Source organism: Nocardia sp. Tas62D01, assembly GCF_055232035.1.
The window spans coordinates 5939397-5997067 of record NZ_JBUYUZ010000001.1 but is presented as its reverse complement, the minus strand read 5'-3'; the positions used below and the strand labels follow the sequence as shown (position 1 = coordinate 5997067).

Here is a 57671-nt window from a genome sequence, read left to right as displayed (position 1 = left end):
GCTATGTCAGCAACACCTGACAGGCCGTTGCGCCGTCGTGGCGACGGCACAACAGTTGCCGTCACACCGACTCGGGTACACGCAGATGCGCGAGCGCCAATTCGAACTCACAGCCGTCGATCACATCGGCACCGGATCGACGGCTGGCGTCGGCCCGCAGCGAGGCAGCCTGGTCACGGTTGCGAATCATCGACTCGGCGCCGTCGTACGTGACACAAGAGACGGCGCGCCCGGACGCCCTGTTGATCACGAGGCTCGCACTGCAGAACCCCTCGAGCGTCTGCATTTCCAACAGGAACTGGGACCTGTAGGCCTCGACGGCCGCGTCGAGCCGTTCCGGGGCGGTCTTGACCCAGACAGCGCGGACACAGGCACCCTGCCGCGAACGGTGATCGCGATGCAGGACAGCGATCTCCCATTCCTCGACCTGGGCGCCGCCGCCGAACATCTCTGCGACGCGATCGCGAATCGGGCGAACCCGGTCCGCGCTATCGCGCATCGCCTCCTCCGATTCCCACGCGCTCGTGGCGATGCACCGGCCGGACTTCCGATCGACCAGCAAAGACAGCCCGACACAGCCCGAGATGTCGGCCAACGCCGGCATCACGTCGTCGCGCACATGCGCAATCCCGGCATCAATAGCGGAGAGTCGCGCCTGAATTGTGGTGGAGCGTGCATACACGACCCCACCCCCTCTCTGCTCGGAGGCAGCGCCCCGGTGGCGCCACCGGTGCCATTCACACTGCTCCTCCGCAGACAGCCAGGCAATAGCAGGTGCCTGGCGCACTCGGTTCGGCACTCGTTCCCTCGGCCACGCCGCAGATCCGTCGATCGCCGCACGGAAGCTCTGAGACGCCGCCTTGTGTTCGCCGAGCACTGCTTGGATCATGCCGGTCAGTTTCGCGCCGCGTCTCGAGCGGGACGTGATGCGAGCTCTTGGTGGTGATCCCTACGACCACGACAGCGATGTATACCGGTCCGCTGGTGTCTCCCGGTATCTATGACGGGCTGGTCCGTACGGGGCTCGGGATCGCGGTCCGACATCCGGTGGGGTTGGATGCGCCGTTTCTTTCAGTGATCCGACGCGCGGCTAATACCGGCGTTTCGCTGGCGGAGCATCTGCGGATGAAGGCGTCGGCAATGATCGCCCGCGGTGCCGAGCGCGACGCACCGAAACTCGCCGACTGGGATACCTATCGGTCAAAGGTCCTCGACAGCGATCTGCGGGAGATCGCGCACGCCGTCGCGGATGTCCTCATCAGCAACTGAATGCGGCAGTGATCGACCGCTCTTTCGGATCCGGTTGTGCGTGAACAGATTTGGCCGATATCCGACAACGTGAGGTACTCGACACGTTTGGATGACACACCGCTATCCGTCATGGATTTTGCGGTGATCGGGATGGCGCCCCCTGTCCGGTCACGGCTCGGTAGCGTGGCCGAGCATGGAACGCCTGGTGATCAGTTTATCGCGCGGTGAGACCAGTTCGGAGTGGGCGATCTTGTGTATTGCTCCCACGCAGTCGCTGACGTGCCCAAGGAATCTGGCCGATCTAGTCTTGCTGCTATGTCTACGCCAGACAAGCCGACCGTGTCGCTCACCGTCGAGGGCGCAGACGGCGAACGAGAGACCGTCGAACTGCCCGGTCCAGGGGGAAACTGACCTGGGGATTTGTGAGAGCGGATGACGGGATTCGAACCCGCGACCCTCACCTTGGCAAGGTGATGCGCTACCACTGCGCTACATCCGCATTCGCGTCCCGAGAGCTTCGTTCTTGCCATCGTGGCGCGAGAAAGAACAATAGCCGACACCTTGTGTATACGAGAAATCGCGAGAGTCCCCGCAGCGCGCCATACCTGCGGGGAGCTCTCAACTCACACAGTCGCTTGCAACGCCTCGTGATTGCGCCGCAGGCCAAGCCCCGCCGCGATCAGGCAAGCCAGCGCGACCACGCCGACGAACCAGGGGAACACCGTGCTCAGGCCCCAGGTGGTGGCGGCCCAACCGGCCAGGATGGTGGGCAGCGCCATCGCGGAGTAGGCGAGCAGGTAGTACGCCGACATCGTCTCACCCCGCTTGTGGTGCGGCACAACCTCGGACAGATGCCGCAGCGATCCGCCGAATCCGAGACCGAAGGTGGCGCCGAGCAGCACACCGGCACCGAGAACCACGACCCAATTGTGGGTGCCGAGGGCGGGCACGGTAAGCAGCAGCGCGATCGCCATGCCGGTGTCGCCGATGATCGCCGCACGTCGGGCGGGCACTCCGGTGGCGAACAGTTGCGCGGTGGCGCCGGACAACGCGGTGGAGGCGACGACCGCGCCGCCGAACACCAGGTTGTGGATGCCGGTCTTCTGCGCGGCCAGCGACGGGTACAGCGACAGCAGTACGCCGAGCACCGACCAGGCCGCCATCACGCCGATCGCCGAGAACCAGAAGTCGGCGCGGATCTCCTGCGGGACAGCCGGTTTGGCGATCCGGATCCGACCGGCGACCCGGGTGGCATGCGGCTCGTTCAGCGCAAGCACGCCGACACCGATGATCAAGCAGATCACGGTGATCACGACGTAAGGCGTGCGCAGCGGATTCGGCGCGTACTGTGCCAGCAGCGCGGAGCCCAGAATCGCCACGGCCATACCGACATTGAACGCGACACCAGTGAGTTGCCCGGACCGCGCGCCGCGGGTCGGCCGCATATCCAGCAGGGCCGCGGCGCCCGCCACGACCGTCGAACCGACCGCGATGCCGTGCAGGGCGCGAGCCAGCAGCAGCATCGGCACCGAATCGGCCAGCATGAACACCACCAGCCCGACGATCATCGTGACAAAGGCGCCGAGTAGCACCGGTTTACGCCCGACCACATCGGAGATCCGGCCGGAGACCAGTACCGCACCGAGGGCGGCGACCGCGTACACGGCGAAAACAATGGTCGTGGTGAGTGGCGAGAGATGCCACTGCTTCTCATAGATGCCATAGAGCGGCGCAGGCACACCGGAAACTCCGAGCGCCACACCGCTGGCAGCCAGCACCAGCGCGTAGGCCCATCGCTGCGAGGTTTGTTCGTCGGCGGCCACCATTGTCGCTGCCATCGCAGCTCCCATCAGGTAGGTTTGATAATCATCGAACTTGCCTAGCCTACATTCGGTATGATGAACGTCAAACCCCGGAGTGAGGTAGATCATGACCGAAGCTAAGGAGCTGGCCTCGGGGACCGCAGCACCGCCGGTAGCGCCGCTACCCGCGGTGCTAGGCGCCCTACAGGACCCGGTGCGACTCGAGATGGTGCGCCGCCTGAGCAACGCAGGCGACGCCGTGCGCTGCGGCGCGCTCTACGAGGTAATCAACAAGTCCACCGCCACGCACCACTTCAAGATTCTGCGCGAAGCGGGCGTCATCGAGCGACTGATTATCGACGGCCAAACCTGTCAGCGCCTGCGCACCGAGGATCTGGACGACGCACTGCCGGGACTGCTGCCCGCCATTGTCGACGCGGCCAACCAGGCCCGCCAGGACTGACGGCGCCGGGCTGGCGGCGGCGATCAGCCCACCTAACCGCCGCTCTTCTCGGGCGGCACCGCACCGGTTGGCGGCACTACCTGCCGCTATGTCAGCTATCGACCAATCGGCGCACGGCGGCAGGCAATTCGCGGGTGCGCCGGTACGGCCCGGCAACGGACGAGCCGAACGGCCGAGCCAGGAGCGTAGCTGCGATTGCCGACACCTCCTGGGTGGTCACCGCATCAATGCGCGTCAACGTTTCCGAAACACTCCGGTGGTTACCGTAACTGAGTTCGCTGCGACCGATCCGGTTCATTCGGGACGCGGAATCCTCCAGGCCCAGTACCAATCCGCCACGCAACGAACCCTTGGCCCGCGCGCATTCGGCGTCGGTGATCCCGTCTGCGGCCACCTCTTCCAGCACACCCCGCGCCAGCGACGCGACCTTGCCGAGGTTTTCCGGCTGGCAGCCGATGTACACCGAGAACGCCCCGGTATCCGCGAAGGTGTCCACGCTGGAGTACACCGAATACGCCAGGCCGCGTTCCTCCCGAATCCGTTGGAACAGCCGGGAACTCAGCCCACCGCCAATAACGGTATTGAGCACCGACAATGGCCAGCGCCGCTCCCCCTCGTGCCTGCCGAAGGCGCGCACACCGAACACCAGGTGGGCTTGTTCGCTGTCGCGGTAGCTCCGCTGCAGTTCCGGAGCGCTCTGCGTTCGGAACCGACCCTCGCGCCGAGGCGCGGGCTCTGCAGTCGAATCGAGCCGATCCGAGAACGCGCGATGCACCAGTTCGACGGTGTGCTCGTGCTCCACATTGCCCGCCACCGCGACGACCATCCGGTCCGGCCGGTAGCGCCGCAGATGGAAGCCCCGCAACTGGGCCGCCCGCATCGCCTCGATGGACTCGATGGAGCCGATCACTGGACGACCGATCGGATGATCGCCGAACAGCGCGCTGAGGAACCCGTCGGCGACCAGATCTTCCGGATCGTCGTCGCGCATGGCGATTTCCTCGAGCACCACCTGCCGTTCCACGTCCACATCGGATGCCCGGCACAGGCCGTTGAGCACCACGTCGGAGACCATGTCGACCGCCAGCGGCAGGTCTTCGTCGATCACGTGCGCGTAGTAGCAGGTCTGCTCCTTCGCGGTGAACGCGTTGAGTTCCCCGCCGACCGCGTCCATCGCCTGGGCGATGTCCAGCGCCGACCGCGTCGGAGTCGCCTTGAACAGCAGGTGTTCCAGGAAGTGCGCGGCGCCGGCGACGGTGGGTCCCTCGTCGCGTGAACCAACCCCGACCCACACCCCGATCGACGCTGATCGCACGCCGGGCACGTGCTCGGTGACCACGCGCAGTCCGCCGGGTAGGACGGTGCGCCGCACCCCGGTATCGACCATTCGCGCTTCGTCCATCCGGAGTTCTAGTAACGAACCCCCCTGCTCACCGAGGAGCAGAGGGGTTGTCCTTTTCTTCTGCGTCACAGAGACAAGTACTACTCGGTCCCCGCCGCGTCCGCATCAACGGTCTCGGCGGCAGCAGGCTCGTCGGCGTTCTCGTCGACCGGCACCAGCGAGATCTTGCCGCGGTTGTCGATATCGGCGATCTCCACGCGCAGCTTGTCGCCGACGTTCACCACGTCTTCGACCTTGGCGACGCGCTTGCCGTTGCCCAGCTTGGAGATATGGACCAGGCCGTCGCGGCCCGGCAGCAGCGAGACGAACGCGCCGAAGGCAGTGGTCTTGACGACCGTGCCGAGGAAGCGCTCGCCGACCTTCGGCAGCTGCGGGTTCGCGATGGCGTTGATATGGTCGATCGCCGCCTGCGCCGCAGGGCCGTTGGTCGCACCGACGTAGACGGTGCCGTCATCTTCGATCGAGATGTTGGCGCCGGTCTCCTCGGTGATCTGATTGATCACCTTGCCCTTCGGGCCGATGACCTCACCGATCTTGTCGACCGGGATCTTGATCGCGGTGACGCGCGGCGCGTACTGGCTCATCTCGTCCGGGCTGGTGATGGCCTCGGCCATCACGTCCAGGATGGTGTTGCGTGCGTCGTGCGCCTGGCTCAGCGCACCGGCGAGCACCTGCGAGGGAATGCCGTCGAGCTTGGTGTCCAGCTGCAGCGCGGTAACGAAGTCACGGGTACCCGCGACCTTGAAGTCCATGTCGCCGAAGGCATCCTCGGCGCCGAGGATGTCGGTCAGCGCGACGTAGCGGACCTCGTCCTCACCCTTGTCGTTCTTGATGGTGTCCGACACCAGGCCCATGGCGATACCCGCGACCGGCGCCTTCAGCGGCACACCGGCGTTGAGCAGCGCCAGGGTCGAGGCGCAGACCGAGCCCATCGAGGTGGAACCGTTGGAGGACAACGCCTCCGACACCTGACGGATGGCGTACGGGAACTCTTCCTGGCTCGGCAGCACCGGCATCAGGGCCCGCTCGGCGAGCGCACCGTGGCCAATCTCGCGGCGCTTCGGCGAACCGACGCGACCGGTCTCACCGGTGGAGAACGGCGGGAAGTTGTAGTGGTGCATGTAGCGCTTGCTGGTCTCCGGGCCGAGCGAGTCGACCTGCTGCGCCATCTTCACCATGTCGAGGGTGGTGATACCGAGGATCTGGGTCTCGCCACGCTCGAACAGCGCTGAACCGTGTGCACGTGGCACCACGGCGACCTCGGCGGACAGCGCGCGGATGTCGGCAAGACCGCGACCGTCGATGCGGAAGCCGTCAGACAGAATGCGCTGGCGCACCAGCTTCTTGGTGACCGAGCGGAACGCCGCGCCCAGCTCCTTCTCGCGACCGACGAAGTCGTCGGCGAGACGGGAAAGCACCTCGACCTTGATCTCGTCGATCTTCTCTTCGCGCTGCTGCTTGTCGGCGATCGACAGCGCCTCGCCCAGCTCACGCTTGGTGGTGCCCTCGACGGCCTCGTAGACATCGGCCTCGTACGGCGGAAACAGCGGGAACTCGCCGGTCGGCTTGGACGCCAGCGACGCCAGGTCCTGCTGCGCCTTGCACAGGCGGGCGATGAACGGCTTGGCGGCCTCCAGGCCCTCGGCGACTACGGCCTCGGTCGGCGCCTGCGCGCCACCCTCGACCAGCGCGATGACCTTGTTGGTGGCCTCGGCCTCGACCATCATGATCGCGACATCGCCGGACTCGACCACGCGGCCCGCGACGACCATGTCGAACACGGCGCCCTCGAGCTGCTCGACGGTCGGGAACGCGACCCACTGGCCCTCGATCAGCGCGACGCGCACGCCGCCGACCGGACCGGAGAACGGCAGGCCCGCGATCTGGGTGGACGCCGAAGCGGCGTTGATGGCCACCACGTCGTAGAGATCATTGGGATCCAGGCTCATCACGGTGACGACCACCTGGATCTCGTTGCGCAGACCGTCGACGAACGAAGGGCGCAGCGGCCGGTCGATCAGGCGGCAGGTCAGGATCGCGTCGGTGGACGGGCGGCCCTCGCGGCGGAAGAACGAACCCGGGATGCGACCGGCGGCGTACATCCGCTCCTCGACGTCGACCGTCAGCGGGAAGAAGTCGAAGTGATCCTTGGGGTGCTTGCCCGCGGTGGTGGCCGACAGCAGCATGGTCTCGTCGTCCAGGTAGGCAACGACCGAACCGGCGGCCTGACGGGCCAGACGGCCGGTTTCGAAGCGGACGGTGCGGGTGCCGTAGCTGCCGTTGTCGATCAGCGCGACGGACTCGAACACACCGGGTTCGACCTCTACGGCCGAGGACGTACGTTCAGTTGTTTCGGTCATTTTCTTCTCTCAACCTCTCGTCTTCGCCGAGTCGAGCGCCATCGGGCGCGACTCGACTGTCGTCAGCCGTACCGGATACGGGCGCGCAGCAACCATGCTGGCTGCAACGCGCACACCCGGCCAGATCCCCTTGGACTCGGCGACGCGGAGGCGGTCATCGATCGAAGCCCGCCGGCGGAGTCTCACCTGCCGGGAGGCCACTACCGAAGACCGACGCCACGCGGGCGGGTGCATACGGCTGTGCAATGTTGTCATGCACCGGGGTAGTCCACCCCACATACACAAATAGCCAACGGGGAGATTGTATGCCTCCCCGTTGGCTGGGGCGCCGACAGCCTCGTGTAAGGAGCGTGTCAGGCACATTCCGCTCGTAGCTCGACCACCACGGAGCGAGTCTTACGAGCGACGTTCGCGGTCGGCTCGCGTCCGAGTGGCCGAAACGCATGCGACGCAGTCGCGATTCTCGGCAGCTCGGACGCGAGCCTTCGAGGCCGCGAACCCCCGCAGCGCCGCAGGCGCTGCAAATAAAACACCGTCAGCGGCGCAGGCCGAGACGCTCGATCAGCGAACGGTAACGCTGGATGTCGTTGGCCGCCAGGTACTTCGACAGGCGACGACGTCGACCGATCAGGGCCAGCAGGCCGTGCCGGGTGTGGTGATCGTGCTTGTGCACCTTCAGGTGCTCGGTGAGGTCGGAGATCCGCTTGGACAGCAACGCGATCTGGGCCTCCGGCGAACCGGTGTCCTTCTCGTGCAGGCCGTATTCCTTGAGGATTGCCGACTTCTGCTCGGTGGTCAGCGCCATGGGGCATCCACTCCTATTTTCAGTGCCGCGCTCGGAGACTCCGGTTGCCCGGGTCGGGTGCCACCGCGGACCGCAGCAAACCCGAGGATTCACCCTACCGGACGGCCTCCGGCAAGACCGAATCGCGGTCGCTTCCGGCTCAGGCGTCGGGTGATGTCGACGGCTCGGCAGCTGCGAGCACCTTGCGGGTGTTCTCTACATCGTGGCCCATCGCCTCGAGCAAACCGTCTATCGAATCGAACTTGCGCATGCCGCGCAGGTGCTCGACGAAATCGACGGCAACGTGCTGGCCGTAGAGGTCGGCCTCGCCGTCGAGCACGTATGCCTCGACAGTGCGGGCGCGCCCGGAGAAGGTGGGGTTGGTGCCGACCGAGATCGCGGCCATCGCGCGATCGCCCGGCGTCACGGTGCCGATGGTCGGGCCGGGCCCGAGCACGGTGAACCAGCCCGCGTACACCCCGTCGGCGGGGATGGCCGCGTGCATTGGCGGCGCGACGTTCGCGGTGGGGAATCCGAGTTGTCTGCCGCGCCCGTCGCCGTGCACCACCACACCCTCGACGCGGTGCGGGCGACCGAGTGCCTCGGCGGCAGCCACCATATCGCCCGCGTCGACGCAGGCCCGGATGTAGGTAGAGGAGAACGTGACCGCGTGCTCGCCGATCAGCTTCACACCGTCGACCTCGAAGCCGAAGCGCTCACCCAGCTCGTGCATAGTCTCGACGGTGCCCGCCGCCTTCTTGCCGAAGGTGAAGTTGTCGCCAACCACCACCTCGACCACATGCAGCCGCTCGACCAGCAGATCGTGCACATACCGGGCGGGCGTCAGCTTCATAAAATCCTGGGTGAACGGCATCACGCAGAACACGTCGACCCCGAGTTCCTCGGCCAACTCCGCGCGCCGGGTCAGCGTGGTCAGCTGCGCCGGGTGCGAGCCGGGACGCACGACCTCCATCGGATGCGGGTCGAAGGTCATCAGCACCGCCGGAACACCGCGCGCGGCAGCGGACTTCACGGCCTTGCTGATCAGCTGCGCATGGCCGCGATGCACGCCGTCGAACACGCCGATCGTGAGCACGCACCGCCCCCAGTCCGCGGGGACCTCGTCGAGACTTCGCCATCTCTGCACAGTGCGCAGCCTACGCAAATGAGGTAGCGAACAGTATTCGGGCGTGCTGATGTCACACAACGCTTCCGGTGTCGTATACGGATGATGAATCCCGTGTTCACCGACAAGACCGCGGCGACACTTACCTATCTCCGGCTGACCGCGCTGGGCCTTCCTGCGGCGCCTGCTCCATAGTCCTCGAACAACCTTCCGTGAAAGCCGTTCGGGCTGCCGTCGGATCAGACGACAACTACCCGATTAGGGGATCACGTCGCGGCGGTAGGCCGCCTGCGCGACTGTCCGCCATCCCGCTGTCGTGCGGATACCTGCTCTCAATATTGCGATCTACCTGCACTGACCTATCCCGTTCCTGCATTGACCAGCAACGGCGGCGATGGCATGCTTCCTGAGGAGATCCAGTTCATCCATTTTGAATCCAATTTTCTGGATCACCTGACGAGTCGACTGCAGAACCCCGGGACCAGGCGCTGCAGCTCGTTCTGGACAGCACGTAGCAGACGCGGACCAGGCCAGGCAAACGCCGACCGCCATCCGGCATTGCGCACTGACCCGTAACGGCCCGGCTGAGCGGCTCAAGTCCAGGCGGCGAAGTCGCTCTTGCGAATGAGACAGTGCACGCCCTTGACGTCGTCCACTACCTGGGACACCACGAAGTCGCCGGCCGCGCTGAGGTAGGCGTACCCCACGTCCGTCGGCACCTGGTAGACCTCCTCCAGTATCCGCAGTGCCTCGCGGACGGCCTCGCGGAACGCCTCGTTGAGGTCGCGGTGCAGCCCAGCCGCCAGCCAATGCAGCGGGGTCTCGCCCACCAGACGATCCAGCCGTCCGAGCAGCTCGCGGCTCTGCGCGGCCGGCAACACCGTGACCCGCAGCGTCGCGCGCAACGGCGCCTCCAAGGCGGTGAGCGCGACCTCGCCGTGCCCCTGGGCGTAGTGCGGGTCACCCGCGAACAGGCCGGCGCCCTCGACCTGCACCGGCAGGTACAGCGCGGTGCCGCTGACCAGGTCCTTGATGTCGATGTTCCCGCCGAACGGCCCCGGCGGCACCGAGTTCAGCGGGGTGTCGCCGGCCGGGGTCACGCCGATAAGGCCGAGGAACGGCGCGAGCGGAAACCGGATGGCGCGCCCACCGCCGGCCATCAGACTGCCGGTGAAGTCGTCGGACACCGGGCAGAAGAGCGACACCGTGCCCGATTTCTCGGGATCGCCTGGACTGGGAACGAAGTCCGGGTGCGGTAGCGGCGGCAACTCGCCCGGCAGCGCCCCATATCCGTGCCGGTTCGAGATGATGCCGTACGGCGCCCGGGGAACGAGCTCCAGGAATTCGACCTTGACCACGTCACCCGGGTGGGCGCCGGTGACGCCGATGGGGCCGGTCACGACGTGCGGGCCGGCCACGTTCGGGTCCCGGGACGGGTGCCCGGCGGCGATATCCGCGGCATCCCGCAGGATATCCGCGGGAGCGACGCCGAACTTGCCGAAGAACGCCTTGGGATCCCGGCCGTGATCTTCAACGATGCCTTCGTGTGACACGGTGTCGATCGTGATCGTCTCGCCGGAGCGCATCTCGACGGCCGGCATGGCGCCTTCCGCGGGAAGCCATCCCCAGGACACCGAGTCCAGCGTCGACGGCAGGTAGTGGTCGCCGGGAATGGGGCCTTCGTGCGGCTGAAGCAATGGCAGACTCATTGGTTACTGTCCTTCCGGGATTCCGGCGATGAGGTCGATTTCCACGTCCGCGCCGACGGCCAGACCGGAGACGCCCACACACGTCCGGCTCGGCAGTGGGCCACGGAACCAGGTGCGGTAGGCCGTGTTGAAAACATCGAAGTCGTCGAACGAGGTGAGGTAAACCCGCACCATCAGCACGTCGTCGAGGGTGAGCCCGAATTGGGCGAGGACCGCTTCCAGGTTGCGGCGCACCTGCTCGGCTTGCGCGACCACGTCACCCGGCACCAGCTCGCCGCTGGCCGGGTCCGTCGGCATCTGACCGGTGACGAACACCAGGGAGCCGAACTTCGTCGCATGCGCGAACGGGCCGACCTGGGGTGGCACGCCTTCGTTGGGAGTAAAGGAGAACGTCTCCTTGATCGCGGTCATACGCCGACCTCCGTCGCTCTGTCAGCACCCATCACCCGCAGGAAGCGGGCCGTCGCCGGGTGCTTGGGGCGGGTGAGTACCTCGTCGGCCGGCCCTTCCTCGGTCACCGAGCCTCCACTCAGGAAAACCACGCGGTCCCACTGCTGGCAGGCGGGCGAAGCCGCGGCGGCCGGGGCGGCGCTGGTGGTCGGGCTGCTGCCGCAGCCCGCTGCGAGCATGAGCGCCGCAACGGATGCGAGGGCGGGGACAATTTTACGCAAGGCGGTATTCCTCTCGGGGACAAACAGAAGTCAGCCGCGGTGAACGCGACCGGAAAAGGGCTATAGGGGAAAGTTTTCGTTGGTCAGCTCGGCGACTTCCCGAAGATGCCGGAGCATGGCCGTGCCTGCGGCGTCTTTGTCCCGTTCGGCGACGGCGTCGAGAATCGCGCGATGTCCTCGATAGGAAACCTCGCGCGCGTGTTTTGTCGCGTGGGAGAAGACGCGGACCGACCGGGTCCACGTGCTGGTCAACGTGTTGAGCGAAGCCAGCAGCGGATTTTGTGAGGCTTGCGCCAGCAATAGGTGGAATTCCAGATCAAGTTTCTCGGAACCCTCGGCGGTCAATCCCTCAACGGTGTGCTCGAGCACGCCTTCGAGTTCCATCAGGTTCGCGTCGGTCGCCCTGCCGGCAGCCAGCCGCGCGATCTGCGGTTCGATCGTCTCGCGCAGTTCCGCGACATCACGCAGCTTGCGGTCCTCGCCGGAGATGTGTTCGTAAAGATCGCGCACATGCTCCGGCGGTGGCAATACGACAGTTCCGCGGCCCGGCCGGCGTTCGATGAGCTTTTTCGCCTCCAGCTCATGCATCGCCTCGCGCAGCGACGCCCGCGATACCCGCAGGTCCGCCGCGAGATCACGTTCGGCGGGCAAGCGGTCTCCCGGGTTGAGGTCGCCCAGGGTGATCAGGCGTTCCAGGTGCGCCGCGATCTGCACGCTCACACTGCGTACCCGCAGTTCGAGCGGGCGAATGGCGCGTTCCGCCACGTTTCACCGTCCCAACTTGGTCTGACCATCTGACGAATGAGACGTTAGATCGAGGCGGACGGCGGTGGAAGGCGCTTAACGAGACCGGAACGAGCCGTAACGAGACCGGAACGAGCCGTAGCCTCGGGAAATGGACGCGCTCGCGAACGGCGCTGTGACGAAACCTGCCCGTCACGTTGGGAGACATCGCCGCTGCCGGTGAACGGCGCGCGGGGCGGGTTCGGCTTCTATCGGCGGTCGCGGTGGCTATCGTCACCGGAGTCGGTGTAGCCCGCGTGGCGCTGTGGATCCTGCACCTTGCAATTCACACCAACACCGCCGCCGATCGAAGTGTCTGTATGTGTGAATCGGCGGTCGTGTGCATAAGCTCGAGTATGTGCCCGGTAAACGAGACATCGCCACCCGACGCGAGCTGGCCGACACCTCGGCGCAGCTGACCAGCGACTCCGCGCAGCTGCCCGACGGCTCGGCGCGGCTGGCCGACGAGGCAGCGCAGGGCGATCCGCACGGCAGCACCGCGACCATAGCGCCGGTGCTCTCGTCGGTCGCTCAGGACTATCTGAAAGTGATCTGGACCGCGCAGGAGTGGTCGCAGGAGAAGGTGTCGACGAAGCTGCTTGCCGAGCGGATCGGCGTCTCGGCCTCCACCGTCTCCGAGGCCGTTCGCAAACTCGCCGACCAAGGTCTGGTCGAGCACGCCCGTTACGGATCGATCACCCTCACCGAAAACGGTCGACTCGCCGCGATCGCCATGGTGCGCCGCCACCGACTGATCGAGACCTTCCTCGTCAGGGAACTCGGCTACCGCTGGGACGAGGTGCACGACGAGGCCGAGGTGCTAGAGCACGCCGTCTCGGAACTGCTGATGGCCCGCATCGACGCCAAACTCGGCTTCCCCGGCCGCGACCCGCACGGCGACCCCATCCCCTCGGTCGACGGCGCTGTCCCCACCCCGCCGGCCCGCCAGCTCAGCGACTTCCACGCCACCGAATCCGGCCGCGTCGCCCGCATCTCCGATGCCGACCCCGACATGCTCCGCTACTTCGACTCCGTCGGCATAGCCCTCGACACCCCCATCGCCGTAGTAGAGCGCCGAGACTTCGCAGGCACCATCGCCATCCGTATCAACGACCGAACTCTCGACCTGGGCAGCCCTGCCGCCGAAGCCATCTGGCTCACCACCGCCGACTGACTCCCCTTTTCCGTCGACCGATCGGGTGTGGTGGTGACGATTCGTCGTCACCACCGCCCGCCGCCACGTACACCTGCCCGGATCATCGCACGACGCGCGGCCGTTGCTGCACCAATTACGTTGTCCCACTCCGGATCCGAGACATACCAAAGGTCGGCGCTGTCGCCGAGTCTAGAAATCACCGGCCCCGAGGACGCGATCCAGATCCCGCAGGCGTTCGACCTCATCACCCGCTAACCAGAATGCGGCGAACAGTTCCGGAACTTCGGGCCTACGGGTTGGGGGTCATAGGTTTGACGGGCGGACGACCATGACGGACGCCGCGCGCTTACCGCTCTCCTGCAACAGGGCGATGGCGCGTCCAGCCGAGTCGATCGCGGCGTACACACCGGGGAGGCCGACGGGTTCGAGCCAGCGGCCGTTGCGAAGGTCGTTGGCTTGCGATTCGTCGATCTCGCGGTGCGGGAAGGCGGTTCGGACGGCGTCGTCCATGGCGAGGCTGAGCAGTGAGTCATCCGATTCGGCCGCGGCGGCCAATTCGTCCAGGGTGCGCGCGTGTTCGAGGGTGAAAGGGCCGACCCTGGTGCGGCGCAACGCGGTCAGATGACCACCGACGCCGAGGGCGGCGCCGAGATCGCGGGCCAGGGCGCGCACGTAGGTGCCGGACGAGCATTCGACTTCGACGTCGAGGTCGATGAAGTCGCCGTCCGAAATATCGTGGCGGGCAAGGATATCGAAGCGGGACACGGTGACGGGGCGGGCCGCGAGCTGTACCTGTTCACCCGCACGATGGCGGGCGTAGGCACGTTCGCCGTTCACCTTGATGGCGCTGACGGTGGCGGGGATCTGTTCGATGTCGCCAGTGAGTTTCGCTGTGTCCGAGGCGATTTCGTCATCGGCCAGGTGCGTGGCCGGGGTGGTCGAGAGCACCTCGCCCTCGGCGTCGTCGGTGGTGGTGGCCTGGCCGAGCCTGATGGTCGCGGTGTATGCCTTGGTGGTGAGGGTGAGCAGGCCGAGCAGTTTGGTGGCTCGCTCCACGCCGAGCACCAGTACCCCGGTCGCCATCGGGTCGAGCGTGCCCGCGTGCCCGACTTTCTTGGTGCGCAACAGCTTCCGACATTTGGCGACGACGTCGTGGCTGGTCCACCCACCGTCCTTGTCGACGATCAACAGGCCGCCGAGCGCGTCCGGGCGCGCCATCAGCCGTGCACGATCGCGGTCAGTATGAGGCCGTCGCCGATCATCCAGCGGCCGTCGAACGAGGTCAGCGGCACGCCACCGTCATTGGTCTGCCCCGGCACCAGCAGGTCGCTGTGGAAGGTTCCGGCGCCCGCGCCATCGGAGCTTTTGTCGATCGTGAAGGTGATGTGCGCGTCTTCGAATCCCAGCCAGCGTGAAGTCAGCGGCCACCATGCTTTGTAGGTGGCCTCCTTGGCGCAGAACAACAGTCGATCGAAATGCAGAGCGGGAACGGAGCCGTCGGCACCGACGCCGCGCAACCACTCCCGTTCCGGCGGCAGACTGACCGAATCCAGCACACCCTCCGGCAGCGCCCCGTGTGGTTCCGCGTCGATGCCGACGGACCGGAACCGCAGCTTGTGCGCCAACGCCGCCGCCCGATACCCGTCGGTGTGCGTCAGGCTGCCGACGATCCCGCGCGGCCACACCGGCGCACCCTGCTCCCCCTTACCGATCGCCACCGGCGGCTCACCCAACTGCGCCAGCGCCAGCCGCGCGCAGTGCCGAGCCCCGATGAAGTCCCGGCGCCGCTTCTCCACCGACTTCGCGATGAGATGCTCCTCCGCCGGATACGGCTTCAGATCCTCCGGGTACTCCAACAGCTCAGCCGAGGCCACACCTGCGGGCAGAATTTTCTCGATCATCGCCAACGAGCGTAGTCGAGCCGACCTGAGCCGATCCCGCACGTCCGCCCGGCGGAGCCCTCCCTGATCAGACCACGTCTGCCGGCGCGTTGCTCGGCAACTCTACGACGGCCGTCTCGATGTCCGGCATCACCGGGCGATAGCAGCCCCACTTGGACCTACGACGTCACTTCGAATGACGGCCCCACTTGTTCAGTGAACCCGGCGAATACACCCGAGTCGACAGGATCTCGCGCAGCCGGCCCGCCACTCGCACGCACAACCGCGTGCCGCCGAATTCAGACCCCGCGTCTCCGCTGCGCCTTGCTGCGCATTTCCGCGGCGGACGCCTCCATCTCCGGCGTCACCTGGAAATGGCCGCCCCACTTGTTCAGTGAGCCCGGGGGGTATTCCGGGGTCGGGAGGATCTGGCGGAGGAGGCGGTCGGGGAGGCCGCGGCGTTGCCATTCGCGGGGGTAGCCGAGGGAGACCTCTTCGAAGCGGACGCCGTCGTAGTAGGAGGTGCGCGGGATGTGCAAGTGGCCGTAGACCGAGCACGCCACGTTGTAGCGGGTGTGCCAGTCGGCGGTCAGGTCGGTGCCGCACCACAGCGCGAATTCCGGGTAGAACAGCACGTCGGTGGGCTGGCGCACCAGCGGGAAGTGGTTGATCAGCACCACGGGGGTGCCGGGTGCGAGCGCGTCCAGTTTGCGCTTGGTGACCTGGACGCGGGCGTGGCACCATGCGTCGCGCGTCGCGTACGGGTCCGGCGACAGCAGGAACTCGTCGGTCGCCACCACATTGCGATCGCGGGCGACGGCCAGTCCCTCCGCCTTGGTGGTGGTGCCCTCGGGCCGCCAAGAATAGTCGTAGAGCAGGAACATCGGGACGACGGTCACCGGCCCGCCGTATTCCTCCGCCCCCGCGCCCTCCCACACCGGGAATGGATCCTCCGGGGTGAGCACGTCGAGATCACGGCAAATCGACACCAGGTAGTCGTAGCGCGCGGCGCCGTGCATCTGCACCGGATCCTTCGCCGTGGTCCACAGTTCGTGGTTGCCCGGCACCCAGATCACCTTCACGAACCGGCTGCGCAACAACTCCAGCGCCCACCGGATATCGTCGGTCTTCTCCCCCACGTCCCCGGCAACGATCAGCCAGTCCTCCGGCGAATCCGCCCGAATCTGCTCGACCACCGGACGATTCCCCTTGTGGCCGACATGAATGTCGCTCACCGCCATCAACTTGGGTATCACCACACCTACTCTGACACGAACCTGTTACCAACTCGCCGCCACCCCATGTCATTACGCCGATCGGACACTCTCGCGTACCCTAACCCCGTCCTACCAGCGGTTCATTCTGCCAGGTAGGTGGTCGTTGTGACCGACGAGACCCTCGCATCGGTCATCCCGCTGCGCGGCGATTTCATGTCGGCGTGACTGATGAGGACGTAGCCCGGCTCGACTGACGGCGCTGCGCAATCTCACTCCGACGAAGAACGCCACCGACGAAACGAGATTGCGGAACAGCCACCTACACAGCAACCGCTAGGAGACGATGGAGGTGTCGTCGGCGAGGCTGACCTGAGCACCCACAGCGTCAGCAACCGCGGCGGCCAGGACCGCGTCGAGCAGTCCGGGAAACCGGTCATCCAGATCGAAGTCATGGTTGGGCAGACGTATTCGGTGCTTGTTTCCGAACCGCCGGCGGGTCCAAGTTTGGAGCTCGACGCCGCCAAGATGGTCGAGTGGGTGTTGCTGCGGACTGTGGGGATCCCGGTTCGACCTGACCGTCGTGCAACTCGATCCTTGCCGTGCTAGATAAATACTCCGACCTGAAAACCACCTGGATCACCCTGAACCCAGGGTGATCCAGGTGGTTCAGTAGGCGCGAGCGAAAATCACCCGCTTGCCGTAGGCGGCCGGTGCGTCACAGCGCACACACCGGCCCGCCTCCGGCGCGACATCGGACGGCACGCATCGCGGCGTCGCCGCGGTCACCGTCTTGATGTCGTCCTCACAGCTCGGCTGACCGCAATGCAGCGCCAGCACCCATCCCGAGGCAACCCCGGACTCGAATGCGGCCCACTCGTCGACTTCGACGGTATGGGAATCGCGGAACTCGGTTGCCCGAGCCAGGAGAAACGACTGGAACTCCTCGAGGATGTTCGGCATGAGCTGCGGCAACGTCTCCAATTCCACCGACTGCTTGCCCTGCTCGCCCAGGCGGCGGACCATCACCGCAGTACCGGCCGCGAGATCACGCGGGCCCAGCTCCAGCCGGACCGGCACACCCTTGAGTTCCCAATCGTTGAATTTGAACCCGGGACTGAGCTGGTCACGGTCGTCGACGTGCACCCGCACCCCGGCCTCACGTAGCCCCGCTGCCAGCGCGTGCGCGGCCTGCACAACGTCCGCGCCGTCGCCGCGGGTGATCGGCACGATCACCACCTGATGCGGCGCCAGCCGTGGCGGGAGCACCAGCCCACGATTATCACCATGAGTCATCACCACCCCACCAGCATTCTGGTGCTCATACCCCAAGAAGTGGTGTGGCACAACTCTTCTCGCCCGTCGGTGCTGGCGTAGCGGATGCCGAACGCCTCGGCGAAATTCGTACCCATGTAGTGCGATGTACCGGCCTGTAGGGCCTTGCCGTCACGCATCATCGATTCGATTGTGGTCGTCGCGACCGCGCCCGCGAACCGCTCACCGGGCGTCTTCTCACCCGGCACGACCGGCATCGCGGCCAGCTCGCGCGCCACCTCCTGGTAGATGCCGAGCGCGAGCATCATCTCCGCCCGCGCCTGCGGCTCATCAGCGTGGGCGGTGTGGCCCTCCTGCCACAGAAATTCTGTGGTGCGCAAGAACATTCGCGGCCGCATCTCCCACCGAACCACATTCGCCCACTGGTTCAGCAGCATCGGCAAATCCCGGTGCGAGGAGATCCACTTGGCCATCATCTCCCCGATGATGGTTTCCGAAGTCGGCCGCACCACCAGCGGCTCCTCCAGCTCTTTACCGCCCGCATGGGTCACCACCGCCAGCTCAGGGGCGAACCCGTCGACGTGATCGGCTTCGCGCTCCAAATAGCTCTGCGGGATCAGCAGCGGAAAATAGGCGTTCTCATGCCCGGTCGCTTTGATCCGCGCATCCAGCTCGGCTTGCAGCAGCTCCCAGATGCGGTAGCCATACGGTCGGATAACCATGGTGCCCTTGGCCGGACCCCGGTCGACGAGGCCAGCCTTCAACACCAGCTCGTTGTACCAGGAAGCGAAATCCTCACTCTGGGCGGTTACCCCGCGCTCATCCCGTGCCATGCGACAAGGCTAGTGCCTCCAGACAGGGACGCTGGACGCGCAGCGTATCGGCCGTCGGCGTCGCGCCGGTGCGGCGGCTGTCGCAGGCTGGTTAAGCCGCTGTGCCCGACGCCCGATGGCAGGCGCTGCATCGGTTACCGAGGCCGCGGCCAGTGCTGGTGGATCTGGCCCGTCCCCAATGAATGAGACCGCTCGGTATTAGAGTCCTGTTGGCCCTGGTAGGGGCCAGAAGGGACGATTGGGATCATGGCTGGAGGACGGAAGCGGCATTCCGCGGAGGAGATCGTGCGGAAGCTGCGCCGTGCCGATGAGCTGGCCGCGGCCGGTAAGTCGGGCGAGGAGATCGCCGCAGAGCTGGAAGTGTCGGCGGCGACGTTGTACAACTGGCGCCGCTCTTACGGCGGTATGGATACCGATGCGGCGAAGGAGCTCAAGGAGCTGCGGGAGCAGAATTCCCGGCTCAAGCGGCTGCTGGCCGAGGCGGAGCTGGAAAAGGACGCCCTGCGGGAGATCAGCCGGGGAAAATTCTGAGCCCAGCGTCCAAGCGCCGTGCCGTCGACATGCTCACAGCAGTGAAGGGCGTGTCGGAACGGTTCGCGTGCAAGGTCGTTGGGCTTGCTCGTTCGACGTATCGGCGGCTGCCCCTCGCGCAGACCCCGGATGATCCGGACGCCGGTTTGCGGGCCTGGCTGCGCTCGTATGCTACGAAGAACCCGTGTCACGGGTTCCGGCGGGCGTGGGCGCGGTTGCGGTTCGACGAGGGCAGCTCGGTGAACAAGAAGAAGGTGCATCGGCTCTGGCGGGAGGAAGGGCTGCAGGTGCGTGAGCACCAGCCGCGTAAACGGGCCGGCGTTTCGTCGATGCCGCCGGTCGATGCGGATGCACCGAAGGTGGTGTGGGCGTTGGATTTTCAGTTCGATTCCACCATCGACGGCAGAGCGGTGAAGATCGCGTCGATGGTCGATGAACACACCCGTGAATCACTATTGCATCTGGTTGAACGCTCGATCACCGCCGAGCGGCTCGTCACCGAGCTCGAGAAGGTCTTCACCACTCATGGTGGGTCGCCGACGGTGTTGCGGATGGACAACGGGCCGGAAATGATTTCCCATGCGCTGCAACAGTTTTGCGCAAACCGGGTCGGGATCATCTACATCCCACCGGGCACGCCGTGGAATAACGGATTCGTCGAATCGTTCAACCGTCGGCTGCGCAAAGAATGCCTCGACCGGAACCACTGGACAAGCCTGCTCGAAGCCCGCGTCGTCATCGGCGACTACAAGGTAGACCACAACCGACGACATCGACATTCGGCGCTGGGCTATCTGACCCCGGCCGAGTACGCTGCCCGCTGCAGCCACAGCCACCACCCGGTGGCCTGCGGCATCAACTGAATACGGATCGAAAACAACCTGGCTCTAAAACCGGGTGGTTCCGTCATCGGGGACCGGTCAGATCCGACCCGAGTGTACGTGCCGGCGCGCACGCGGAACCCGGACCGGCCCTCGATCGGCGTGCGCGCGAAGACCTTCGACTGCTACCCAGGCGAGGCATGGCTGGCCGCGATGCAGTACGCGTGGGCACGACTACGACTGACCGAGCCCTGCTGGTACGCCGAAATAGCATTCGAACTGAGCACCAAACAGGCGGAATTGCATCCAACGCAACATACTTCAGCTTGGCGGATCTGCTGTTTTCGCTGACAGCGCCTCTCAGCGGTTCGGGTTGAACGGTTCGGTGCCGAGGACCAGCGAAAGTCCCGAGATGCCGGAATGCGCTCGGGCGTAAGCAAGTTCGTGGCTCATATCACCGATGTTGTTGACGATCGGCAGGGCGATGCCCAGACTCGACAGCGTGCCGAGAGCACAGCCTTTGCGGTCGAGGAAGGCGCTGCCGCTGTCGCCGGGCATCCCTGGCACCGGCACGGTCAGCACGTGTGTCCAACCATCGGTAGCAAGCGCGTCGGCCTTGCTCTGGCCGGCCTGAGGGGACAATTCGGCGATTCCGAGCCGCAAGCCGGAATTACCGTAACCGTAGACGCGGTCACCGATACCGGTTCCGGTGGTGTTGATGTCGACGGGACCACCCCAGTGCGGCACGCTCGGGTTGACGTTACCGACATCCTCGGGGGCGACCTTCACCAACGCGAAATCATTGTAGGCGCAGGTATTACGGTCATGCTCGCCGTCCTGCCGCATGGCCAGCCAGCTGCTATAGACCAGTTGACCGCGGCCGACGACCTCACCCGGGAACATCGGTAAGCCGCCACGGTTGAAGGTCACCGCGGTACCGAGTGGGAGACTGCCGGCCGTGCAGCCGTCCGGGTCGTTCACTTCGCCGGTACCCGCGCAGTGCGCGGCCTGACCGACATACACGTTGCCGGCATCGTCGACGAAGACGTAGTTCGCCGTGCACTGTCTCGCGCCCATAGTGTTGGTCTGCACCCCAGGCGTTACGGTGGCGGACGCGGCGGCCGCCCATGGGTGCCCCGCCTTGTCAGCGGCAACGGTGACCTGCTCGGCGCTAACGGGCAAGGGCTTTGACGACGCAATGCCGCACCCGGCGATGAGGCACGCGCCGGTGGCTGCGAGGACAACAGTCACCGGGACCGCGAGCGCGTGGTAGAGAGTGGATCGCTGCATGGGATGTTTCCCTTTCGCTGTGATGTCACTGTGATGTCCGACCGCTCTACTGCGGTGGGTGCGGGTGGGAAGGCTGCGGTGATCGTCGACAACGTGCCGGGCATGACTACACGCCATCCGATGAGCGTGCTGGTCGAGCCGGCGAACGCGGCCGCGCCCGAGCCGACGGCGAACCCGCTCAAACCAGCACGCTCGACTGACGATCGCAATCCGACCGTCAGTCGAGCGTCCTGCCGTTCGCAGTTAGTCCTCGTCGTCTGACCACGCGTTCACCGCGGAGAAGGTCTCAACGGGGCAGGCCGGCCCTCAACGACGAAGCCAGGGCCAAAGTCACATCCGCGGCAGGCTACCCGTAGACGGTATCGGTGTTGACGGGCCTGCCCGGGCTCCCGACTGGGCGGTGAGGAGCTTCGGACTCGGTTCGTAACCGCTGGACAGCTCCGTTGTCTCACTGGAAAAGGCCGAGCGCAGCCGAACAACCTGCCCAGGGGCCCCATCCCTGAGCGGCGAGTACCTGTTCGGCGACGGAGATCTGCTGTTCACGGGTGGCATGGTCGGCAGTCGGCCCATACTCGGTACCGCCATATGCGGCCCATGTGCCCGGTGAGAACTGGAGGCCACCCTGAAACCCGTTGCCGGTGTTGATACTCCAATTACCACCCGACTCACATGCGGCTAGGCTGTCCCATTCCTGACCGGTAGCGGCGGAAGCTTGACCAACGGATGCCATGCCGGCACCGCCGATGATCGCGCCAGTAGCGACGATCTTCTTGAGCTTGAGTGGGGTGTCCTTAGCGCTCATGTCTCAGTTCCTTTCGAGTTAGTAACCCTGCACAGGTGTCCAAGCATGAAAGGTGATCACTGGTTCTTTGGGCCCGTTCGAGTGTGCGTCGGGCCCATGAGCTGATGTGACAGGCCCACGATATCGGACCACGCCCCTGACCAGCACCAAAACCGACAGGTCCGAGCTCGCAGGGGACGCCGCGCCGGCTACGGTATATCGACGACCTAGCCGTCCGGGAACGACGCACCACGTCCCGCGCCCGTGGTGGCCCTACCGATGCGTGCGTCGACGACCGCGGCTTACGTGGAGAACGCAGTCTCACTGCGCCTCTCATTCCACAATCAGGACGTCCAGAGTGCGAGGACCATGCACTCCTTCGACACGGCTCAGTTCTATATCGCTCGTCGCGCTTGGACCGCTGACGAATGTGAGTGGTCGCCTCGGATCGAGAACCATAAACGCCTGCGGCACTGTATCGACCAGCTGATCCGCGAAAACGATACAAATATGATGATCGGGAACGAGAGTAAGCACGCGGCGCCCCTGTGCGGCGCCGGCATCAAGCACGATTGTTCCGGTAGCCGCGATGCCGACCGCGCAACCAGTGACCACGGCATCGACTTCGTCGAGTATTGAGACCGGCAAGTTGTCGTCTGTCAGTACGTCTACAGCCGGTAGCCATTCGGCGGGCAGGTCCGATGGAACGACTATGCGCGCATCGGCCGCTAAGAGTCTCGCCACCGTCGTCGCGATCTCTTACGTTTGATCCGGAACACTTGTGCGTGGTAGTCGTCGACAGTCGCCGCGAACCGTGCGACATCTGCGGGGCCGTTAGATCTGGCTCTGTCGTAGTCACGAGGAACCGGCTCCGGTGCTGGTAAACCCTCGAGTGCGCCACGGATGCGTTTGAGAATCTCGCTACGCCCGCTCATTATTCGACTCTCCCACGAGTTCGGGCCCACCACTATCTGAAGGTTTCCTTCGGTGGTTCTGGCATGTCGCGGCTCGCGGTCCACAAAGACCCCGGCCAAGGTAACGACGTCAGATTGCCCTCTCTGTTCGAAAGCAACCTGCCGATGCCGGCTGCCTTCTCTGCCATACCGAATCGCTTGGACGAATTCATCGCCCAGCCAGCGGCTCGCATCGCGATTTCCTGCCCACCGGGAATTGACGAAAGTATCCAGCGAGCCGCTCTACGCAGGTTCCGACTGGGTCGGCGTTCTCCAGGACGACGGGTGGCCCGGCCTTCGGTCACTCGCCCGCCGTTGACACGAACGGGATCGTTACGTGTAGCGATGTCCCGGTTCCGGCATGACTTGCGATCTCCATCTGGCCGCCGAGGGCTTCGACGCGGTCTGTCAAACCGATGAGTCCGGACCCTTTGGCTGGGTTGGCTCCGCCGACTCCGTCGTCTCGGATCGAGAGCTGGAGGTTCACGCCCTCGGTTCTGGCGCACACGTTCACCTCGGACGCTCGTGCGTGCTTGGCTGCGTTCGTCAACGCCTCTGCCGCAACGTAATACGCGGCTACTTCGGTTGACTCGGGCACTCGCCGGTCGAGGTCCAGGTCGAGATCGACCGGGACTGCAGAGCGACGAGCGAGCGCCTTGAGCGCTGGGCCGAGTCCTCCTTGCGACAGGATCGCCGGATGAATCCCCAGGGAGATCTCTCGCAGATCCGCTGAGACGCCGACCAGACCCTGCACGATGTCGGAGATCTGTCCTCTAAGCATGGCCAGTTCGGACGGCACCGCGGCCTCTGCCGTGCGGAGTGCGAGTCCGAGCGAGACGAGGTGCTGTTGCGCGCCGTCGTGCAGATCGCGTTCGATACGACGCCGTGCCTCATCGGCGGCCGCGACGATCCGCACGCGGGACGCGGTGAGCTCCGCGCGGGCCTCGGCGTTCGCGATCGCGGTCGCGACGAGGTCGGCGAACTCCGCGATGCGCGCCTCGGTGTCGGGTGGGAACGGCTCGTGTCGCGACGAGCCCGCGATGACCGCGCCCCACAAGCGGCTGTCGACGACGATCGGCGCCCCGACTGCCGCGCGCAGGCCCAGCTCATGGATGCGTGGGGCGATGGAGCCGGTGGCCTTTTCGGTACTGTCCATCCGGGCGGTGCTTCCGGTGCGGAGCACCATCGCTGGAATGTTCTCGCCCTCGAAGGTAAAGTGCTCGCCGACCGGCCACGTCGGTAGTCCGGGCTCGTTGCGGGCCGCGACAAGAATGCCGGAGCCATCAGGCTCGTAGCGGAACAGCGTCGCGCTGGACACGCCCAGGAATCGGGCCGACTCTTCCGCCACCGCCGAGAACACCTCTGACGACGTCGCACCGCGCGCGACCAGCGTGGCAACCCGTCGCAACGCGGCCTGTTGCTCCGCTAGCGCGCTCAGCTCGGCGTGGCTCGCCAAGAGTGCGTTGTTGACCGCCTCGACCTCCCGGCGGCGTCGATCTACCTCGGCGGCGTGCGATCGGGCCAAGGCCGCGAGAGTGTTGGCTAGTAACGCGACGACCAGGAAAACTGTGAGGGCCACCGCGTCCTGGGCCCCGGTCGAGGTGAAGTCCACGGGCCAGTTACGGAAATATTCGAAGGCGATGGCGCTGGCCACCGACGTCGCCATCGCCAGCCCGAGTCCCCAAACCGTAGAGACCACCAGGACGCCGAGCAGATAGACCACACCGAATCCATCGCCGGGGAGGACCTGCTCGAGCGAATAGACCAGCAACGACTCCGCCACAATGAAAGACGCGGCAACCACGAACCCCCGCGTGAGGCCCGGTGCTGTCGGGCCCATCAACAACGACACAAAGCGCGCGCGCATCGAGGGTGGATATGGTCCGGCATCGGGATGGCGGCGTGCAGCAGCCGCACCTGGCACGGACGCTCGCCAGCCGCGCTTCGGTGACCGTTTCCGAATCATGACGCAGAACTCACTTCGATCGTTGACCAGCTTGGACGAGGCCTCCCGGCGATGGCTTCGTGCCGGCGTGGCAGCTGCGCACTGGTGAGGGCGAGCTCCACCCCATGCTGATGCGCGACGTCGTTCCGGAGTGCGAGGTCCGCGAGACGCGCGCAGGACTCGACCCCGACGGTGCAATCTGGATCCAGATTGCACCCGACGGCAGGGCGGACCGCGCGCCGGCGGGTCCGGTCATCACCTCTTCGACGGCGGCGCCGTCGGTGATGATGCGCCGAAACTGTACGCCTGCGCGGTGTCGAAGAAGTTGACGCCCAGCTTGCGGGCGCAGCGGATAGGCATGCTCGCCGTGTCCTCGTCGAAGTAACCCGACACGCCGCCGGGTTGCCACGTGCCGAAGGCGATTCGCGAGACGCACAGCCCGCTTCTTTCCAATGTTGTGGTCTCCATGTCGCCCCTTTAAATCTCGGTAAGCATCATGTCAACCACTGTTGCGCTCCACCGAGGCGTTGTCGCGACCGCTAGCACCCATCAACACTTCCCGCTAGCGGTAATCCGGGCCTACTGGTCAGCTGCAGATGCCCCCGGTTCTGCGCGGCACCCGGGTCACCGACCGGTCCGAATACGCAATGCGCCCTCGCCTGGCGCCACATCATCCTTGGCGATAGCCGAGCACATCAGCACAATGATCCCGGTGATTGGTTGGTGGTCGTGGCTACAGCGCGATCACGGCTCGGCGACACCGACCAGCTGCAGATCACGCTGACCCATATCGAGGCCAACGAGACAACCTGCTCGAACTCCTCACCCACCCCCACCAGCGCTGGTCATCCCCGCCGCTGACGGTTCTGCGAAGTTCCTAGCCTAGTGGTCCCAGCGGTAGCGGGCGGTTGGGGCGAAACCGGCGGCGATGGTGAGTTTTCCGGTTGTTTCGCGACGGCAGGAGGCGATGGCCAGGTGGCAGGGGCGGGTGAGGTCGGTGGGAATGCGGACGCCGCCGTCGATCTCGTAGCGCATGTTGGTGACCTTCCACGCGCGGGCTCGAGGATCGTCGGGGGTGGTCGGTGGTTCGTCGGCGCGCGCGACGACCACGACTTCCGTGACGCCGGTCGGCCAGGAGAAGACCAGCAAGCCCGCTCGTTCGGCCAGCCCGGTGACGGCGGGGATCCCGCTCGGTGCCGGATCATCGTGGGCGTCCTGCGGGCATGCGGAATCCTGCGAAGTCTGGGATTGCGAGGGTTGTTGCCCGCCTTGGGCTTTCGGTGGCTCGGCACCCATAGTCCGCGCCTCGGGCACCGTATCGGACCGCGTGATCTCCGAGTATCGGCCTGCGACAATGGCCGCCACGGCGTACACGGTCGGCTGTCCGGCGGGCGCGCCACCGTCCTCGAGCTCGGTGGCCTTGGTGCGGCCGACAACCCGCCAGGATCCGTCCGGTTGCAAACGGGTCACCCGGTAATCGACGCTGCCGGTCGGCGACGGAGACCAGACCACCAGGACCGATCCGTTCGTCATGCGGGTGGCGTCGACGCTGCCCGGCGCCTCCACCGACGATGTAGCGAGCGCCGCTGCGGCGCCTGCGTGATCGGCGCAGACGGCCTGGGCCGCGAGCATGCCTCGCAAGCGCGCATCGACGGGTCCGGCTTGCGCTTCCGCGACGAGACGGTCGGCTTCGGCAATGGCACTACGGGCTGCGGCGAGCAATTTGTCGAGGCCGGGGCCGGATTGCGGGGGTGGCACATCGGATGCGGTGCGCTGCAAGGACTCCAGGTGCGGCCGCGCCTCGACATATCGCTTAGCCGCGCAAGCAGCGGTCGCGCTGCGCCAATGCGCCGCTGCCTCCGCGAGCACCCGATCGACCTCGTCGGCCACCGAACGGATCGGCGTCAGGCCATCGCCATCGGCGGCAACGAGCCGGCGCGCCTCGGCCACCTGACGTGCGGCCTCGGTGGGGCGACCGGCCCGCAACGCCGCTCGGGCCGCCTTCAGCGGCGCCTCCCACTGGCGAGGCGGCGGTGCGGGAGTAGGCGGCGGCGGGGCTGGCACGCCGCGCGGCGAATCCTCCACCCGCACACCGAGTTCCGTGGCGATCCGGGTGAGCACGCGGGCGGCCTCGGCATGATCGAGACCCAACGAGATCGCCTCGTCCAGCAGGTACTGGTAGTCCGCACCGACGAGTTCATCTTCGACGAGCACCGCGGCCCGTACCTTCGGACGCAGCTCGTCGGCGACATCCTGGGCCACCGTTCGCAGGTACTCCTGCACGGCGGCATCGCCCGATTCGAGCAGGTCGTGGACGTGAATGAGCAACTCGTCCAACACCACTCGAACCCGGCCCGGCGGAAGTTCCCGGGAACGCGCACGCAATGCCTCGGCGCGCAGCCGGATCTCCTGGGTGTGACTCGCCTTCGAGGAATCCAGCCCGAGCAGGGCGAACAGTGTCGGCGTCGGCGGGCCCTCTAGTAGTCGTTCCCACTCGCTCAGCAGCTGCCGGATCTGCCGTCGGCGTTGCTCGGTGAGCACGCCGACGACCGCGGGTTCGGCGGCATCGGCGATGACCCGGTGCCTGCGCAGCCGGGTCGCGACCTCGGCGGCGCTGAGCCCGCCCATCGCGCCGATCTCCCCCAACCCGGCGACCTTCCCGGCCGGGACACCGCCGTGGCGCTGCACCAATCGCGAGATCGCCGCGTCGAGCATCTTGTATCGGTCGGCGTCGCGCTGGGCCCGCGCCTCCCGCACCCGCGCCGCCTCCGCCCGGCGCGATCCCGACTCGAGCACCAGCTTCGACAGCGTGGGGTGCGCGTCTACCAGCAATCCGACCAGCACGCGGTACTTCGGATGATCGCGCTGGCGCTGCCAGAAGCCCCACACCTCCGCCACCTGCGCGGCGACCTCGGCATCGCTCAGCGAGTCCGCCTCATCCAGCGGAATGTCGTAGAGCTCGAACGGATCCGAGTGTTCGATTCCGCCTCGCCGCTCGACCTCCGCGAGCACTCGCTTGCGGTAGTCGTTCGGGTTGAATGCCTGCATGGACCCGACTCAGCTGCTACGACGGCGCGAACGCTGGACCTGATCCAGCTCGCGCTCCACGTCGGCTTGCGACAACGTTGCCCCGGTCTGCGCCGAAAGAACCAGCGGGATATCGGCATCGACGTGATGGGCGGTCACGTGCAGGACGCCGTCGAAGCCCATTTCGAAGGTCACCCGCACCTCGCTGCCTTCGGGATAGCCCGGCGGTATTCCGCGAATACGTCCCTCTATCAGCACTTTCGTGTCCTCGGGCCGCATCGATGCCGCCTGGCCCTGCTGCTCGACGACGGTCAACGCGATCTCGTCCTGGTCGGGGCGGACCGTGCCGAAAGACCGCCGCACCCGCACCGGCAGGGTCTGATTGCGATTGACCAGCCAGGTCGCCGCCAGCCCGTACTGATACTCGAGCGCAAGCACGCCGAAGCCACGCGATACGACCGTGTCGACCTGAATTTCCAGCATCCGGCGCACCAGACCGACCGGTTGCCCGAACGACTCGGCGACCCTGGCAACGGCGTTGTCCAGATCTTGTTGCGGCGCATCGTGGATGCCGGCTCCGTCGCGCAGCCTGCCGCGCGTCACCAGGTCCGCGACGACCAGCCGCTCCATCTCCAGCTTTTCGCCGTAGAGCGCGGCGCCGCGAGCCACCGAGAGATCGGGGTCGCGTAGCTCGCCGGCCAAGCCGAGCTCCTTACGGAGTTCGCGCTCCACCATGGGCATTCGCGACGAGCCGCCGACCAGCAGCAAACGGTCGACGGAGGAAACGCCGCGTTTGGCAGCCGCGGCCAAGCAGTCCCTGGTGAGATCGATCGTCCGTCGCATCAGCGAGGCGGTCATCGCCTCGACTTCGTCGCGGGTCAGCGAGATGACGGCTCTCGCCCTATCGTGCGCGACTACCACATCGGTGCGATCGACGTCGGTCAGCTCGCGCTTGGCGCGCTCGGCGGCGAGCACAAGCATCTGCGATCCCGCCGAATCGTCCAGTGGGTCTTCGGCATCCGGATTGGCCGCACAGAATTGCTGCGACAGATACAGCGCGATCCGCTCGTCCCAGTCCGCGCCGCCGAGCTGATGGTCGCCCTCGACGGCGAGCACCGAGATCCGGCGGTCGGCGAGTTCGATAACGGTGGCGTCGAAGGTGCCGCCACCGAGGTCGTAGACCAGCACGGTCTCGCGCGGCCCGTTCTTGCCGACGTCGACACTGCCGTCGAGGCGTCCGAAACCATAGGACAGCGCGGCGGCGATCGGCTCGGACAGCACGCCCGCGACATCGAGGCCCGCGTAGGTTCCCGCCTGGATCGTCGCGCGACGTTCCTCGTCACCGAAGTAGGCGGGCACCGTGATGACGGCACGCCCGACCGGCTCGCCACCACCGAATTCGGCATCGGCAGCAAGACTTTTCAAGATCAGTGCCGACACCGCGGGCGCCGACCAAGTCTCCCCGTGCGCGGCGAACCGCCACTCGGCATCACCCATCCGACGCTTGACCAACGCGCACACATGTTCCGGGTCGAGCCGGGCCTGCCGCCGCGCGCCTTCGCCGACGAGATGGTCGTGCGCGGACGCGAACAGCACCACCGAAGAAACCGTCGAGTCACCGGTCATGCCGACCATGACTTCGGGTCGACCGTCGGCGTCGATCCGCGCGATGGCCGAGTTCGTGGTGCCCAGGTCGATGCCGTAAACCCCCATGAGACGCGATCGTAGCAGCCGGATCCGACAAGATCCCAGCCGAGATTCCGGCCGTATCCGGCTGGCGCGCAACCCAATCAATCGCGTCGGGTTATGGTGCGAATATGACGGAATCAGGCGTCCATCCGACCGAGGACCCGAGCAGCACCCTCGACCAACTCGCCGAGCGCATCGAGGACCTCACCCGGATGATCGCCCGCCAGGCCGCAACCATCGAGCGCATGGCCGATGAAGCCAAATCCCGCGCCAAACAAGACCGTGCCGGGGCCGACCTCCCCCTCGTCGTCGAACTGTTCGCACTGCACACCGACACCGCCGCCTGCGCGGCCACCGCCGGGTCCCCCCGCGAACGCGACGCCTTCGACGCCATCGCCACCCGAGTCGAACGACTGATCATCGGCCGCGGCGCCGCCCTGGTCGCCCCGCGCCCGAACGACCCCTTCGATTCCCTCACGATGGAAGCCGCGGACGTGACCGAGACCGATGATTCGGCAGCGGACCGCACGGTCGACAACCTGATTCAACCGGGGCTGAGCGTAGCCGGCAGATCCCTGCGCCCCGCGAGCGTCGTCGTCCGTCGCTACGACGCCCGCTGACCAGACGCCGCTGTCTCGGCACGCTGACGCATGCCGCGGACTACAACCTCCCGCGCCGACGAATCCCCCACCGCGAGAACGCCGATCGCTGAGTGAGCCAGAACCCCGGAGTCGTGGTGCCGGCTCCTAATGGGTCCGTTCGTACGGATGATCCGGAGCCGGGATCCGATCGAAGCCGGTGACGACGAACGTGGGCGTCAATTCGGGATCGCGCCGGGCGCTGTCCGGTTCGACGATGCCGCGGACCTCCCCACGCGTCGTCCTCGAGCGGCGCGGCGATCCCGGCTAGGTAGATGCGGATGTATTGCGCAGCAACATTTTTCGCAAGTCTGCTGGCGAGACGAACGCCGCAATTCCCCCACTGACCAGCACCCCGAGCACCAGAAAGGGCATGGCTTGGACGAACGGTTTTCTCGCCGGGCGCAGGGGCCCCCGAACCGCAGCCGATGGGGGAGATGCCGCCCCTCCAGCCGCCATTCCAGCCAATCCAGCCGTTCCAGGCCATGCCGGAGATGCCGATGGATATGCGCCGTCAGCGTCTCGCGATCGTCGTTGCCACGGAGGTCGCCCGCGGCGGACGTGTTGAAAGCCAGAACGACACAAGCGCCATGATCGTCACCGGCAGCAAGCCCAACCACACCTTGCACCTGCTGTTCACCATCTTCACGTGCACCCTGTGGGCGCCCGTGTGGCTGGTCATCGCGTTCGCGCAGGGCGAGCACCGCGTCAGCGTGCAGGTCGACCCGTACGGGCAGGCGCTGCGCCAGCAGCTCAGCTAGTGTGACCCCGTCTCCGCTGCGCATCGAAATCTAGCTTGTGAATCAATCAGATTCTCGTCGAACGATACTTACACATGACCATCGTCTTCGTTCACGGTGTCCCTGTAACCTCTGCCGTCTGGATGCCGCTGCTCAATGAGTTGTCCAAGTTCAATCATGAAGATGTAGTTCGGCTCTCGCCTCCCGGTTTTGGCGCCCCTTTGCCCGCGAATTTCGGCGCCACAATTGATGACTACCGGAGCTGGCTCGTTGACGAGCTCTCGCATTCCTATGGAAGCAGTCGAGATGATCGACCGCGGACGGGAACGCCGACTCGCTCAGGAAGAGACCGCGCGCGCCTTGCCCGGGACTTCCGTACCGATCTGCGCCCAGCGGCCCGACTCGGCCCGCCACACCACCGCCACCAATCGCAGCATCATGAAAGCCACCAGGCCGGACCAGATTCCGGCGATGCCCCAGTCGAAGACCAGCGACAGCCAGATGGCGGGTAAGAAGCCGAGGGTGGCCGCGCCGAGGGTGGTGGTCCGTAGGTAGGCGGCGTCGCCCGCGCCGAGCAGGACGCCGTCGAGGGCGAAGACGATGCCCGCGACCGGGATGATGACGAGGAAGAACCACCACGCGACGTGGGTGCGATCGAGAACAGCAGGGTCGTCGGTGAACAACTTCGGGATCACACCCGCGCCCGCAGCGAAGAACACGGCCAGGATCAGCGCGAAGATCTCCGACCAGCGGGTGATGCGGCGCGCTAGGCCGCGCGCGCCGCGCGCCGCACCGGCTCCGAGCGCCGCACCGACCAGGGTTTGCGCGGCGATCGCGAGCGAATCCAGGGTCAGCGCAAGGAAATTCCAGAGTTGCAGGACCAGTTGGTGCGCGGCCACCGAGGCGGCGCCGAAGCGGGAGGCGACGGCGGCCGCCGAGACGAAACAGGCTTGGAAGGCGAGGCTTCGGAGGATCAGGTCGCGGCCGAGCACCAATTGCGCACGCATCACCGACCAGTGCGGCGCCAACGAAATATGTTCGCGCACCAGCGCACTCAGGAACAGCGCAGCCGTCACGGCCTGACCGGCGACATTGGCGACCGCGGAACCGGGCAGCTCCAGCCGCGCAGCGCCGAGCAATCCGTGCACCAGCACCGGGCACAACACCCCCGAAACCGTCAGTCCGGCAACGACGAATGTCAGTGGCCGCCGTGTCTGCTGTACCCCGCGCAGCCAACCGTTGCCCGCCATCGAGATCAGAATCAGCGGCACACCGAACAATGCGATCCGCACCCAGACCAGCGCCTGCGCGGCGATATCACCGCCACCCGCGATCACACTGGTCAGCGGAACCGCGAACGCCTGCACCCCAACGAGAATCAGCGCCCCCAACGCGACCGCCAACCACGTCGCCTGCACGCCCTCGGCCACCGCCCCGCGCCCATCCCCCGCGCCATGCCTGCGCGCCGCCCGCGCCGTCGTGCCATACGACAAGAAGGTCAGCTGGGAACTCGCCTGCGCCAGAATCAATCCCCCGACCGCAAGCCCTGCCAGCGCCAATGCCCCCAACCGCCCGACCACCGCGAGGTCGAACAGCAAATAGATCGGCTCGGCGACCAGCACAACCAACGTCGGCAACGCCAGCCCGAGAATCCGCCGCGGTCCGGCCTCGGCCGCCGGATCCTCCGGCAGCGCCGCGACACCCGCCAACTCGCCCCCCGCACCCTCAGTGCTCACGAACACCTCCCACTGCTCCGATTAACACCATCGCACAAGGTATAGCGGCCCAGTACGACACAAACCCGAGGCGAGTGCCCGACAGGAAATGCCGCGGTTCGCGACGACACGTGTGTGATCGAACCCGGTCCGAGAGTTGCCGCCGCACGACAGCTATCCGCCTCCCGGCGAGGTGCACCCTGGGAAGAAGGCCCACAGGCGAGCGGCGACTCGTACCGGCACAAATCGGACTCGGCGCGACGCCAGGGGCGGTTCACCCGAGGGCGGCCAGCAGTGCAGCAACTATGGTCTCAGGAGTCCCGTGGGTGGTGTACCCGGCGGCGAAGTGGTGCCCGCCGCCGCCCAAAGATGTTGCTATCTCGGCTACATCGACGCCGTCGTTGGTGCCGGGGGTGGTGTCGCGGGAACGCAGCGACACGATCCAGCGGTCGGGGATGGTGCGGGATTCCTTGAAGACAGCGGCGACGCCCGCTTCGGCGGTGGTGCGGACGATATCGATGACGCTCTCCACCTCTTCCGAGCGCACGCCGGCCATATCGGCGAGGCGGACGAAGGCGTAGACCAAGCCGACGCCGCCGTGCGCCGCGGGCACCACTTGGGCGGTGCCGAGCACCCGCGACAGCATCGGCAACCAGTCGAACGGATGCGTATCCATCAGGATACGGGCGATTTCCGCGCCGTCGATACCGGTGGACAGCAGGCGTTCGGCCAGCTGGTGGGCGCCGGGCCGGACCCAGCGGAACGAACCGGTGTCGGTGACGAGTCCGGCGTAAAGACAATGCGCCACTTCGGGATCGATCGGCTCCTGCAGGGCATCCAGCAATCGGACGATCAGGCTGGTGGTCGATTCCGCGCTCGGATCGACCACATTGATGGTCCCGAACTTCGTATTCGATCGGTGATGGTCGAGTACCAATGTCGTTGCGGCGCCGGGCAATCGGTCGGCAAGCGCACCGAGCCTGCCTACGCTGCCGCAGTCCACCGTGACGAGCAGATCCACCTCGCGCGGCACCTTCGCAGGCGGAACCAAATGGTGCACGCCCGGCAGCGACCGCATCGAAAACGGTAGTTCGGCAGGCTCCGCGAACGATACCCACACCGGGATGCCGCGACGATGCAGCACCAGCGCCAACGCCAGCCCGCTGCCGATAGTGTCGGCATCGGGCTGCACGTGGCACAGGATGGTGACCGACCGCGCGGACCTCAGCGCCGCGACGGCAGCGCCGAGATCAACAGCGCCGACGTCGGTCGCTTCGGGCATCATCGTCATCGCCTACCGCAGATCACTCGTCGGTATCGCGTTCGACCCGGTAGGGGTCGGGCTCGCCGGCGTGCGTGGCATTGGCCGCCGCCTTCGCCACCGCTTCGTCGGCGGCCCTGGCCTTGGCCAGCAACGCCTCCATGTCCGCCGCCACCTCGGGCACCTTGTCCAGCACGAAGGCCAGCGTCGGGGTGAACTTCACGCCGGTACCGGCGCCTACCTTCGAACGCAGCACGCCCTTCGCCTTCTCCAGGCCCGCGGCGGCACCCGTGTAGTCGGGTTCCACGTCGAGGCTTTCGCCGAGCACCGTGTAGTACACCTTCGCGTCCCGCAGGTCGGGGGAAACCTTGGTGTCGGTGACGGTGACGAAATTCAGCCGAGGATCCTTCACCTCGTACTCGATCGCGGTCGCCACGATCGCGGAAATCCGCTTGGCGAGTCGGCGGGCCCTGGCTTGATCCACCATGGCTGAACCCTCCTCACTACTAACTTGTCAGTCTTCGGGTCCGAAGATCCTGCGGCGCACTGCCAGCAACTCTAACTCCGGACGGGCGGCTACGTGCCGCTCACATTTGTCGAGCACCTCGGTCAGGTGATCCATTCCGGAACTGACCATGGCAACTCCCAGCAGCGACCGGCGATGCCGATCGTGTTCCCCGCCCTCGGCGGCACTCACGCCGAAGCGCTGCAATTCGGCCAGGACCGGCCGGATCAGCGAGCGCTTCTCCTTCAGCGAGTGCACGTCACCGAGCAGGATGTCGAACTCCAGTGCACCGAGGTACACGCACACCTCTTCATTGTCGAAACAACTTCAGTGTCGAAAACAACCGGACCGCCGAGCCGCGCCCACCCGAGCCCGGCTTTCGCCGGGTGACGGGCGGGCGCGAGGTGCTCGAACTATCAGTCGCGCGGCTTCTCGCGCAGCTCGTAGGCCTCGATGATGTCGCCTTCCTTGATATCGGAATAGGTGACGGTCATACCGCATTCGAAGCCCTCGCGGACCTCGGCGGCGTCGTCCTTCTCCCGCTTCAAGGATGAAATCGTCATCGTCTCGGCGATCACCACGTTGTCACGCAGCAACCGGGCCTTCGCATTGCGCTTGACCGAACCCGAGGTGACCATGCAGCCGGCGATATTGCCGATCTTGGAGGACCGGAAGATCGCACGGATCTCGGCGCGACCCAGCTCGACCTCTTCGTAGATCGGCTTGAGCATGCCCTTGAGGGCCTTCTCGATCTCGTCGATGGCCTGGTAGATCACCGAGTAGTACCGGATGTCCACGCCTTCGCGGTTGGCCAGCTCGGTCGCCTTGCCCTCGGCCCGGACGTTGAACCCGATGATGATCGCGTTCGACGCCGACGCCAGGTTGACGTTGGTCTCGGTGACACCACCGACACCGCGGTCGATGACCCGCAGACGCACCTCGTCGTCCACCTGGATACCGAGCAGCGCCTCTTCGAGGGCCTCGACGGTACCGGAGTTGTCGCCCTTGAGGATCAGGTTCAGCTCCGAAGTTTCCTTCAGTGCGGCATCCAGATCTTCCAGGCTGATCCGCTTGCGGCTGCGTGCGGCCAGCGCGTTGCGCTTACGCGCATTGCGGCGGTCGGCGATCTGGCGTGCGATGCGGTCCTCGTCGACAACCAGCAGGTTGTCACCGGCGCCCGGCACCGACGTGAAGCCGATGACCTGGACCGGCCGCGACGGCAGCGCCGCGACGACATCTGCGCCGTGCTCGTCGACCATGCGACGGACGCGACCGTAGGCGTCGCCCGCCACGATCGAGTCGCCGACCCGCAGCGTGCCGCGCTGGATGAGCACGGTCGCCACCGGACCACGGCCGCGGTCGAGGTGCGCCTCGATGGCGACACCCTGAGCGTCCATATCCGGGTTGGCCCGCAGGTCCAGCGACGCGTCCGCGGTCAGCACGACCGCTTCCAGCAGCGCATCGATGTTGGTGCCCTGCTTGGCGGAGATGTCGACGAACATGGTGTCGCCGCCATACTCCTCGGCCACCAGACCGTATTCGGTCAGCTGCTGCCGGATCTTGTCCGGGTTCGCGCCTTCCTTGTCGATCTTGTTGACCGCCACCACGATCGGCACGTCGGCCGCTTGTGCGTGGTTGATCGCTTCCACGGTCTGCGGCATGACGCCATCGTCGGCCGCGACCACGAGGACCGCGATGTCGGTGGCCTTCGCACCACGGGCACGCATGGCAGTGAACGCCTCGTGACCTGGGGTGTCGATGAAGGTGATCAGTCGGTCTTCGTCGTTGACGTGCGTCAGCACCTGGTAGGCACCGATGTGCTGGGTAATGCCACCGGCCTCGCCCTCACGGACGTTGGCCTTACGGATCGTGTCCAGCAGTCGGGTCTTACCGTGGTCGACGTGACCCATGACGGTCACCACCGGCGGCCTGATCTGCAGGTCGTCCTCGCCGCCCTCGTCCTCGCCGTAGGTGAGGTCGAAGCTTTCGAGCAGCTCGCGGTCCTCGTCCTCCGGGCTGACGACGTGCACGACGTAGTTCATTTCGCTGCCGAGCAGCTCGAGGGTCTCGTCGTTCACCGACTGGGTCGCGGTGACCATTTCGCCGAGGTTGAACAGCGCCTGGACCAGCGAGGCCGGGTTGGCGTCGATCTTCTCCGCGAAGTCCGACAGCGAGGCACCACGGGCGAGACGGATGATCTCGCCGTTGCCGCGCGGCAGCCGAACGCCGCCGACGGCAGGAGCCTGCATGTTTTCGTACTCTGCGCGCTTCGCCCGCTTCGACTTACGGCCACGACGAACAGCGCCACCGGGACGACCGAACGCACCTGCCGCGCCGCCACGTCCACCCGGACCACCTGGACGACCACCGCCGCCACCGGGACGACCACGGAAACCACCGGCCGCGGGAGCACCGGCACCCGCACCGGGCGCACCCGTGCCGCCACCACCGCCACCACCACCGGGACCGCCGCGGTAGCCACCGCCACCGCCACCGCCACCGGGACGACCGCCGGGCCCACCCGGACGACCACCGGGACCGCCCGTACGACCGGCGCCAGCGCCTCCGCCCGGACCCGGACGGGCCGAACGAGCTGGCATGGCACCGGGATTCGGGCGCGGCGGCATCGAGCCGGGGCTCGGCCGCGGACCACCGGGACGCGGACCACCCTGGCCCGCAGCCGGACGGGAACCGCCCTGACCGGGAGCCGGACGCGCGCCACCCTGAGCCGGGCCGGGACGCGGACCGTGCCCGGGACCCGGGCGGGGACCGCCCTGGCCGGGGGCCGGACGCGCTGCGGGACGCTCACGCTCGGGAGCCGAGGAATAGGGATTGTTGCCGACCCGCGGGGTCTTGGGGCCGGGCTTCGGACCACCCGCGCCACCACCCGGACGCGGGCCGGAGCCCTGTCCCGGAGCACCGGGACGCTGCTGCTGCGACTGGCCGGGACGCGGACCACCGGGGGTCGGGCGCGGACCGGCCGGAGCCGGAGCGGCCTTCGCCGCGGGCGCCGACTGAGCGGCGTCCTGAACCGGCGCGGATTCACGCGCGGCGGGGGCCGGGGCCGCAGGCTTCGCGGCCGGACCGGGACGCACCGCGTCGGCGACGCGCTCCGCGGGCCGGGCGGCGGGCTCAGCGGTCACCTTCGCGGCCGGAGCCGCCGGTGCGGCGGCTTGCGCCGGAGCCGGAGTACGTGGACCCGGGCGTGGGCCGCCCGGGGTCGGCTTGGCGGCCGGACGGGACGCCGAGGAAGACCCGGGACGCGCCTCGGTCTTGGATGCTCCGTTGGTGTTGGTCGGCGCGGACTTCGCCGCGACCGACTCGCGCAGCCGACGTGCGACGGGTGCTTCCACCGTCGAGGATGCCGACTTCACGAACTCGCCCTGCTCCTTGAGCTTCGCGAGTAGTTCCTTGCTTGTGACACCGAGTTCTTTGGCCAACTCGTGCACGCGGGCCTTGCCTGCCACTGCTCTCCTCACTGAGAGGTCGAGCAGCGCCTCCGCCTAGGGACGGCGGGCCCGCACGACCTCGGGTTATCTCCGATGGACGTTCATCGTTGGTGCTTCACGGTGTGCTCATGAGTGCTCGTGCCTGTTCTCGAGGTACTTCTCCAGGGCTGAGATATCCAGATGTCCGGACACTCGTAGTGCTCTGCCGAATGCTCGGCGCCGCTCTGCCGCGGTCAAACAAACCGAAACGGGGTGCAACCAGGCACCCCGTCCGGGAAGTCTGCGCCGCGGGTCGGGAACGATCGCAATAGCGTGGGAACCGTCGCCGGTCTCACATTCCTGCGCCGCGATCCGCAACAGATCGGCGGCCAACTCTCGCTTCCGGCATCCGATGCACGTTCGCACCGGAGCTGCCGGACGCTGGGGCGTCGGGGACTGCTGGGTGGTGCGTTCGGACAAGGAAACCAAAGGCTCGCGTTGAACCTGAGTCCACTCTACCGCTGCCCCGGTCGGAACACCGAACCCCGCCCCTGCGGAAGTTACCAACATGTCATCCGACGAGTCCGATTCCGGGCCCAGACGCGGCTCGCCGCGCGCGGTGTCGGTCAACTTCGGTGTGCCTCCGTCCGCTCGCTTCCGTCCATGTCCGGGGCCGCGTCGCTGCGGATATCGATGCGCCAGCCGGTCAATCGGGCGGCCAGCCGCGCATTCTGCCCTTCCTTGCCGATGGCGAGCGACAGCTGGAAGTCCGGCACCACTACGCGGGCGGCGCGCGCCTCGGGGTCGACGATGGTGACCGATACCACTTTCGACGGCGAGAGCGCATTGCCGACGAAGGTCGCCGGGTCTTCCGCGTAATCGATGATGTCGATCTTCTCGCCAGCCAGCTCACTCATCACGTTGCGCACGCGCTGTCCCATCGGGCCGATGCAGGCGCCCTTGGCGTTGACGCCGGACACGGTGGTACGCACCGCGATCTTGGAGCGATGCCCGGCCTCGCGCGCGACCGCGACGATCTCGACCGAACCGTCGGCGATCTCGGGCACCTCGAGCGCGAACAGCCTGCGCACCAGGTTCGGGTGCGTACGCGACAGCGTGATCTGCGGTCCACGCGGGCCGCGCGAGACGCCGACGACGTAGCACTTGATCCGGTCGCCGTGCTCGTAGGTTTCGCCGGGCACCTGCTCGGCCTGCGGGATCAAGCCCTCGGTGCCGTGCATCTCACTGCCGATGCGCACCACGATGGTGCCTCGGGCGTTGGCGCGCGCGTCGCGCTGCACCACACCGCCGACGATGTCGCCCTCATGGGTGGCGAACTCACCGAAGGACTTCTCGTTCTCCGCGTCGCGCAGCCGCTGCAGCACCACCTGGCGTGCGGTGGTCGCCGCGATCCGGCCGAATCCCACTGGGGTGTCGTCCCATTCGGAGATCATGTTGCCGTCGGCGTCGACCTCCATGGCCATCACTCGCACCACGCCGGTCTTCTGGTTGATGTCGATGCGCGCGTTGGGCTGGTGACCCTCGGTGTGGCGGTACGCGGTGAGCAGAGCTGACTCGATCGCGGAGATCACGGTCTCGATCGAGATCCCCTTGTCGGCGACAATCGCGCGCAGGGCTTCGATTTCGATGTTCATTCCACGATCCCTTCGGTCGGCGAATCGGACGCTGTTACTGATTCAGGCAGTGCACCGGTTGTTCCTCGGACGTCCGCGGCATCGTCCACCGCGAGAGCATCTTCTTCCTGTCCCGGCACCGGACGGCCGGGGACGACGCCGCCGGCGAGCTCGAGCTCGATCGCGCCGGGCGGGGAGAACTCGACCTGGACGACGGCCTCGCCGATATCGGCCAGCGGTACGTTCACCCGGTGTGGTTTGCGTTTGCCGCCGAGCACGAGCGCGACCGAGTCACCGGTGAGCGCACCGACCCTGGCGTCGAACTTGTCCGCTCCACCCGCATCGGGCGCGGACGCCCCCGCGCGTAGCGAGATCCGCACTTTACGGCCGCGCGCGCGGCGCCAGTGCCGATCGACGGTGAGCGGGCGATCGATGCCCGGTGTGGTGACTTCCAGCAGATACTGGGTCTCGCCGAAATCGCCTGCCTCGTCGAGGTGCTCCGAGAGTTCCCTGCTGAGTTCGGCGATGGTATCCAGATCGGCGGCGTCATCGCTGTCCACGATCACCTTCACCCGAGCCTGCGCTTCCGCGTGCTTGCCGGCCGTCGAAATCTCGACGCCCTCGAGGTCGAATCCTCGGCGTTCGACGAGTCCAGCAACAAGCTGACTCAGCCTTTCCTCGGTCGGCATCGGCATGGTGGGGCGGCTCCTGGTTCAGTTGTGACGTTGCGGGTGTGACGTAGCGGGAAAATTCTCTATCGAAGGTCTAGCGTAACGCGCCACGAGAGTGTAAAGGACTGGCGGCCTCAGGCAAGTTTGCCGTGTGTACGACGGCCGGCCCATGGTCGACACGTGGTCCGGGGTGCCCCGCGAATCTGGCACGATAGTGCCGTGTCCATCCGCCTTCCCGCCCCGCCGCGCGCGAGGTGCATCTCCGGCATTCCGATCGACCCGCACGATCCCAGCCACGGTTCGGTCGGCCACGGCAGTTCGGTCGAACCCGGCGCACCGGTCGGTCCGCGCACTGCGGTCACTCGCACCGCGGCCCTCGACCGTCGTTCCGCGTTACGACTGGCAGGTGGTGGGACGGTCGGCGTACTAGCCCTCGGGGCGACGGCCGGTTGCGCCGACAAGACGGTCTACGAACCCGATCCGCTCGCCGCACAGGAGGTCTCGGCCCGCGCCGACGCGGCGGCCGCGACCGCGGCGATCGCGCTCACGCCGCAGCGCCACGCTGCGCTGACCACCATCGCGAGCGAACGCACCGCGCACGCCGACGCGCTGCTCGCCGAGATCAACCGGGTGATCGGCACCTACGGCGACGGCACCACTCCCACCCATCGCACCCGCGCGCTGGAAGCGCCCGCCGACTCGGGGCCGTCGCCCGCCGCGTCCGGCACGTCCGTTCCGCCCGTCACGCCGCCGTCCATCGACCAGTTGCGGGACCGCATCACCAAGTCCCAGCAGTCGGCCGCCGACCTGGCGCGCACCCAATCGGGTTACCGCGCAGGACTGTTGGCCTCCATCAGCGCGGCCTGCGCCACCGAGGCAGGGGTGTTGCTCGCATGACCGACGCCGAACGCCAAGCCCTGATCGGCGCGCTGAACGCCGAATACGCGGCGGTGTACGCCTACGGCGTGATCGGCGCCTACGCCTCCCCCGAACGCGGACTGCTGATCACCCAGTACACCGCCGCACACCGCGCCCGCCGCGACAGCACCGTCGACGCCCTGACCGCGGCAGGCGCCACCGCGCCACCTCCCGACGCCGCCTACACAACGCCGTTCCCGGTCGACGATCCGATTCCGGCGGCCCACCTCGCCGTCACCGTCGAAACCGACTGCTCAGCCGCCTGGCGCTCGGTAGTCGAACACGCCGACACCGAGCCCGTCCGCCGCATGGGCATCGACGCCCTCACCGAATCCGCGCTGCGCCTCGCCACTTGGCAGTCGATCCTGGGTACCAACCCGCCCACTGTCGCCTTCCCCGGCAAGGTCTGACGGCACGGCAACTCCGCCTTTTCCTCCATGGTGTGCCAGTCATGGAGCCACGAGTGGCACACCGTTGCGGAGATGGGCGAGAAAACCCCTCCACCATGTGCCACTCATGGAATACCGCGCGGGCGGGGGCGCGACTGGGCGGCGGTGTAGCAATGAACAGTAGATCCGCTGCTACGGGCGCATGGAGTATGCGCCGTCGTGGGACGCGACCTGGTTCCAGACGCGGTCGAAGCGGTCGCGGTCGGTGGCCGGGGTGCGCAGGGCGCCGACGGCCCAGTCCTGTTGTGCCGCAGTGGCGGACGGCTTGCCGTACAGGGTGGTTGTGTAGCCGTTGAAGTCGCGGATCTGGAAGTCGAAGATCTGGTCGAGCACATCGCGGTCCAGGCCGGTGATCGCGGCCTGCTCCAGGATCAGCTGGCCGTAGACCACCAGGGAGAACAGGTGGCCGATGGTCAGCATGAAGTCGAGATCCTGCTGCTGGTCGGCGTCGGGGGCGGCGATGGTCAACAGCGTGCGCAGAGCCTCGGCCTGCTCATAGAAGCGGGCCACGTTCGCGACGTCGGTGTGCTTGTCGTAGACCGGGGTCCAGTCGGCGAATTGCACCTTGCCCGCGCCGCGAGCCGGGCCCTGCCGCCAGAAGAACGCGTCGTCTGCCGCGTCCTGGCGAGTGCCGACCTCCGGGTAGTCCTTCGGGTTGAACAGGTAGTTCGGCATGAACTTCAAAATCTGGCCGACATTGACGTGGACCGTGCCCTCAAGCCGCGGCAGGGTGCCGATGTAGCGGGCGACCTGGGCGAAGTAGGTGTTCTTCTCGAACCCCTTCGCGGCAAGCACATCCAGCAGCAACGTCATGACGGTCTCGCCCTCGGAGGTCACCTTGGACTTCGTCATCGGGTTGAACAGCAGGTAGCGGCGGTCCTCGAGGCCGGCGGTGCGGAAGTAGTCGACGGCCCGGTCGCTGAACAGCTTCATCGCGGCGATGCGGGCGTAGGCGTCGACGAAATTCGTTCGCACATGCGGGAATTCGGTGACCGGCTTGCCGTAGAGGATGCGGTTGTTGGAGTGCGTGATCGCCTCGTAGAACGAGTGCTCGACCATGCCGATGCTGCCGTGGCACAGGTTGAACTTGCCGACATTGACGGTGTTCAGCGCCGCCGAGAACGCCTCGGGTCCGGTGGAGAGGATGTCGTCGGCGGTCACCGGGTAGTTGTGCAGCGCGAAGGTGCTGACATAGAGCTGGCCGTGGATGACATTGTCGATGAGCTCGTAGTCGTCGTGCCGGCTGTCTGCGGCGAACCACACGTAGCCGTCGGCGCCCTCGATATCGGCGCGACGCGAGAACACCGAGACCATGCTGGCGACGTTGCCGTTGCCGATGTAGTACTTGGTGCCGTTGGCGCGGAACAGGATTCCCGCTTCGGCGTCGGCACTGCCGGGCTCGGTCGGTGTCAGCACCAGGTCGGTGTTGTAGATGTCGGCGCCGTGATCACGCTCGGACAGACCGAACGCCATCACCTGACCGTCGGCCAGATCGGCGGCAGCACGCTTCTTGGCCGCCTCGTTGTCGCTCTGCCAGATCGGGCCGAGGCCGAGGATGGTGACCTGCTCGGCGTACCAGTACGCCAGACCGTAGAACCCGAAGATCTCCGACAGCGCCGCATTGCGGGCCGCGTCCCAGCGCCGATTCTCGTCACCGTCGGCGTAGGCGGCGGGCGTCAGGAAGGTCGCGAACAGCTTCTCCTTCTTGGCGAACTCGAGGAAGTCCGAGACCCACACCGCGTCCTCGTCGTCGGCAAGCAGCTGCCGCTTACCCCGCGCCTCGAACCACTCGATGGTGGCCTTCAGCAGCCGCTGAGTCGCCGCATCGAACTGCGTGGGGTCGTAGGTGGCGGGGTTGAACAACAACGCGTCGGTGCTCGTCATGCCGGTTAACTTACCAGCGAGTAACAGCAGCCCGCGGCGAGTCCACCATTGCCGATGCGCCGAATCGCGCCTACGGAACCGTAGGTTCGATACGCCCGAACGAGCGGGGTGAAATGGTGGCTATCCGGCCACATCGAGAAATCCATTTCACTCCGCTCGGGGGATCGAGTCAGCCGCGCACCTGCGCGAGCACCGACTCCGCTACGGATTCGGCGGGGACCTCGGTGGATTCGCCGGTGAAACGGTCGCGGATCTCGACCTTGCCCTCGACCCAGCCGCGGCCGACCACCACGATCAGCGGCACGCCGACCAACTCGGAATCCTTGAACTTCACGCCGGGCGAGGCCTTGCGGTCGTCGAGCAGAACCTCCAGGCCCGCCGAATTCAGTTCCGCGGCAACCTGTTCGCCGCCCTCGCGGGAGGAGTCGTCCTTGTTCGCGATCACCACGTGCACGTCGAACGGCGCGACCTCGCGCGGCCAGCGCAGGCCCCTGTCATCATGCAGTTGCTCGGCGAGCACCGCGACCATGCGGGAGACGCCGATGCCGTAGGAACCCATGGTCAGCCGGACCGGCTTGCCGTTCTCGCCGAGCACGTCCACGTCGAACGCGTCGGTGTACTTGGTGCCGAGCTGGAAGATATGCCCGATCTCGATGCCGCGCGCCGCGACGAGCACACCGCGCCCGTCCGGCGAGGGGTCGCCGTCCCGGACCTCGGCGGCCTCGATGGTGCCGTCGGGGATGAAGTCGCGGCCCGCGACCAGGCCGACGACGTGCTTGCCCTGGCTGTCCGCGCCCGTGATCCAGGAGGTGCCGGTGCCGATGCGCGGGTCGACCAGGTAGCGAACACCGTTGTCCTGCAGTGCCTTCGGGCCGATGTAGCCCTTCACCAGGAACGGATTGGCGGCGAAGTCGGCCTCGGTGAGCAGCTCGACCTCGGCGGGCTCCAGCGACGCGCCCAGACGCTTGTCGTCGACCTCACGATCACCGGGGATGCCGATGCCCAGGATCTCGGTCTTGCCGTCCGGGTGACGCAGCTTGACCATGATGTTCTTCAGGGTGTCGGCGGCTGTCACCGGGCGGTCGTAGACACCAGCCTCGTTGGCCCAGTCCACCAGCGTCGCGATGGTCGGCGTGTTCGGGGTGTCGTGCACGACCGCCGCGGGCTGTCCCTCGATGGGCAGCGGTTCGGGCGCGGGCGTGACCACCGCTTCCACGTTCGCCGCGTACCCGGATTCGACGCACCGCACGTAGGTGTCCTCGCCGACCGGGCTGTCGGCCAGGAACTCCTCGGACGCGCTGCCGCCCATCGCGCCGGAGGTGGCCGCGACGATGACGTACTTGACGCCGAGCCGGTTGAAAATGCGCTGGTACGCCTCGCGGTGTGCCCCGTAGCTGGCCTTGAGCCCGTCCTCGTCCAAGTCGAAGGAGTACGAGTCTTTCATGATGAACTCACGCCCGCGCAGGATGCCCGCGCGGGGCCGTTCCTCGTCGCGGTACTTGGTCTGGATCTGGTACAGCGTGACCGGCAGATCCTTGTACGAGTTGTATTCGCCCTTCACGGTGAGCGCGAAGAGCTCCTCGTGGGTGGGGCCGAGCAGATAGTCGGCGCCCTTGCGGTCCTGCAGCCGGAACAGGCCGGGGCCGTATTCGGTCCACCGGTTGGTGGTCTCGTACGGGTCGCGCGGCAGCAGCGCGGGCAGCGAAATCTCCTGCGCGTCGATGGCATTCATCTCGTCCCGCACGACCTGCTCGACCCGCCGCAGCACCCGCAGGCCCAGCGGCAGCCACGAGTACACGCCAGGTGCGACGCGCCGCACATATCCGGCGCGGACGAGCAGTTTATGACTTGGCACCTCTGCGTCGGCGGGATCGTCGCGCAGGGTACGCAGGAAAAGTCGGGAGAGGCGGGTGATCACGGAACGTAGGGTAGTCGCTGGCCTGGCGATGTCTGCAAGGCATTACCGTATCCGCTCGTGCTGGTGCTGCTGCCTCCCTCCGAAACCAAGTCCGACGGCGGTTCCGACGCGCCCCTGGAGCTGGAGTCGCTGGCGATGCCGCAGCTCACACCGGTGCGCGACCGGTTGATCGACGAGGTGGTCAAGCTCGCCGCCGACCCCGCCGCCTCGCGCACCGCGCTCGGGCTCGGCAAGGGGGCTGACGCCGAGATCGCCCGCAATGCGACCCTGCGCACCTCCCCTATCCGGCCCGCCCTGGAGCGCTACACCGGTGTCCTCTACGACGCCCTCGACGCCCGCTCCTTCACCAAGGCCCAGCGCGCCAAGGCCAATGCCCGCCTCGCCATCGGCTCCGCGCTGTTCGGTGCGGTCCGCGCCACCGACCCCATCCCGGCCTACCGCCTGTCCGGCGGCTCGAAACTGCCCGGCCTGCCCACCCTTTCCGCCGTCTGGCGCGATACCCTCCCCGACGCCCTGCACGCCGAGGCCGCGGGCGAGCTGGTCATCGACCTCCGCTCGGGTACCTACCAGCAGTTGGGTCGGGTTCCCGACGCCATCACCGCCAACGTCCTCACCGAACACCCCGACGGCTCCCGAACCGTGGTCAGCCACTTCAACAAACACCACAAGGGCCTGCTGGCCCGCGCCCTGATCCTCACCCGCGCCGACCCCACCGACATCCGCGCCGTCGCTCGCATCGCAACCAAGTCCGGCCTGAAGACCGAAATCGCCTCCCCCACTGAGCTATTGATTCTCACCTGAGGCGATCACCTCGCCGCCGACATACGGTGCCGCAGTGGGTTTCTACGACTGCCGGTGCGGTCGAGGCAACCGGGTGCGTGGCGATGTGCGACCTCCATCGCTGGGTGTGCGGCGACGGCCACCACGGTCCCAGCCCTCGGGCAGCAGTCGCGAGGTGGTCTATCCGGCAGAGTACGACCACAACCCCATATCTCGGACACCCGCCGGAATCCGGCAAAGCATGAGTAGAGCCATCACTACCCGCGCATCCTGGATCCTGGCGGTGCCGGGCTGACGGCAGATCGTCACAGCGACGCACCGCACCACACCGACGCTCACGGATCGAATCGAGGAAACATGCAGACAATCGCGCACTGGGTCGACGGCAAGGGCTTCGCCGGAGCTAGCGGTGCGACGGCGCCAGTGACGAATCCGGCGACCGGCGTGGTGACCGGGCAGGTGGCGTTGGCGCGTGTCGAGGACGTTCGGGCCGCGATCGATTCGGCGGCGGCGGCATTCCCCGCGTGGCGCGAAGCCTCGCTGGCGCGCCGCACGCAGGTGCTGTTCCGCTTCCGTGAACTGCTCAACGAGCGCAAGGAAGAGCTGGCCCTGCTGATCACCGCCGAGCACGGCAAGGTGCTCTCCGATGCGCTCGGCGAGGTGACCCGCGGCCTGGAGATCGTCGAATTCGCCTGCGGTATACCGCATCTGGTAAAGGGCGGCTACACCGAGAACGCGTCGACGAAGGTGGACGTCTTCTCGATCCGCCAGCCCCTCGGCCCGGTGGCCATCATCTCGCCGTTCAATTTCCCCGCGATGGTGCCGATGTGGTTCTTCCCGATCGCGATCGCCGCCGGAAACACCGTGGTCCTCAAGCCGAGTGAGAAGGATCCGTCCTCGTCGCTCTGGATGGCCGAGCTGTGGCACGAAGCGGGCCTGCCCGCCGGGGTCTTCAACGTGCTGCAGGGCGACAAGGTCGCGGTCGACGAGTTGCTCGACAACCCGGGCATCAAGGCGGTCTCGTTCGTCGGCTCGACGCCCATCGCGAAGTACGTCTACCAGCGCGGCACGGCGAACGGCAAGCGTGTGCAGGCACTCGGCGGCGCCAAGAATCACATGCTGGTTCTGCCGGACGCGGACCTGGATCTGGCCGCCGACGCCGCCGTCAACGCGGGTTTCGGCTCCGCGGGTGAGCGCTGCATGGCGATCAGCGTGGTGCTCGCGGTCGGCACGGTCGGCGACGAGTTGGTCGCCAAGATCGCCGAACGCGCTCGGACCATCAAGACCGGTGACGGCACCCGCAACACCGACATGGGTCCGCTGGTGACCCGCGAGCACCGCGATCGGGTCGCCGGTTACATCGATGCGGGCGAATCCGCCGGAGCCACCGTCGTTCTCGATGGGCGCGGCATCCAGGCCGATGGCGAGTCGGACGGATTCTGGCTGGGGCCAACCATTCTCGACAATGTCGGCACCGAGATGAGCGTCTACACCGACGAGATCTTCGGCCCGGTCCTCTCGGTCGTCCGCATCGACAGCTACGAGGACGGGCTCGCGCTGATCAACTCGAACCCCTACGGCAACGGCACCGCGATCTTCACCAACGACGGCGGCGCCGCCCGGCGCTTCCACAACGAGGCGGAGGTCGGCATGATCGGCATCAACGTGCCCATCCCGGTTCCCATGGCCTATTACAGCTTCGGTGGCTGGAAGAACTCGCTGTTCGGCGATTCGCACGCGCACGGCACCGACGGTGTGCACTTCTTCACCCGGGGCAAGGCCGTCACCAGCCGCTGGCTCGATCCCAGCCATGGCGGGCTGGAACTCGGGTTCCCCCAGAACAGGTAAGCAACCTATAGCGACGCAGGAGAATTGCCGATGACTCTCCCGAATGGATTGACGCGCGAAATCCCGCGCCACGCCGCAACGGTGGAATGATCCTGATCGGCACCGTGTTCCAGTTGGGCGTGACCTCTACAGCTGAGCTTTCCGATGAACTGAAGAAGTACTTGGACGAGTCGAAGGTGTTCGCGACCGCGGCGACGATCGGGCCGAGCGGGCAACCGCACCTGACCGTCATCTGGCTGGGGCGCGACGGCGACGACCTGCTGTTCTCCACGACGACCGACCGGCAGCAGGGCAAGAACCTCGCTCGCGACCCACGGATCACGGTGATGATCAATCCGCCGGACAACCCGTACGTGTACGCGGAGATTCGCGGCACGGCGACCCTCACGCCCGATCCCGACAAGGTGCTGCCGAACGAGCTGTCTCGCAAGTACTCCGGACTGCCCTACGTGGAGTTCAATCCCGCCTCCGTCAACGACGGACCGCGGGTGATCGTCCGCGTCACCCCGCACAAGGTCGCAGGCCGTCTGTGAATCCCCGACCGACCGACACCCGGCGGGCTCAGCCTTGCTGGGCCTCCTCCTGCGCGTGCTGGGCCTGGGTCACTTCGGCGGGTGTGTAGCGCAGCGTCAGCGCGATGATGCCGACGAGCATGGCTCCGATGGCCGCGACGAACAGCACCAGGGTGTAACCGTCGCCCAGTGCGTCGAGCTCGGCGGGCGTCATATCTGCTGGCGCGCCGGTGCGGCCGCCCAGTGCCAGCGTGCGCGAGGCCGCGACCGGGGCAAGCAGGCCGATCGCGATGGGCGTGCCCAGGTTCATGAACATCTGGCCGATCGCGGAGAGCGGGCCGACGTTATCGAGTGGCACCCCGACCAGCACACACAGCGGGATCGGCACGATCGCCATACCGATGCCGAAACCGATCACGACGAACAGCACGAGCAGAGTAGGCAGATACTGCACGCCGCGATCGAGGGTCGAGCCGAACCACAGCCCCGCGACCAGGATCGCCGCCCCCGCACTCAACAGCCACCGCGGTGCGACCATCATCGCCAGTTTCGACGACACCGCGGTACCGATACCGGCGCCGATGGTGAAAGGAATGAACGCCGCCCCGGCCACCAGCGGGCTGTACCCGACCACGTTCTGGATGAACAGACCCGCGAAGTAGGTCGTCGCCCCCAGCACACCGCTCGCCAGGATGATCGCGCCGAACGTCGCGACCCGATCGCGGTGGTCGAACAGCGACCACGGCAGCAACGGGTTGGTCACCCAGCGTTCGGCGAACACGAAGACGATCAGCAACACCACACCGGCGACCGCCGAACCGATGATCCACGGGCTGCCCCACCCGAATTCGGGTCCTTCGGTGGCCGCGAACACGATGGCGGCACACGCGAGCGTGCCGAGCACCGCGCCGCGCACGTCCAAGGCAAGCCGCTGGTGGGTGGTGTCGCGCAACTCGTGCACGGCACCGAGGATGATCAACGCGCCGATCGGCACGTTGATCAGGAAGATCCAGCGCCAGCTCACCTCGGCCAGCGCACCACCGACCACCAGACCCCCGACCGATCCGATGGCCATCATCGATCCGAATATCGCGAACGCCTGATTACGCACCCGGCCTGGCGCAAAAGTACTGGCCACCAAGGCGAATGCGGTCGGAGCCGCGAGCGCGGCTCCGGTGCCCTGGATCGCTCGCGCCGCGATCATCATCGCCTCGCTCTGCGCGAGGCCGCACAGCAGCGAGGCGAGCGTGAACAGCGACACCCCGAGAACGAACATGCGCTTGCGGCCGAAAGAGTCACCGATCCGGCCGCCGAGCAGCATCAATCCGGCGAACGGCAGCCCATAGGCGGTGACCATCCAGGCACTGCCGGAGCTCGACAACCCCAGCTCGTCCTGTAGGCGCGGCAGCGCGAGGATGACCACGGTGCCGTCGAGCACCACCATCAGCTGCAGCCCGCTCAGCACGAGGATCGCCAACCCGAAGGCCCGCTGCGTCACTCGAGCTGCCTCGCCGCGGCGGGATTATCGGACACGGCTGTAAGGCACTGTAGGTAATGCCCCGGTGTCGGCTTGTTGCTGGGCTTCTTGTTGCGCGTGCTGCGCCTGGGCGAGCTGTTGCGGCGTGAACCGGAGCATGAGGGCGATCATTCCCGTCGCCACCGCGACGAGCGAGCAGACGGCAAGGACCAGCGTGTACCCACTGCCCAGCGCGGCGATCTCCGAGGCATTCATGTCCGCCGCCTTGCCGGTCCGACCGCCGAGCGACAGCGTGCGCGATGCCGCGATCGGAGTGAGCAGGCCGATGAAGACCGGCGTCGCGAGATTCATGAACATCTGCCCCACCGCAGCCAGTGGACCGATGTCCGAGGCAGGCACGCCGACGAGAACGCACAGCGGCCCGAGCACCATCGCCACGCCGACCCCGAAGCCCATCACGATCAACAACGGAAGCAGGGTCGACGCGTAGTGCACGGTGCCGTCGAGCTGTGAGCCGACAAGCAGCCCCGCGGCCAAGACGAAGGCCGATCCGCACAAAAGCCAGCGCGGCGCTATGAGCAGCGCCACTTTGGAGGCCAAGGCCCCGCCGATACCGATCCCGACGGTAAACGGAATCGACGCAACGCCCGCCACCAGCGGACCGTAGCCGAGCACGTTCTGCAGGAACTGCGCGACGAAGAAGGTCATCGCGCCCAGCACTCCACCGGCCAGGAAGATCAAGAGGAAGGTCGCGACGCGATCGCGGCTGTCGAACAGCGACCACGGCAGCAGCGGATTCTCGATCTGCCGTTCCACGACCACGAAGATGATCAGCAGCACGACACCGCCGATCAGCGCGCCGATGATGGCCGGGTTGGACCAGCCCATTTCCGGTCCCTCGGTCGCGCCGAACACGATGGCGGCACAGGCTACGGTGCCGAGCACGGCGCCGCGCACATCGAGCGAGAAGCGGTGGTGCTCGGTGTCCGCGAGCTGGTACATCGCACCCAGGATGATCAGCACACCGATCGGCACATTGATGAGGAAGATCCACCGCCAGGACAACTGGGTCAGCGCACCGCCGACCACCAGACCGCCGACGGACCCGATACCGACCATGGAGCCGACGATCGCTATCGCCTGATTGCGCGCCCTGCCTGGCGCAAAAGTTGTTGCCACCAGCGCGAATGCCGTCGGAGCCGCGATCGCCGCACCCGCGCCCTGCACGGCGCGCGCCGCGATCAGCATGGCTTCGTTCTGCGCGAGCCCGCACAGCAGCGAGGCGCAGGTGAACAGGCCGACGCCGAGCATCAGCATCCATTTGCGACCGAACGCGTCACCGAGCCTGCCGCCGAGCAGCATCAGTCCGGCGAAGGTGAGACCGTAGGAGGTCACCGTCCACGCAGCGCCCGCGCTGGACATCCCCATCTCCTGCTGCAACCGCGGCAGGGCGAAGATCACCACCGTGCCGTCGAGCACAACCATCAGCTGCAGCCCGCTCAGCACTAGGATCGCGAGCCCGAAGGCCCGCTGCGTCACCGGATACTGCATCGTCGCAGCGGGATAGTCGGGCACGGTCAGTCACTGTAATTGATTCAGTGATAGCCGCCCGGGCCGACGGTGCCTCGATCCACCCCATCACAGCGGAACAGACTACGGGTTGTGACACCGAGGCAACGCTTCGGCGGGCCTGCGTCGATCAGCCGAATCGGCTTGCGGCCGAGCGCGATGCGCGGTGCAACCGCCACCGGGTGCGCGAATATCGTCGATGCTCGACGTGGCGCTCGACCTCGTGGAATCGACTCGATGCGGCGACCGGTCAACCTGGTCGGCGCCGCCGGGACGGGCATGCGGGACCGTACCTATCCAGCAGTCGACTCGGCTTGCGGCATTTCGGGATTCGCGGAGAATCCGGCGGTCGGGCCGATCACCACGATCGCGGGTGGTCGGATGCCTTCGTCTCGGACCCGTGCGGCGACCGTGCCCAGGTCGGCACGCAGCACGCGCTGGGTGCGCAGAGTGCCCTCCTGAATGACGGTCGCGGGAGTGTCGGCGGCGCGTCCACCCTCGATCAGCACGGTCGCGAACTGTTCGATCCGTTCGACGGCCATCATCAGCACGATCGTGCCGCGCAACCGGGCCAGCGCGGGCCAGTCGACCAGCGAATCCGGATGGTCCGGCGCGACGTGACCGCTCACCACCACGAATTCGTGGGTGACGCCGCGGTGGGTCACCGGGATGCCCGCGGCCGCAGGCACGGAGATGGGGCTGGTGACGCCCGGCACCACGGTGACCGGGATCCCGGCCGCCACGCAGGCCTCGACCTCTTCGAAGCCGCGACCGAATACATACGGGTCGCCGCCCTTGAGCCGCACCACGAACTTGCCCGCCTTGACGCCCTCGACGAGCGCGGTATTGATCGCCTCCTGCGCCATGGCACGTCCGTACGGGATCTTCGCCGCGTCGATCACCTCGACGTCGGGTCCGAGTTCGGCCAGCAACTCGGGCGGCGCCAGGCGGTCGGCGACCACGAGATTCGCCCGCGCCAGCAGGCGCCGTCCGCGCACGGTGATCAGATCCGGGTCGCCGGGACCGCCGCCGACCAGCGCGACGCCCGGGGTGATCGGCGTCGAATCATCGGTCACCACACCGGATTGCATCGCCTCGAGCAGCGCGTTGCGCACCGCGGCCGAGCGTCGATGCTGCCCGCTCGCCAGCACACCGAGGGTGAGCCCGTCGTATCGTGCGGTCGCGGGAGTGACGGCGGTGCCGAGTCGGGCCACGTCGGCGCGCACGCAGAAAATCCGGAGCCGGGTGGCCTCCTCGACCACGGCCGCATTGGTCTCGGATTCGTCGGTGCAGGCGATCGCGTACCACGCGCCGCCCAAGTCGCCATCCGCATACGCCCGCAGCGTGACCGTGATCTGTCCCGACGTAGCCATCCCCTCGACCGCCGGGGTGACCTCACGGCTGACCACATGCACCTCCGCGCCGGAGGCGATCAGCAACCCGAGCCGCCGCTGCGCCACCGTTCCGCCACCGACTACCACCACACGGCGACCGTTCAGATCGAGCCCGACCAGGTAGTTAGGGTCGCCCGCAAGCTGGTCATCGGTGGAGTCAGACGTGTTCGGCACAGTGTTCAAGCCTAAGGCCTGGCACGGCGACCCCGGCAATCGCCCGGTGGCCGTCATCGAAAAGCCGCATAGCCCGCAGGCCCCGGCCGGACCTCCGTGAGCATGGACTGAGCTGCCAGCGCGTCGGAATTCTCGGTCGCAGATGCGGGAGCGACGGGAATGTCGTGGCTCGCGGCGTAAATCGTGGAATCACCGCCGGTCGGGACGGCCACGATGATGGCGAGATCTTGTCGACTCGTGACCATCTCGTCGTGCCCGGCGTCAACCTCGGCGGTACATGCGTCTGATCGGCGCACCACGTTCCTATTCTCGGCCGATCTCCGCGTCGGTGCAGTGCCGTAACAGGCCCTCGATCATCGCCGCCACCTCCGAGCTGGAGCAGGCACATGGGGTCCAGTGACGTGAAAGTCGCGCTTAGCGGTGTCTGCCTTGGTCGGCCGGTCGGTATCACTACCGCGGCCCCGCCGACCCGGCCGGCGGGGGCGTCCACATCGTTCTCCTCTGGCCAGGGCGGCTGCGTCGGCCCCTTGCCTTCGATGACGGACAGGCGGACGCTCGAGTTCATGGCCAAGCCGTATCGAGCACGGTGGGGCGTAAGGGCGTCCAACGCGTGGATGCGGACCGTGATACGCGCTGGATTGCCGATGTGGACGTTCCGTGTCCTCACGGTGCCCGGACGGCGCACCGGCCGCGCGATCGAGACGCCGCTGGCAGTGTTCGAACAAGACGACCGGCGATACCTGGTGGCGTCCTACGGAACGGTGAACTGGGTGCGCAACCTGCGTGCGGCACAAGGTAGGGCGGCGCTGCGCCACGGCAAACACGTCGAGACCGTGACGGCCGTGGAGTTGTCCACCGATCAGGCGGCCAGGGTGTTCCGCGCGTCGCTGGTGTCGGGGCCGCCACGCGTTCCGAAACCCATTGTGGTGCTGTATCGTCACTTCTTCGTGCTGCCCTACCTGGATGTGGGTATGGACTCATCGCCGCAGCAATTCCTCGACAACGCCCGCACCCATCCGGTTTTCGAAATCGTGTCGGCCTGACTCCGGTGCGGCGACTTCTGTGTCGTCAAATGGGGACTGGTGTGGGTATCGCCTGGTCAGAGGGCGTATCTGGGGTACACCCCAGCGCTACACGCATGACCGATCCAAGTTTCGTCAAGATAGAGTCTATTCTCTAATTTCTTGACACTTGCCTGCCTGATTCTTAAACTTCAAACTGACACATCGGGTTCAGGAGGGGCTATCATGCGCGTCGGCTATATCAGGGTCGGCACGGTCGATCGGAACACCGTCCGTCAGCTCGACGGGATCGACGTCGAACGTACCTTCACCGACAAGGCATCCGGGAAAGACACCGCACGCCCGCAGCTGGACGAGCTGGTCGCGTACATCCGCGACGGCGATGAGGTGATCGTGCAGTCGATGGACCGGCTCGCCCGCAACCTCGACGACCTGAGGCGGCTGGTGCGCACGCTGACCGGCAAGGGCGTGCGGGTGGAGTTCGTCAAGGAGAACCTGGCCTTCACCGGCGAGGACTCACCGATGGCGAACCTGCTGCTGAGCGTGATGGGTGCCTTCGCGGAATTCGAGCGCGCGCTGATTCTGGAACGCCAGCGCGAGGGCATCGCGGCGGCCAAGGCCCGCGGCGCATACACCGGCCGCAAACCCGCCCTCACCACCGAGCAGGCCAAGCAGCTGCGCGACCGCGCGACCGGCGGGGAGTCAAAAGCCGCGCTGGCCAAGGAGTTCGGCGTCAGCCGCGAAACCGTCTACAGCTACCTGCGGGCCCCCGACACCACCACGGCCTGACCTTCGTCAGCTGCCGACAAGGTCAAGATGCTTCGGATACCCGCGCGGCACCATGTGCCGATACGACTCTGATAGTCAGTGGGGCGCTCTCGTGCATCGACACGGTGAAGATGCCGGTGAACACGAAGAATATCTGCGGGAATGTCACGCAGAATGCCCCGAAGTAGACGAAGATGGTCGTTCTAAACTAGAACGCGTTACATTCTGGCCGAGCTTCATGGCGCAGGAGGATAGAAGATGGCCGACGACCTCGATCCCACCCAGCGGCGACAGATGACGATCAGCGAGCGCGATCTCGATACTCTGGCCGAGGACCTGTCGCGGTGGCTGAATTCGAAGGTCTGCGCCGACCACCCGCCGCAGGTCTCGGGCCTGACCCGGCCGCAGTCCGGTGGGATGTCCAGCACGTCGGTGCTCTTCGATGCCGAATGGACCGTAGACGGGCGCAGCGACGGCGGGTCGTTCGTCGCACGGATGGCGCCGGAGGCCGAGGCGTTTCCGATATTCGAAACCTACGATCTGGCAACGCAGTACAACGTCATCGCCGGTGTCGCCGAGGCAACTGACGTACCGGTGCCCGCGCTGCGCTGGCTCGAGCTCGACGAGAAGGCACTCGGCACACCGTTTTTCGTGATGGATCGGGTCGAGGGCCGGGTGCCGACGGACAACCCGCCTTATGTGTTCGTCGGCTGGCTGTTCGACGCGAGCGCCGAAGAACGCGCCCGGCTTACCGCCAACACCGTCGAGGTCATCGCCAAGATCCACGCGATACCCGATGTGGCGGCACGATTCCCGATGCTGCACGGTCCGGGACATGCGCTACGCAGGCATGTCGATGCGCAGCGGGCCTGGTATCGCTGGGCGCTGGCCAACGACGGATTCCGGATCCCGATCATCGAGCGGACTTTCGACTGGCTCGACGCGCACTGGCCGACCGATCCCGGCCCCGACGTGCTCGCCTGGGGTGACGCCCGCCCTGGCAACATCATCTACCGCGAGTTCGAGCCGGCGGCGGTGTTGGACTGGGAGATGGCCGGGCTGGGCCCGCGCGAACTGGACATCGCCTGGGTCATCTTCATCCACCGGTTCTTCCAGGACGTCGCCACCCAATTCGACCAGCCCGGCCTCGCAGACTTCCTGCGCCGCGACGATGTGGTGGCGAAATACGAAGAGCTCACCGGATATACGGTGCGCGACCTCGATTTCTACATCGTCTACGCGGCGCTGCGGCACGCCATCGTGATGGCTCGGGTCAAGCGCCGGATGACCCATTTCGGCGAGGACACCGACACCCCCGACCGCAATGACTACGTGCTGCACCGAGCATTCCTGGAAGCGCTGCTCGACGGAACCTACGTGTGGGACTGAAAGGAAACGCCGTGCCCATCCCCTTGGATGAATATCCGATCCATCAGACACCGTTGTCGCTGGCGCGGGTCGCCAGCGGCGACCGGAACTTCTACGACAGAAGCTATTTCAACGCCCACGACCGCGACGGCGGCACCTTCCTGGTCACCGGTTTCGGCGTGTATCCGAACCTCGGGGTGGTCGACGCCTACGCCGCCGTCCGCCGCGGTGACACTCAGCGATCGGTCCGCTTCTCCGACGCGTTGGCCGAGCGCAGCCTGGACCTGAAGGTCGGCGGCTACCGCATCGAGGTGCTCGAACCGCTGCAGCGGCTGCGGGTGATCTGCGAACACGACGACCTCGGCTTCGACCTCACCTGGAACGGCGCCTTCCCCACCGTGCAGGAACAGCCGCACCTGATCCTCAACGGCAATCGGCCGATCATCGAGGCGTCCCGCTTCGCGCAGGTGGGGACCTGGGAGGGGACGCTGCACGTCGACGGGACCGACTTCACGATCGACCCGGCCGTGTGGACCGGCAGCAGGGACCGTTCCTGGGGTATTCGCCCGGTCGGTGAGACCGAGCCCGCCGGTCGCGCGGCCAGCGAACCGTCCGGCGGCTTCTGGTGGCTGTACATGCCGTTGCGTTTCGACGATTTCGCGATCGTGATCATCGTGCAGGAGGAGCCCGACGGCAAGCGCACCCTCAACGATGCCGTCCGCATCTGGCCCGACGGGCGCACCGAGCAGCTGGGCTGGCCCAGCATACACATCGAATACCGTTCCGGCACAAGGCATCCAGTGTCGGCACGGATCGAACTCAGCACGCCGGACGGCAAACCGCTCGAGGTCGAGGTGCACACCGGCACCAACGTGACGCTGCACGTCGGCTGCGGCTACGGCGGCGATCCCGATTGGCAGCATGGCCAGTGGAAGGGCCGCGACTGGATCTCCTCGAGCCACTACGACCTCACCGACCCGGCCATCGCCGCCCGCGTGCCCTACGGCGTCATCGACCACGTCGGCCACGCCCGCTGCGGCGACGCCGAAGGCTGGGGCCTGTTCGAACACGCCAGCATCGGCCGCCACGACCCGACCGGATTCGCCGACTGGGGGTCGGTGTCGCCGTAGCGGGTCTACACCGCCGAATCCGCCGCCCCTCCGAAGACGCCTTGGCCATGCTCGGCAGCATCACCGCACCGGACTCCACCCGCCACAACCCTTCGCCCCGTATGGGTTTCAGCTCTCGGGTC

50 protein-coding genes, 1 tRNA gene and 3 pseudogenes (1 of these 54 only partly in view) are annotated in these 57671 nt (G+C 66.6%); 17 read left to right on the top strand and 37 right to left on the bottom strand.

Features of this window, described 5'->3' with window-relative positions; translation table 11 throughout:
• Positions 1-61: 61 nt before the first annotated feature.
• The gene (locus ACV7NQ_RS28490) at positions 62-682 is read right to left on the bottom strand and encodes a hypothetical protein (protein ID WP_463362427.1); all 621 of its coding nucleotides are present in this window, start codon (positions 680-682) and stop codon (positions 62-64) included.
• A gap of 257 nt (positions 683-939) precedes the next feature.
• Here ACV7NQ_RS28490 and ACV7NQ_RS28485 point away from each other — a divergent pair, with 257 nt between their 5' ends.
• Complete coding sequence (locus tag ACV7NQ_RS28485; RefSeq protein ID WP_463362426.1) at positions 940-1269, top strand: hypothetical protein; 330 nt, start codon at positions 940-942, stop codon at positions 1267-1269.
• A 409-nt stretch (positions 1270-1678) separates the two neighbouring features.
• Here the strand turns inward: ACV7NQ_RS28485 and ACV7NQ_RS28480 are convergent.
• Positions 1679-1750 (bottom strand) — tRNA-Gly (locus tag ACV7NQ_RS28480).
• A 124-nt stretch (positions 1751-1874) separates the two neighbouring features.
• Positions 1875-3182 carry an MFS transporter gene (locus tag ACV7NQ_RS28475; RefSeq protein ID WP_463362425.1) on the bottom strand — a complete coding sequence of 436 codons (1308 nt, stop codon included), beginning with the start codon at positions 3180-3182 and terminating at the stop codon, positions 1875-1877.
• Here ACV7NQ_RS28475 and ACV7NQ_RS28470 point away from each other — a divergent pair.
• On the top strand, positions 3181-3516 hold the full coding sequence (locus tag ACV7NQ_RS28470; RefSeq protein WP_463362424.1) for an ArsR/SmtB family transcription factor: 336 nt from the start codon (positions 3181-3183) through the stop codon (positions 3514-3516). The two genes, ACV7NQ_RS28475 and ACV7NQ_RS28470, sit on opposite strands and share 2 nt — an antisense overlap.
• 91 nt (positions 3517-3607) lie before the next feature.
• Here the strand turns inward: ACV7NQ_RS28470 and ACV7NQ_RS28465 are convergent, their stop codons facing one another.
• From ACV7NQ_RS28465 to ACV7NQ_RS28430, 8 genes are all read right to left on the bottom strand, one after another.
• Positions 3608-4918 carry a M16 family metallopeptidase gene (locus ACV7NQ_RS28465; protein ID WP_463362423.1) on the bottom strand — a complete coding sequence of 437 codons (1311 nt, stop codon included), beginning with the start codon at positions 4916-4918 and terminating at the stop codon, positions 3608-3610.
• Between the two features lie 80 nt (positions 4919-4998).
• Positions 4999-7278, bottom strand: a complete 2280-nt coding sequence (locus ACV7NQ_RS28460) for a polyribonucleotide nucleotidyltransferase (RefSeq protein ID WP_463362422.1) — start codon at positions 7276-7278, stop codon at positions 4999-5001.
• Between the two features lie 535 nt (positions 7279-7813).
• The gene (gene rpsO, locus ACV7NQ_RS28455; protein ID WP_014986888.1) at positions 7814-8083 is read right to left on the bottom strand and encodes a 30S ribosomal protein S15; all 270 of its coding nucleotides are present in this window, start codon (positions 8081-8083) and stop codon (positions 7814-7816) included.
• Positions 8084-8222: 139 nt separating this feature from the next.
• Entirely contained in the window at positions 8223-9209 is a 987-nt protein-coding gene (locus tag ACV7NQ_RS28450) for a bifunctional riboflavin kinase/FAD synthetase (protein ID WP_463362421.1), read from the bottom strand.
• A gap of 572 nt (positions 9210-9781) precedes the next feature.
• Positions 9782-10897, bottom strand: coding sequence for an acetamidase/formamidase family protein (locus ACV7NQ_RS28445; protein ID WP_463362420.1), 1116 nt, complete (start codon positions 10895-10897; stop codon positions 9782-9784).
• A gap of 3 nt (positions 10898-10900) precedes the next feature.
• On the bottom strand, positions 10901-11308 hold the full coding sequence (locus ACV7NQ_RS28440; protein ID WP_463362419.1) for a RidA family protein: 408 nt from the start codon (positions 11306-11308) through the stop codon (positions 10901-10903).
• Entirely contained in the window at positions 11305-11568 is a 264-nt protein-coding gene (locus ACV7NQ_RS28435; RefSeq protein WP_463362418.1) for a hypothetical protein, read from the bottom strand. The genes ACV7NQ_RS28440 and ACV7NQ_RS28435 overlap by 4 nt, the downstream gene beginning before the upstream one ends.
• Positions 11569-11628: 60 nt before the next feature.
• The gene (locus ACV7NQ_RS28430) at positions 11629-12333 is read right to left on the bottom strand and encodes a FadR/GntR family transcriptional regulator (protein ID WP_463362417.1); all 705 of its coding nucleotides are present in this window, start codon (positions 12331-12333) and stop codon (positions 11629-11631) included.
• Between the two features lie 523 nt (positions 12334-12856).
• On the opposite strand from ACV7NQ_RS28430, the gene ACV7NQ_RS28425 reads away from it, so the two are divergent.
• Positions 12857-13525 (top strand): metal-dependent transcriptional regulator, encoded by a 669-nt coding sequence (locus tag ACV7NQ_RS28425; protein WP_463365852.1) that lies wholly within the window; start codon positions 12857-12859, stop codon positions 13523-13525.
• A 285-nt stretch (positions 13526-13810) separates the two neighbouring features.
• Here ACV7NQ_RS28425 and truB read toward each other — a convergent pair whose 3' ends face one another.
• From truB to proS, 4 genes and pseudogenes are all read right to left on the bottom strand, one after another.
• Positions 13811-14725, bottom strand: coding sequence for a tRNA pseudouridine(55) synthase TruB (gene truB, locus ACV7NQ_RS28420; protein ID WP_463362416.1), 915 nt, complete (start codon positions 14723-14725; stop codon positions 13811-13813).
• Positions 14725-15408: a 4'-phosphopantetheinyl transferase Npt gene (gene npt, locus ACV7NQ_RS28415; protein WP_463362415.1), complete on the bottom strand. Its 684-nt coding sequence runs from the start codon at positions 15406-15408 to the stop codon at positions 14725-14727. Before npt ends, truB begins: the two co-directional genes overlap by 1 nt.
• Before the next feature lie 278 nt (positions 15409-15686).
• Positions 15687-16643: a metallophosphoesterase family protein gene (locus ACV7NQ_RS28410; RefSeq protein WP_463365851.1), complete on the bottom strand. Its 957-nt coding sequence runs from the start codon at positions 16641-16643 to the stop codon at positions 15687-15689.
• A gap of 627 nt (positions 16644-17270) precedes the next feature.
• Positions 17271-18709: pseudogene (proS, locus tag ACV7NQ_RS28405) on the bottom strand (proline--tRNA ligase).
• Positions 18710-18955: 246 nt separating this feature from the next.
• On the opposite strand from proS, the gene ACV7NQ_RS28400 reads away from it, so the two are divergent.
• Positions 18956-20103 (top strand): IS3 family transposase gene (locus ACV7NQ_RS28400; RefSeq protein ID WP_463358517.1). Its coding sequence is split into 2 segments (ribosomal slippage): positions 18956-19226 and positions 19226-20103, totalling 1149 coding nucleotides; the frame shifts between segments, so codons are not numbered across the junction.
• A gap of 318 nt (positions 20104-20421) precedes the next feature.
• On the opposite strand, the gene ACV7NQ_RS28395 is transcribed toward ACV7NQ_RS28400, so the two are convergent.
• Positions 20422-21351 (bottom strand): hypothetical protein, encoded by a 930-nt coding sequence (locus tag ACV7NQ_RS28395; protein ID WP_463362414.1) that lies wholly within the window; start codon positions 21349-21351, stop codon positions 20422-20424.
• Positions 21352-21429: 78 nt separating this feature from the next.
• On the opposite strand from ACV7NQ_RS28395, the gene ACV7NQ_RS28390 reads away from it, so the two are divergent.
• Entirely contained in the window at positions 21430-21612 is a 183-nt protein-coding gene (locus ACV7NQ_RS28390) for a hypothetical protein (RefSeq protein ID WP_463362413.1), read from the top strand.
• Positions 21613-21799: 187 nt separating this feature from the next.
• Here ACV7NQ_RS28390 and ACV7NQ_RS28385 read toward each other — a convergent pair whose 3' ends face one another.
• From ACV7NQ_RS28385 to ACV7NQ_RS28365, 5 genes and pseudogenes are all read right to left on the bottom strand, one after another.
• Entirely contained in the window at positions 21800-22153 is a 354-nt protein-coding gene (locus tag ACV7NQ_RS28385) for a transglycosylase family protein (protein ID WP_463362412.1), read from the bottom strand.
• A gap of 312 nt (positions 22154-22465) precedes the next feature.
• Positions 22466-23067 (bottom strand): annotated as a pseudogene (locus tag ACV7NQ_RS28380) (LutC/YkgG family protein).
• Between the two features lie 32 nt (positions 23068-23099).
• Positions 23100-23303, bottom strand: a pseudogene (locus ACV7NQ_RS28375) ((4Fe-4S)-binding protein); the annotation flags it as partial.
• Positions 23304-23386: 83 nt separating this feature from the next.
• A complete protein-coding gene (locus ACV7NQ_RS28370; RefSeq protein ID WP_463362411.1) occupies positions 23387-24889 on the bottom strand; it encodes a GAF domain-containing sensor histidine kinase in 1503 nt (500 codons plus the stop codon).
• Positions 24890-25285: 396 nt separating this feature from the next.
• Positions 25286-25498 (bottom strand): aldo/keto reductase, encoded by a 213-nt coding sequence (locus ACV7NQ_RS28365; RefSeq protein ID WP_463362410.1) that lies wholly within the window; start codon positions 25496-25498, stop codon positions 25286-25288.
• A gap of 261 nt (positions 25499-25759) precedes the next feature.
• Here ACV7NQ_RS28365 and ACV7NQ_RS28360 point away from each other — a divergent pair, with 261 nt between their 5' ends.
• Positions 25760-25891: a hypothetical protein gene (locus ACV7NQ_RS28360; RefSeq protein WP_463362409.1), complete on the top strand. Its 132-nt coding sequence runs from the start codon at positions 25760-25762 to the stop codon at positions 25889-25891.
• 21 nt (positions 25892-25912) lie between these two features.
• Here the strand turns inward: ACV7NQ_RS28360 and ACV7NQ_RS28355 are convergent, their stop codons facing one another.
• A complete protein-coding gene (locus ACV7NQ_RS28355; RefSeq protein WP_463362408.1) occupies positions 25913-28078 on the bottom strand; it encodes an Ig-like domain repeat protein in 2166 nt (721 codons plus the stop codon).
• A 9-nt stretch (positions 28079-28087) separates the two neighbouring features.
• Positions 28088-29770 (bottom strand): Hsp70 family protein, encoded by a 1683-nt coding sequence (locus ACV7NQ_RS28350; protein ID WP_463362407.1) that lies wholly within the window; start codon positions 29768-29770, stop codon positions 28088-28090.
• A gap of 104 nt (positions 29771-29874) precedes the next feature.
• On the opposite strand from ACV7NQ_RS28350, the gene grpE reads away from it, so the two are divergent.
• Together grpE and ACV7NQ_RS28340 are read left to right on the top strand one after the other, a co-directional pair.
• Positions 29875-30366, top strand: coding sequence for a nucleotide exchange factor GrpE (grpE, locus tag ACV7NQ_RS28345; RefSeq protein WP_463362406.1), 492 nt, complete (start codon positions 29875-29877; stop codon positions 30364-30366).
• Between the two features lie 455 nt (positions 30367-30821).
• Positions 30822-31145: a hypothetical protein gene (locus ACV7NQ_RS28340; RefSeq protein WP_463362405.1), complete on the top strand. Its 324-nt coding sequence runs from the start codon at positions 30822-30824 to the stop codon at positions 31143-31145.
• A 317-nt stretch (positions 31146-31462) separates the two neighbouring features.
• Here ACV7NQ_RS28340 and ACV7NQ_RS28335 read toward each other — a convergent pair whose 3' ends face one another.
• The 8 genes from ACV7NQ_RS28335 to rimP form a co-directional block, all read right to left on the bottom strand.
• Positions 31463-32815 carry an MATE family efflux transporter gene (locus ACV7NQ_RS28335; protein WP_463365850.1) on the bottom strand — a complete coding sequence of 451 codons (1353 nt, stop codon included), beginning with the start codon at positions 32813-32815 and terminating at the stop codon, positions 31463-31465.
• Between the two features lie 298 nt (positions 32816-33113).
• A complete protein-coding gene (locus ACV7NQ_RS28330) occupies positions 33114-34121 on the bottom strand; it encodes a DHH family phosphoesterase (protein ID WP_463362404.1) in 1008 nt (335 codons plus the stop codon).
• Positions 34122-34143: 22 nt separating this feature from the next.
• Positions 34144-34587 (bottom strand): 30S ribosome-binding factor RbfA, encoded by a 444-nt coding sequence (gene rbfA, locus ACV7NQ_RS28325; RefSeq protein WP_463362403.1) that lies wholly within the window; start codon positions 34585-34587, stop codon positions 34144-34146.
• A gap of 27 nt (positions 34588-34614) precedes the next feature.
• Positions 34615-34905 (bottom strand): DUF503 domain-containing protein, encoded by a 291-nt coding sequence (locus ACV7NQ_RS28320; protein WP_463365849.1) that lies wholly within the window; start codon positions 34903-34905, stop codon positions 34615-34617.
• Between the two features lie 116 nt (positions 34906-35021).
• Positions 35022-38072, bottom strand: coding sequence for a translation initiation factor IF-2 (infB, locus tag ACV7NQ_RS28315; protein ID WP_463365848.1), 3051 nt, complete (start codon positions 38070-38072; stop codon positions 35022-35024).
• Between the two features lie 108 nt (positions 38073-38180).
• Entirely contained in the window at positions 38181-38513 is a 333-nt protein-coding gene (locus ACV7NQ_RS28310; RefSeq protein WP_463365847.1) for a YlxR family protein, read from the bottom strand.
• Positions 38514-38659: 146 nt separating this feature from the next.
• A complete protein-coding gene (gene nusA / locus ACV7NQ_RS28305) occupies positions 38660-39688 on the bottom strand; it encodes a transcription termination factor NusA (protein WP_463362402.1) in 1029 nt (342 codons plus the stop codon).
• Positions 39685-40362 (bottom strand): ribosome maturation factor RimP, encoded by a 678-nt coding sequence (rimP, locus tag ACV7NQ_RS28300; RefSeq protein WP_463362401.1) that lies wholly within the window; start codon positions 40360-40362, stop codon positions 39685-39687. Before rimP ends, nusA begins: the two co-directional genes overlap by 4 nt.
• Before the next feature lie 195 nt (positions 40363-40557).
• Here rimP and ACV7NQ_RS28295 point away from each other — a divergent pair, with 195 nt between their 5' ends.
• Together ACV7NQ_RS28295 and ACV7NQ_RS28290 are read left to right on the top strand one after the other, a co-directional pair.
• Complete coding sequence (locus tag ACV7NQ_RS28295; RefSeq protein ID WP_463362400.1) at positions 40558-41235, top strand: hypothetical protein; 678 nt, start codon at positions 40558-40560, stop codon at positions 41233-41235.
• Positions 41232-41666 (top strand): ferritin-like domain-containing protein, encoded by a 435-nt coding sequence (locus ACV7NQ_RS28290; RefSeq protein WP_463362399.1) that lies wholly within the window; start codon positions 41232-41234, stop codon positions 41664-41666. Before ACV7NQ_RS28295 ends, ACV7NQ_RS28290 begins: the two co-directional genes overlap by 4 nt.
• Positions 41667-41837: 171 nt before the next feature.
• Here ACV7NQ_RS28290 and ACV7NQ_RS28285 read toward each other — a convergent pair whose 3' ends face one another.
• Both ACV7NQ_RS28285 and ACV7NQ_RS28280 read right to left on the bottom strand, forming a co-directional pair.
• Positions 41838-43589: an acyl-CoA dehydrogenase family protein gene (locus ACV7NQ_RS28285; protein ID WP_463362398.1), complete on the bottom strand. Its 1752-nt coding sequence runs from the start codon at positions 43587-43589 to the stop codon at positions 41838-41840.
• A gap of 169 nt (positions 43590-43758) precedes the next feature.
• Complete coding sequence (locus ACV7NQ_RS28280; protein WP_463362397.1) at positions 43759-45507, bottom strand: proline--tRNA ligase; 1749 nt, start codon at positions 45505-45507, stop codon at positions 43759-43761.
• Between the two features lie 57 nt (positions 45508-45564).
• Between ACV7NQ_RS28280 and yaaA the strand changes: the two genes are divergently transcribed.
• The 3 genes from yaaA (at position 45565) to ACV7NQ_RS28265 (ending at position 48668) form a co-directional block, all read left to right on the top strand.
• Positions 45565-46308 carry a peroxide stress protein YaaA gene (gene yaaA, locus ACV7NQ_RS28275; protein ID WP_463362396.1) on the top strand — a complete coding sequence of 248 codons (744 nt, stop codon included), beginning with the start codon at positions 45565-45567 and terminating at the stop codon, positions 46306-46308.
• Between the two features lie 336 nt (positions 46309-46644).
• Positions 46645-48135, top strand: a complete 1491-nt coding sequence (locus tag ACV7NQ_RS28270) for a CoA-acylating methylmalonate-semialdehyde dehydrogenase (RefSeq protein ID WP_463362395.1) — start codon at positions 46645-46647, stop codon at positions 48133-48135.
• A 119-nt stretch (positions 48136-48254) separates the two neighbouring features.
• Positions 48255-48668 (top strand): PPOX class F420-dependent oxidoreductase, encoded by a 414-nt coding sequence (locus ACV7NQ_RS28265; protein WP_463362394.1) that lies wholly within the window; start codon positions 48255-48257, stop codon positions 48666-48668.
• A gap of 28 nt (positions 48669-48696) precedes the next feature.
• Here ACV7NQ_RS28265 and ACV7NQ_RS28260 read toward each other — a convergent pair whose 3' ends face one another.
• From ACV7NQ_RS28260 to cobA, 3 genes are all read right to left on the bottom strand, one after another.
• Positions 48697-50091: an MFS transporter gene (locus tag ACV7NQ_RS28260; protein WP_463365846.1), complete on the bottom strand. Its 1395-nt coding sequence runs from the start codon at positions 50089-50091 to the stop codon at positions 48697-48699.
• 78 nt (positions 50092-50169) lie between these two features.
• Positions 50170-51675 (bottom strand): MFS transporter, encoded by a 1506-nt coding sequence (locus tag ACV7NQ_RS28255; RefSeq protein WP_463365845.1) that lies wholly within the window; start codon positions 51673-51675, stop codon positions 50170-50172.
• A gap of 311 nt (positions 51676-51986) precedes the next feature.
• Positions 51987-53261: a uroporphyrinogen-III C-methyltransferase gene (cobA, locus tag ACV7NQ_RS28250; RefSeq protein WP_463362393.1), complete on the bottom strand. Its 1275-nt coding sequence runs from the start codon at positions 53259-53261 to the stop codon at positions 51987-51989.
• Positions 53262-53905: 644 nt separating this feature from the next.
• Between cobA and ACV7NQ_RS28245 the strand changes: the two genes are divergently transcribed.
• The 4 genes from ACV7NQ_RS28245 to ACV7NQ_RS28230 all read left to right on the top strand — a co-directional run bounded on the left by ACV7NQ_RS28245 (position 53906) and on the right by ACV7NQ_RS28230 (position 57549).
• Complete coding sequence (locus ACV7NQ_RS28245; protein WP_463362392.1) at positions 53906-54304, top strand: nitroreductase family deazaflavin-dependent oxidoreductase; 399 nt, start codon at positions 53906-53908, stop codon at positions 54302-54304.
• A 204-nt stretch (positions 54305-54508) separates the two neighbouring features.
• A complete protein-coding gene (locus ACV7NQ_RS28240) occupies positions 54509-55072 on the top strand; it encodes a recombinase family protein (RefSeq protein WP_463362391.1) in 564 nt (187 codons plus the stop codon).
• A gap of 237 nt (positions 55073-55309) precedes the next feature.
• The gene (locus ACV7NQ_RS28235; protein WP_463362390.1) at positions 55310-56440 is read left to right on the top strand and encodes a phosphotransferase family protein; all 1131 of its coding nucleotides are present in this window, start codon (positions 55310-55312) and stop codon (positions 56438-56440) included.
• Between the two features lie 11 nt (positions 56441-56451).
• Complete coding sequence (locus ACV7NQ_RS28230) at positions 56452-57549, top strand: hypothetical protein (protein ID WP_463362389.1); 1098 nt, start codon at positions 56452-56454, stop codon at positions 57547-57549.
• Between the two features lie 108 nt (positions 57550-57657).
• Here the strand turns inward: ACV7NQ_RS28230 and ACV7NQ_RS28225 are convergent, their stop codons facing one another.
• Positions 57658-57671, bottom strand: the 3' portion of a protein-coding gene (locus ACV7NQ_RS28225) for a VOC family protein (RefSeq protein ID WP_463365844.1). It continues 379 nt past the right edge of the window; only the last 14 of its 393 coding nucleotides appear in the window; its start codon lies beyond the right edge, outside the window; its stop codon occupies positions 57658-57660.

Excerpts from the sequence above, each read along its gene's own strand:
- ACV7NQ_RS28470 (WP_463362424.1), top strand. The coding sequence starts at position 3,181 with ATGACCGAAGCTAAGGAGCTGGCCTCGGGGACCGCAGCACCGCCGGTA.
- ACV7NQ_RS28475 (WP_463362425.1), bottom strand. The coding sequence starts at position 3,182 with ATGATCTACCTCACTCCGGGGTTTGACGTTCATCATACCGAATGTAGG.
- ACV7NQ_RS28465 (WP_463362423.1), bottom strand. The coding sequence starts at position 4,918 with ATGGACGAAGCGCGAATGGTCGATACCGGGGTGCGGCGCACCGTCCTA.
- ACV7NQ_RS28460 (WP_463362422.1), bottom strand. The coding sequence starts at position 7,278 with ATGACCGAAACAACTGAACGTACGTCCTCGGCCGTAGAGGTCGAACCC.
- rpsO (WP_014986888.1), bottom strand. The coding sequence starts at position 8,083 with ATGGCGCTGACCACCGAGCAGAAGTCGGCAATCCTCAAGGAATACGGC.
- ACV7NQ_RS28445 (WP_463362420.1), bottom strand. The coding sequence starts at position 10,897 with ATGAGTCTGCCATTGCTTCAGCCGCACGAAGGCCCCATTCCCGGCGAC.
- ACV7NQ_RS28440 (WP_463362419.1), bottom strand. The coding sequence starts at position 11,308 with ATGACCGCGATCAAGGAGACGTTCTCCTTTACTCCCAACGAAGGCGTG.
- truB (WP_463362416.1), bottom strand. The coding sequence starts at position 14,725 with ATGGCGCGCCCGGACGCGCTCGGCGGCCTGTTGATCGTCGACAAGGAC.
- npt (WP_463362415.1), bottom strand. The coding sequence starts at position 15,408 with ATGATCGAGAAAATTCTGCCCGCAGGTGTGGCCTCGGCTGAGCTGTTG.
- ACV7NQ_RS28395 (WP_463362414.1), bottom strand. The coding sequence starts at position 21,351 with ATGCAGCGATCCACTCTCTACCACGCGCTCGCGGTCCCGGTGACTGTT.
- ACV7NQ_RS28385 (WP_463362412.1), bottom strand. The coding sequence starts at position 22,153 with ATGAGCGCTAAGGACACCCCACTCAAGCTCAAGAAGATCGTCGCTACT.
- ACV7NQ_RS28365 (WP_463362410.1), bottom strand. The coding sequence starts at position 25,498 with ATGGAGACCACAACATTGGAAAGAAGCGGGCTGTGCGTCTCGCGAATC.
- ACV7NQ_RS28355 (WP_463362408.1), bottom strand. The coding sequence starts at position 28,078 with ATGCAGGCATTCAACCCGAACGACTACCGCAAGCGAGTGCTCGCGGAG.
- ACV7NQ_RS28350 (WP_463362407.1), bottom strand. The coding sequence starts at position 29,770 with ATGGGGGTTTACGGCATCGACCTGGGCACCACGAACTCGGCCATCGCG.
- grpE (WP_463362406.1), top strand. The coding sequence starts at position 29,875 with ATGACGGAATCAGGCGTCCATCCGACCGAGGACCCGAGCAGCACCCTC.
- ACV7NQ_RS28340 (WP_463362405.1), top strand. The coding sequence starts at position 30,822 with ATGCCGCCCCTCCAGCCGCCATTCCAGCCAATCCAGCCGTTCCAGGCC.
- ACV7NQ_RS28330 (WP_463362404.1), bottom strand. The coding sequence starts at position 34,121 with ATGCCCGAAGCGACCGACGTCGGCGCTGTTGATCTCGGCGCTGCCGTC.
- rbfA (WP_463362403.1), bottom strand. The coding sequence starts at position 34,587 with ATGGTGGATCAAGCCAGGGCCCGCCGACTCGCCAAGCGGATTTCCGCG.
- nusA (WP_463362402.1), bottom strand. The coding sequence starts at position 39,688 with ATGAACATCGAAATCGAAGCCCTGCGCGCGATTGTCGCCGACAAGGGG.
- rimP (WP_463362401.1), bottom strand. The coding sequence starts at position 40,362 with ATGCCGATGCCGACCGAGGAAAGGCTGAGTCAGCTTGTTGCTGGACTC.
- ACV7NQ_RS28290 (WP_463362399.1), top strand. The coding sequence starts at position 41,232 with ATGACCGACGCCGAACGCCAAGCCCTGATCGGCGCGCTGAACGCCGAA.
- ACV7NQ_RS28285 (WP_463362398.1), bottom strand. The coding sequence starts at position 43,589 with ATGACGAGCACCGACGCGTTGTTGTTCAACCCCGCCACCTACGACCCC.
- ACV7NQ_RS28270 (WP_463362395.1), top strand. The coding sequence starts at position 46,645 with ATGCAGACAATCGCGCACTGGGTCGACGGCAAGGGCTTCGCCGGAGCT.
- ACV7NQ_RS28260 (WP_463365846.1), bottom strand. The coding sequence starts at position 50,091 with ATGGTGGTGCTCGACGGCACCGTGGTCATCCTCGCGCTGCCGCGCCTA.
- ACV7NQ_RS28255 (WP_463365845.1), bottom strand. The coding sequence starts at position 51,675 with ATGCAGTATCCGGTGACGCAGCGGGCCTTCGGGCTCGCGATCCTAGTG.
- ACV7NQ_RS28245 (WP_463362392.1), top strand. The coding sequence starts at position 53,906 with ATGTGGACGTTCCGTGTCCTCACGGTGCCCGGACGGCGCACCGGCCGC.
- ACV7NQ_RS28240 (WP_463362391.1), top strand. The coding sequence starts at position 54,509 with ATGCGCGTCGGCTATATCAGGGTCGGCACGGTCGATCGGAACACCGTC.
- ACV7NQ_RS28235 (WP_463362390.1), top strand. The coding sequence starts at position 55,310 with ATGGCCGACGACCTCGATCCCACCCAGCGGCGACAGATGACGATCAGC.